The organism is Xanthomonas sp. NCPPB 1062, from assembly GCF_041481705.2.
Lineage (GTDB): Bacteria > Pseudomonadota > Gammaproteobacteria > Xanthomonadales > Xanthomonadaceae > Xanthomonas > Xanthomonas euvesicatoria.
Window position 1 is genome coordinate 2,849,256 of the sequence record NZ_CM192987.1, and the last position, 57,671, is coordinate 2,906,926.

At 65.5% G+C, this 57,671-nt stretch carries 39 protein-coding genes and 1 tRNA gene (1 of these 40 only partly in view); 9 read left to right on the plus strand and 31 right to left on the minus strand.

Translation table 11 applies throughout. The features are described 5' to 3' along the window. The 7 genes from ACCQ16_RS12505 to rsmD form a co-directional block, all read right to left on the minus strand. Window positions 1–441, minus strand: the 5' portion of a protein-coding gene (locus ACCQ16_RS12505; protein WP_218556295.1) for a glycoside hydrolase family 9 protein. Its footprint begins 1,320 nt before the window's first position; 441 of the gene's 1,761 nt are visible here — the first part of the coding sequence; its start codon is at window positions 439–441; its stop codon lies beyond the left edge, outside the window. Window positions 442–730: 289 nt separating this feature from the next. Continuing rightward, on the minus strand, window positions 731–2,509 hold the full coding sequence (gene ggt / locus ACCQ16_RS12510) for a gamma-glutamyltransferase (protein ID WP_014090435.1): 1,779 nt from the start codon (window positions 2,507–2,509) through the stop codon (window positions 731–733). Continuing rightward, window positions 2,506–2,790 carry a YfhL family 4Fe-4S dicluster ferredoxin gene (locus ACCQ16_RS12515; RefSeq protein WP_014090436.1) on the minus strand — a complete coding sequence of 95 codons (285 nt, stop codon included), beginning with the start codon at window positions 2,788–2,790 and terminating at the stop codon, window positions 2,506–2,508. Before ACCQ16_RS12515 ends, ggt begins: the two co-directional genes overlap by 4 nt. Further along, the gene (locus tag ACCQ16_RS12520) at window positions 2,781–2,963 is read right to left on the minus strand and encodes a hypothetical protein (RefSeq protein WP_218490655.1); all 183 of its coding nucleotides are present in this window, start codon (window positions 2,961–2,963) and stop codon (window positions 2,781–2,783) included. The genes ACCQ16_RS12515 and ACCQ16_RS12520 overlap by 10 nt, the downstream gene beginning before the upstream one ends. A 58-nt stretch (window positions 2,964–3,021) precedes the next feature. After that, entirely contained in the window at window positions 3,022–3,519 is a 498-nt protein-coding gene (locus ACCQ16_RS12525; protein ID WP_005931897.1) for a hypothetical protein, read from the minus strand. Window positions 3,520–3,565: 46 nt separating this feature from the next. Further along, a complete protein-coding gene (gene coaD / locus ACCQ16_RS12530) occupies window positions 3,566–4,072 on the minus strand; it encodes a pantetheine-phosphate adenylyltransferase (RefSeq protein WP_008574388.1) in 507 nt (168 codons plus the stop codon). Beyond that, window positions 4,069–4,758, minus strand: a complete 690-nt coding sequence (gene rsmD / locus ACCQ16_RS12535; protein ID WP_170808564.1) for a 16S rRNA (guanine(966)-N(2))-methyltransferase RsmD — start codon at window positions 4,756–4,758, stop codon at window positions 4,069–4,071. The genes coaD and rsmD overlap by 4 nt, the downstream gene beginning before the upstream one ends. 172 nt (window positions 4,759–4,930) lie before the next feature. On the opposite strand from rsmD, the gene htpG reads away from it, so the two are divergent. Next, on the plus strand, window positions 4,931–6,835 hold the full coding sequence (gene htpG / locus ACCQ16_RS12540) for a molecular chaperone HtpG (protein WP_372379970.1): 1,905 nt from the start codon (window positions 4,931–4,933) through the stop codon (window positions 6,833–6,835). 457 nt (window positions 6,836–7,292) lie between these two features. Continuing rightward, window positions 7,293–7,610: a hypothetical protein gene (locus ACCQ16_RS12545; RefSeq protein ID WP_083347918.1), complete on the plus strand. Its 318-nt coding sequence runs from the start codon at window positions 7,293–7,295 to the stop codon at window positions 7,608–7,610. Window positions 7,611–7,684: 74 nt separating this feature from the next. Here the strand turns inward: ACCQ16_RS12545 and ACCQ16_RS12550 are convergent, their stop codons facing one another. The 7 genes from ACCQ16_RS12550 to ACCQ16_RS12580 form a co-directional block, all read right to left on the minus strand. Next, window positions 7,685–10,060, minus strand: coding sequence for a glycoside hydrolase family 127 protein (locus tag ACCQ16_RS12550; protein WP_277572690.1), 2,376 nt, complete (start codon window positions 10,058–10,060; stop codon window positions 7,685–7,687). A 146-nt stretch (window positions 10,061–10,206) separates the two neighbouring features. After that, a complete protein-coding gene (locus ACCQ16_RS12555; protein ID WP_277572689.1) occupies window positions 10,207–13,101 on the minus strand; it encodes a TonB-dependent receptor domain-containing protein in 2,895 nt (964 codons plus the stop codon). A gap of 491 nt (window positions 13,102–13,592) precedes the next feature. Continuing rightward, a complete protein-coding gene (locus ACCQ16_RS12560; protein WP_277572688.1) occupies window positions 13,593–15,908 on the minus strand; it encodes a S9 family peptidase in 2,316 nt (771 codons plus the stop codon). A 343-nt stretch (window positions 15,909–16,251) separates the two neighbouring features. Continuing rightward, the gene (locus ACCQ16_RS12565; protein ID WP_277572687.1) at window positions 16,252–17,838 is read right to left on the minus strand and encodes a family 43 glycosylhydrolase; all 1,587 of its coding nucleotides are present in this window, start codon (window positions 17,836–17,838) and stop codon (window positions 16,252–16,254) included. Then, the gene (locus ACCQ16_RS12570) at window positions 17,835–22,193 is read right to left on the minus strand and encodes an Ig-like domain-containing protein (RefSeq protein WP_277572686.1); all 4,359 of its coding nucleotides are present in this window, start codon (window positions 22,191–22,193) and stop codon (window positions 17,835–17,837) included. Before ACCQ16_RS12570 ends, ACCQ16_RS12565 begins: the two co-directional genes overlap by 4 nt. Window positions 22,194–22,591: 398 nt before the next feature. Next, window positions 22,592–25,408 (minus strand): TonB-dependent receptor domain-containing protein, encoded by a 2,817-nt coding sequence (locus tag ACCQ16_RS12575; RefSeq protein WP_277572685.1) that lies wholly within the window; start codon window positions 25,406–25,408, stop codon window positions 22,592–22,594. A 480-nt stretch (window positions 25,409–25,888) separates the two neighbouring features. Continuing rightward, window positions 25,889–28,246: a glucosidase family protein gene (locus ACCQ16_RS12580; RefSeq protein ID WP_277572684.1), complete on the minus strand. Its 2,358-nt coding sequence runs from the start codon at window positions 28,244–28,246 to the stop codon at window positions 25,889–25,891. 478 nt (window positions 28,247–28,724) lie between these two features. On the opposite strand from ACCQ16_RS12580, the gene ACCQ16_RS12585 reads away from it, so the two are divergent. Then, window positions 28,725–30,296 (plus strand): S53 family peptidase, encoded by a 1,572-nt coding sequence (locus ACCQ16_RS12585; RefSeq protein WP_277572683.1) that lies wholly within the window; start codon window positions 28,725–28,727, stop codon window positions 30,294–30,296. Window positions 30,297–30,582: 286 nt separating this feature from the next. Here the strand turns inward: ACCQ16_RS12585 and ACCQ16_RS12590 are convergent, their stop codons facing one another. From ACCQ16_RS12590 to ACCQ16_RS12650, 13 genes are all read right to left on the minus strand, one after another. Next, a complete protein-coding gene (locus tag ACCQ16_RS12590) occupies window positions 30,583–30,879 on the minus strand; it encodes a flagellar basal body rod protein FlgC (RefSeq protein ID WP_031423173.1) in 297 nt (98 codons plus the stop codon). Window positions 30,880–30,969: 90 nt separating this feature from the next. Beyond that, complete coding sequence (locus tag ACCQ16_RS12595) at window positions 30,970–32,607, minus strand: DUF5597 domain-containing protein (RefSeq protein WP_277572681.1); 1,638 nt, start codon at window positions 32,605–32,607, stop codon at window positions 30,970–30,972. After that, on the minus strand, window positions 32,607–34,946 hold the full coding sequence (locus ACCQ16_RS12600) for a S9 family peptidase (protein ID WP_372379971.1): 2,340 nt from the start codon (window positions 34,944–34,946) through the stop codon (window positions 32,607–32,609). The genes ACCQ16_RS12595 and ACCQ16_RS12600 overlap by 1 nt, the downstream gene beginning before the upstream one ends. Next, on the minus strand, window positions 34,936–36,522 hold the full coding sequence (locus ACCQ16_RS12605) for an APC family permease (RefSeq protein ID WP_029220255.1): 1,587 nt from the start codon (window positions 36,520–36,522) through the stop codon (window positions 34,936–34,938). Before ACCQ16_RS12605 ends, ACCQ16_RS12600 begins: the two co-directional genes overlap by 11 nt. A 62-nt stretch (window positions 36,523–36,584) precedes the next feature. Then, window positions 36,585–38,450 carry a DUF885 domain-containing protein gene (locus ACCQ16_RS12610; RefSeq protein ID WP_057682160.1) on the minus strand — a complete coding sequence of 622 codons (1,866 nt, stop codon included), beginning with the start codon at window positions 38,448–38,450 and terminating at the stop codon, window positions 36,585–36,587. Further along, window positions 38,447–40,264 (minus strand): DUF885 domain-containing protein, encoded by a 1,818-nt coding sequence (locus ACCQ16_RS12615; RefSeq protein ID WP_277572679.1) that lies wholly within the window; start codon window positions 40,262–40,264, stop codon window positions 38,447–38,449. The genes ACCQ16_RS12610 and ACCQ16_RS12615 overlap by 4 nt, the downstream gene beginning before the upstream one ends. Before the next feature lie 115 nt (window positions 40,265–40,379). Then, entirely contained in the window at window positions 40,380–41,579 is a 1,200-nt protein-coding gene (locus ACCQ16_RS12620) for a M24 family metallopeptidase (protein WP_218196173.1), read from the minus strand. Beyond that, a complete protein-coding gene (locus ACCQ16_RS12625) occupies window positions 41,576–43,192 on the minus strand; it encodes an aldehyde dehydrogenase family protein (protein ID WP_277572678.1) in 1,617 nt (538 codons plus the stop codon). Before ACCQ16_RS12625 ends, ACCQ16_RS12620 begins: the two co-directional genes overlap by 4 nt. A 210-nt stretch (window positions 43,193–43,402) precedes the next feature. Beyond that, entirely contained in the window at window positions 43,403–44,311 is a 909-nt protein-coding gene (locus ACCQ16_RS12630; RefSeq protein ID WP_057682163.1) for a dihydrodipicolinate synthase family protein, read from the minus strand. Next, window positions 44,308–45,621 (minus strand): NAD(P)/FAD-dependent oxidoreductase, encoded by a 1,314-nt coding sequence (locus tag ACCQ16_RS12635; RefSeq protein ID WP_277572677.1) that lies wholly within the window; start codon window positions 45,619–45,621, stop codon window positions 44,308–44,310. The genes ACCQ16_RS12630 and ACCQ16_RS12635 overlap by 4 nt, the downstream gene beginning before the upstream one ends. Next, on the minus strand, window positions 45,614–45,859 hold the full coding sequence (locus ACCQ16_RS12640; RefSeq protein ID WP_218552822.1) for a 2Fe-2S iron-sulfur cluster-binding protein: 246 nt from the start codon (window positions 45,857–45,859) through the stop codon (window positions 45,614–45,616). The genes ACCQ16_RS12635 and ACCQ16_RS12640 overlap by 8 nt, the downstream gene beginning before the upstream one ends. Beyond that, window positions 45,856–47,016, minus strand: a complete 1,161-nt coding sequence (locus ACCQ16_RS12645; protein WP_277572790.1) for an NAD(P)/FAD-dependent oxidoreductase — start codon at window positions 47,014–47,016, stop codon at window positions 45,856–45,858. The genes ACCQ16_RS12640 and ACCQ16_RS12645 overlap by 4 nt, the downstream gene beginning before the upstream one ends. Before the next feature lie 116 nt (window positions 47,017–47,132). After that, window positions 47,133–48,071, minus strand: a complete 939-nt coding sequence (locus ACCQ16_RS12650) for a proline racemase family protein (RefSeq protein WP_127167041.1) — start codon at window positions 48,069–48,071, stop codon at window positions 47,133–47,135. Between the two features lie 160 nt (window positions 48,072–48,231). Here ACCQ16_RS12650 and ACCQ16_RS12655 point away from each other — a divergent pair, with 160 nt between their 5' ends. The 4 genes from ACCQ16_RS12655 (at window position 48,232) to ACCQ16_RS12670 (ending at window position 52,483) form a co-directional block, all read left to right on the plus strand. Then, window positions 48,232–48,948, plus strand: a complete 717-nt coding sequence (locus tag ACCQ16_RS12655; protein WP_007965956.1) for an AraC family transcriptional regulator — start codon at window positions 48,232–48,234, stop codon at window positions 48,946–48,948. A gap of 205 nt (window positions 48,949–49,153) precedes the next feature. Further along, the gene (gene ftsY, locus ACCQ16_RS12660) at window positions 49,154–50,773 is read left to right on the plus strand and encodes a signal recognition particle-docking protein FtsY (RefSeq protein WP_218534408.1); all 1,620 of its coding nucleotides are present in this window, start codon (window positions 49,154–49,156) and stop codon (window positions 50,771–50,773) included. 337 nt (window positions 50,774–51,110) lie between these two features. After that, entirely contained in the window at window positions 51,111–52,184 is a 1,074-nt protein-coding gene (gene mutY, locus ACCQ16_RS12665; protein WP_008571380.1) for an A/G-specific adenine glycosylase, read from the plus strand. A 23-nt stretch (window positions 52,185–52,207) separates the two neighbouring features. After that, a complete protein-coding gene (locus ACCQ16_RS12670; protein ID WP_008571381.1) occupies window positions 52,208–52,483 on the plus strand; it encodes an oxidative damage protection protein in 276 nt (91 codons plus the stop codon). A 378-nt stretch (window positions 52,484–52,861) separates the two neighbouring features. On the opposite strand, the gene ACCQ16_RS12675 is transcribed toward ACCQ16_RS12670, so the two are convergent. Beyond that, window positions 52,862–54,484, minus strand: a complete 1,623-nt coding sequence (locus ACCQ16_RS12675) for a hybrid sensor histidine kinase/response regulator (protein WP_277572676.1) — start codon at window positions 54,482–54,484, stop codon at window positions 52,862–52,864. A 130-nt stretch (window positions 54,485–54,614) separates the two neighbouring features. Next, entirely contained in the window at window positions 54,615–55,226 is a 612-nt protein-coding gene (locus ACCQ16_RS12680) for an FG-GAP repeat domain-containing protein (protein WP_277572675.1), read from the minus strand. A 335-nt stretch (window positions 55,227–55,561) separates the two neighbouring features. On the opposite strand from ACCQ16_RS12680, the gene ACCQ16_RS12685 reads away from it, so the two are divergent. Together ACCQ16_RS12685 and cho are read left to right on the plus strand one after the other, a co-directional pair. Beyond that, window positions 55,562–55,762 carry a KGG domain-containing protein gene (locus ACCQ16_RS12685; RefSeq protein WP_005914053.1) on the plus strand — a complete coding sequence of 67 codons (201 nt, stop codon included), beginning with the start codon at window positions 55,562–55,564 and terminating at the stop codon, window positions 55,760–55,762. A gap of 304 nt (window positions 55,763–56,066) precedes the next feature. Beyond that, on the plus strand, window positions 56,067–56,858 hold the full coding sequence (cho, locus tag ACCQ16_RS12690; RefSeq protein ID WP_228729707.1) for an excinuclease Cho: 792 nt from the start codon (window positions 56,067–56,069) through the stop codon (window positions 56,856–56,858). 151 nt (window positions 56,859–57,009) lie between these two features. Here the strand turns inward: cho and ACCQ16_RS12695 are convergent, their stop codons facing one another. Together ACCQ16_RS12695 and ACCQ16_RS12700 are read right to left on the minus strand one after the other, a co-directional pair. Next, entirely contained in the window at window positions 57,010–57,285 is a 276-nt protein-coding gene (locus ACCQ16_RS12695) for a hypothetical protein (RefSeq protein ID WP_071117744.1), read from the minus strand. A gap of 246 nt (window positions 57,286–57,531) precedes the next feature. Further along, window positions 57,532–57,607 (minus strand) — tRNA-Phe (locus tag ACCQ16_RS12700). Window positions 57,608–57,671 lie beyond the last annotated feature (64 nt).

Here is a 57,671-nt window from a genome sequence, read left to right on the forward strand (position 1 = left end):
GCTGGCACGGTTGAAGTAGAACGCCTTCAACGCTGCATCGACCAGGGGCTGATAGGCATGCGCGTTGATGGCGAAGGTCTCCGATGCCGGCAGCCCGTCGACCTTCAACCGATAGGTTCCGACCGCACGCAGCCCGGAAAAATCCGCCACCCGCGCCTGCTGTCCGGCCGGCGACCACATCGCGGCCGGCTGCAGGGTTCCCTGCAACACGCTGCGTCCCTGTGCATCTTCGACGGTGAAGCGGTCCGAACGCTGCGCGGTGCCCTGCGGCGGCAGCCCGACGATCGCCATTTTTGCCGAGCCCGGCAGATAGCCCAGCTGGTTGACGTGGATGGCGTCGCTGGCCGCCACGGCCTCCTGCCTGCCGGTTGTCTCTGCAGCGCAGGCGAGCACGGGCGAAACGATCATCAGGCTGGTGAGCAGAGTTTTGAAGATAGTCATGCCACGATGGTCGCCGCATTATCTTGCAGCGACAAGTCCAATGCCGGCATAGCCGATGCGTCAATCCGCATCGCTGCAGCAATGCGCCCCTTGCGCGGATCGCCTCGCACGCAGCCATGCCGCGCTCATCATCACTGCATGCCAGCAATCAAGCGCATGCTGGGCTGGCAGCAAACGCGCCAGCCCAGGCAACCACGGTCGCATTGCATCAATGGCGCTTGATCGAAACAACGAACAACGCCCGGCCGCCTTGCCGGCTACCGGGCGTCGACGCAATCGGGTTCACGCCTCAGCGTGCCGTCGCGTCCAACTGCACTTGCGCCTTGCCCACCGGGTTACGCGGGTCGCTGCCGCCGCTGAGCACGTTGCGGCGCTTGTCCCACTCCACCGTTTGCAGGTTGCCCCACACATGGCTGGAGCCACGGCCGCCTTCGGCGGTGTCGCCTGGCATTTTCAATGCATGCCCCATCGCTTGCAGGCCCTTGGCGGTCTGCGCCGAAAACGCGTCGGTCTCGGCGTCGATCACGTCCGGCAACCACTGGTGGTGATAGCGCGGCAGCGCACTGACCGCCTGCGCATCCAGGCCGGCGTCGTAGCCCAGGATCCCCAGCAGCACCATGGTGATGATGCGGCTGCCGCCCGGGGTGCCGAGCACGATCGCCTTGTCGGCCGATTCCATGAAGGTGGGTGTCATCGAACTGAGCATGCGCTTGCCCGGCTTGGGCGCGTTGGCGGCGTAGCCCATCACGCCGAACGCATTCGGAGTGCCCGGCTTGAGCGCGAAGTCGTCCATCTCGTTGTTGAGCAGCACGCCGGTGCCCTTGGGAATCAGGCCCGAGCCGTACAGCAGGTTCACCGTCTGGGTGGCACCGACGCGGTTGCCTTCGCCATCGATGATGGAAAAGTGCGTGGTCTCGTCGTCTTCCAGCGGCGTGGGGTTGCCCGACAGCAGATCGCTGGGCGTGGCCTTGTCCGGATTGATGGTGGCACGCAGGCCTTGCGCGTAGTCCTTGCTGGTGAGCACGCGCTGCGGCACGTCCACAAAGTCCGGGTCGCCCAGGAAGAAGGTGCGATCGCGGTAGGCGCGGCGCATCGACTCCACCACCAGATGGGTGCGATGCACCTCATCGAGCGTGTTCAAGTCCCAGCCCTCCAGGATCTGCAGCATCGCCGCCAGCGCAATACCACCGGACGACGGCGGCGGCGCAGTGGTGATCTTCCAGCCGCGGTAGTCGAACTGGATCGGCGCGCGCTCCTTGACCCGGTACCCGGCCAGCTCGGCCGCGCTCCACTGGCCGCCGGCCTGCTTCACGCCGGCCAGCAACTTCTTGGCGGTCTCGCCCTTGTAAAACCCGTCGAAGCCCTTGTCGCCGAGCAGCTGCAGCGTCTGCGCCAGCTCCGGCTGCTTGAAGGTGTCGCCTTCGGCAATGGGTTTGCCGCCGCGCAGATACACCTCGCGCGTACCGGGGTAACGCTCCATCACCTCGCGCCGCGAGGCATAGCCCTTGGCCATGCGCGCGTAGACGGGAAAACCCTCCGTCGCGATGCGGATCGAGGGTGCCAGCGACTGCTTCAGCGGCAGCCGGCCGTGTTTGGCAGCCAGCTCCACCAGCGCTGCGGGCAAGCCCGGGATGCCCGCCGACCACGGGCCATTGACCGAGCGGTCGCGGTCCAGCTCGCCTTTCTTGTCGAGAAACTGCGCTTCGGTGGCCGACGCGGGCGCGGTTTCGCGCGCGTCCAGCATCACGTCCTTGCCGGTCTTGGCATCGTGCAACAGGAAGAAACCGCCGCCGCCCAGCCCTGAGCTGATCGGCTCGACCACCGCCAGCGTGGACGACACCGCCACCGCGGCATCGAACGCATTCCCGCCTTCGCGCAGGATCTGCAGGCCGGCATCGGTGGCCAGCGCATGGCCGCTGGCGATCGCCGCGCCGGGCGGATGCGCGGCAACCGCTGCGGTGGTGGCCGTCGCCGGCTTGGCGGCATCGGCGCACCAGGCCGCTGGCGCCAGCACAAAGGCCAGCAGCAACACGCCGCGCGAAGAAAAACGTCGGGAAAAAGTGCTCACGGGGCGGGGGGCTCCTGTTCGTACAGTTCGGGGTGATCGCGCTGCAATTGCATCAGCTTGGCCAGCAACTGGTCATGGGTTTCCGGAATGGCCGGATCCGGATCGATGCATTCGACCGGGCACACCACCACGCACTGCGCTTCGTCGAAATGGCCCACGCACTCGGTGCAACGTGCCGGATCGATGACGTAGATGGTTTCGCCCATCGAGATGGCGTGATTCGGGCACGCAGGCTCGCAGACGTCGCAGTTGACGCAGAGCTCGTTGATTTTCAGAGACATATCGGCACTACGATGCGACGCGACGCGACGCGCTGCAACCGCAGGCGCTGGAACGCAATGTGCTGCTGCAGCCGGGCGCCCATGGCGCGCAGCGGCAGGTAGATAGCGCCCTGGGCGCTGTCGGACACCGGCCTGGTGCGGCCGGCTCCGGTGGAGTGCGAACTCGGCAGCATGGTGCATTCCCAGGCTGCGGCCGGATGCGCCCTCCCGCGCATCCGGCCTGCTACGGCATTACTTGGCTTCAACGAAGATGTATTCCGCGCCCTTGGGCTGGACGATGGTCTGCACGCGCGCGTTGTCGGCAGCATTGCCGATGAACAGCACGCGCACACCCTTCATCGAGTCCGGTGCCACGTCCTTGAACGCCGCATCGATCAGGTCGGCCATCTTGCTGGACGCCGACGAACCGAAGGCCAGCATGTTGCCCGGCTGCACGCCACGCGCGAGCGCGGTCTTGACGCTTTCCAGCTGACGCTCGTAGCTGCCGGCAAATTCGGCGTCCGACTCCGGCGGCAAGTAGTACAGGAACGGGCTGTTGGTGGTGGTGCCCAGGTTCTGGCCGACCACTTCCTGCAGGTACTTCTTCCAGCCGGCGTTGTCGTCCTTGGCCGGTGCGGTCAACGGGGCCGGTGCGGCGGCAGCGGTCGGTGCCGGCTCTTCCTTCTTGCAGGCGGTGACCGCCAGAGCGGCGATCGAAGCGAGCGCCAGAGCGCGCATGGTGTGTTTCATGAAACTCCTCCCTTTGAAATGCATGTGGTGATGTAACTGCAGATGATCAGGCCTGCGCGCGGGACTGGCGCACCTGCCGCAAGGCCTCGACAACCGATGCCGGCACGAAGCCGGACACATCCCCGCCCAGCCGCGCGATTTCGCGCACCAGCGAGGACGAGATGAAGCTGTATTGCTCGGCCGGGGTAAGAAACAGCGTTTCCACCTCCGGGATCAGATGGCGGTTCATGCTGGCCATCTGGAATTCGTATTCGAAGTCGGACACTGCCCGCAGGCCGCGCAGCAGCACGCCGGCGCCCATCTCGCGCACGAAATGCGCCAGCAGGGTATCGAAGCCGCGCACTTCCACATTGGTATGCGCCGCCAGCGCTTCCTGGGCCAGCGCCACGCGGCGCTCCAGCGACAATGCCGGGCCCTTGGAGGGGCTATACGCCACACCCACCACCACGCGCTCGAACAACGGCGCGGCGCGATTCACCAGGTCGATATGCCCATTGGTGATCGGGTCGAAGGTACCGGGATAGACGGCGGTGCGGCTGTTGGCAACGCTCATACGGAGACTACCGGGGTCGGATCGCTCTTCAGTGTAGCAGCGGCCCGGCGGTACAGCGCATAGCGCACCTCACGGGTGGCGCCCTCGCGGTGCAGATGCCAGCCGGCCGGCAGCAGCGGCGGCGCATCGGCGGGCGCTTCAAGGTACAGCCAGGCGTCGGCCGCCACATGCGCCGGCAGGTGCTCCAGCACTGCCGGCCACAGCCCGGCCGCGAACGGCGGGTCGACGAAGACGATATCAGCCAGCGCTGCGGGCGCACGCTCCAGCCAGCGCACCGCATCTTCCTGCAGCACCTGCACCTGCGTGGCGGCATCCAGCCGGGTCACGTGCTCGCGCAGCCGCTGCACCAGGCCGGGGTCGCGTTCGATCAGGGTGGCATGCGCAGCGCCGCGCGACACCGCCTCCAGGCCCAGCGCGCCGGAGCCGGCGAACAGATCCAGCACGCGCGCGCCGGGCAGGCGCGGCATCAGCCAGTTGAACAGCGTTTCGCGCACGCGGTCGCTGCTGGGGCGCAGGCCGGGCAAGCTGGGCACCGCCAGCCGCGTATTGCGCCAGCGCCCGCCAACAATACGCACCTGGCCTTCCGCGCCACACGAGGCCGGGCGCTGCGGGCGGCTCATCGCCCCGCACCTGGCGAGGGCGGGCGGGTGCAGCACGGCAGTAGCGCAGTTGGCGACATGGCTCAAGGCAGGACGAATGGCCGGCCATGATACCGCCGCCATCGCCGCAGCCGCCCTGCCCCGCGCCAGCCGCCGCGCGGCACATTCGCGCAGGCACGCCTTGAAAAATCGGCAGAAGGCCGCATCCCCCAGGCCATCGGCCGCGTTGCGGCCTGGACCACCACGGAGCACGACCCCAATGACCGTTGAAACCGACAAGCAGACGCTCGGCTTCCAGACCGAGGTCAAGCAGCTGCTGCAGCTGATGATCCATTCGTTGTACTCGAACAAGGAAATCTTCCTGCGCGAGCTGGTCTCCAATGCCGCCGATGCCGCCGACAAGCTGCGCTTCGAAGCCCTGGTCAAGCCCGAGCTGCTGGAAGGCAGCGGCGAGCTGCGCATCCGCGTCGATTACGACAAGGACGCGCGCACTGTGACCATCGACGACAACGGCATCGGCATGAGCCGCGAGGAGGCGGTCTCCCACCTGGGCACCATCGCCAAGTCCGGCACTGCCGATTTCCTCAAGCACCTCAGCGGCGACCAGAAGAAGGATGCCAACCTGATCGGCCAGTTCGGCGTGGGCTTCTATAGCGCCTTCATCGTCGCCGACCAGGTGGACGTGTATTCGCGCCGCGCCGGCCTGCCGGCCAGCGAAGGCGTGCACTGGTCCTCGCGTGGCGAAGGCGAATTCGAGATCGCCAGCGTCGACAAGCCCGAGCGCGGCACCCGCATCGTGCTGCACCTGAAGGAAGGCGAAGAATCGTTCACCGATGGCTGGACGCTGCGCGGCATCCTCAAGAAATACTCCGACCACATCGGCCTGCCGATCGAGATGCGCAAGGAGCATTACGGCGAAGCCGCCGACACGCCGGCAGAGCCCGAATGGGAAGCGGTCAACCGCGCCAGCGCGCTGTGGACGCGCCCCAAGTCCGAGATCAAGGACGAGGAGTATCAGGAGTTCTACAAGCACATCGCCCACGACGCGGGCAACCCGCTGGCCTGGAGCCATAACAAGGTCGAAGGCAAGCTGGAATACACCTCGCTGCTGTTCGTGCCCGGCCGTGCCCCGTTCGACCTGTACCACCGCGACTCGGCCAAGGGCCTGAAGCTGTATGTGCAGCGCGTTTTCATCATGGACCAGGCCGAGCAGTTCCTGCCGCTGTACCTGCGTTTCATCAAGGGCGTGGTGGATTCGTCGGACCTCTCGCTCAATGTCTCGCGCGAAATCCTGCAATCCGGCCCGGTGGTCGATTCGATGAAGTCGGCGCTGACCAAGCGCTCGCTGGACATGCTGGAAAAGCTGGCCAAGGACAAGCCCGACGACTACGCCACGTTCTGGCGCAACTTCGGCCAGGCATTGAAGGAAGGCCCGGCCGAGGATTATGCAAACCGCGAAAAAATCGCCGGCCTGCTGCGCTTCTCCTCCACGCACGACACCACCGGCGCACAAAGCGTGGGCCTGGCCGATTACGTGAGCCGTTTGGCAGAAGGCCAGGACAAGCTGTACTACCTCACCGGCGAAAGCTACGCGCAGATCAAGGACAGCCCGCATTTGGAGGTCTTCCGCAAGAAGGGCATCGAAGTGCTGCTGCTCACCGACCGCATCGACGAATGGCTGATGAGCTACCTCACCGAGTTCGACGGCAAATCGTTCGTGGATGTGGCACGCGGCGACCTGGACCTGGGCAAGCTGGATTCGGAAGAGGACAAGAAGGCGCAGGAAGACCTCGCTAAATCCAAGGAAGGTCTGGCTTCGCGCATCAAGGCAGCGCTGGGCGACGACGTGGCCGAAGTACGCGTCTCGCATCGCCTGACCGATTCCCCGGCGATCTTGGCCATCGGCCAGGGCGACCTGGGCCTGCAGATGCGTCAGCTGCTAGAAGCCAGCGGCCAGGCGGTGCCGAAAAGCAAGCCGGTGTTCGAGTTCAATCCGACCCACCCGCTGATCGAGAAACTCGACGCGGAACAGGATATGGATCGCTTCGGCGACCTGAGTCGTGTGTTGTTCGACCAGGCTGCGTTGGCTGCGGGCGATAGTTTGAAGGATCCGGCCGCGTATGTGCGGCGGTTGAATAAGTTGTTGTTGGAGTTGTCGGTGTAAGCCGCACTACTTCTGCGCAACGCAAAGACCGGCCTAATCGCCGGTCTTTGCGTTTAAATGTTGGCATCCACATCCAGCAACTCAAGTTCTCGTTGATCTCTTGGTCGTCTCTCGCCATATTTCCCTGGATAACGGCATGACCATCAATTATTCCCGGCAAGGCAAACCGACAGACAATCACTTCATCGAGTCATTCATGACAGCCAGTATGCGTGTCTCAACACACATTGGCTCCAGCCACTAGACAGCGCACATCAGAAGTTCAAAGACTAGAGGGTCAGTGATACTCATTTCCCACCACCCCTTCGATCAGCAATATCCTATCGACTGAGTTCGCCACCTAGTTTGCTCTCCGAACAAAGCCGAGTTTCCCAGGCGTGTGAGCATCTAACGCAGGGGGGCGGTGAGAAAATAGCAGGATTTCGGAATTTCTCAGCAATGCTTTAGGATGGCAACCATGAAATTTATATCACTGTTGCTATTTCTATCTTTCACAGGCGCTTCTGCCGCGGAACCCGATAACGCAGAAACCTTCAAAGCAATTGAGGCGGCAAGCAAAGATTTTAAGAATCGAATTGTCGCAATGTATCCAGCCAGCGGCGAATACTCGGCTCTGCGAGACCTCGAGTCCTATTCCATGGGGATTGCCCGAACACCTTCAAAAATAGTCATCGTCTTTTTAGTGGATAGGCGCTTAGGAATCATAGGCGGCGGCGGAGAATACACGCTGAGCAAAAAGGACGCGAAAGTTATAAGCTTTCAGGGGTACGAATAAATTCGTACAGCCTTCCTGCTTTCCGACGCCTCGTAGAAGCTCGTCATACGAATAACACGCGCTAGCTACAGCGCTCACGCCGACTCCAGCACCCAACACCCAAATGCAGGCCCCGCCGAATAACCGGTCTCCGGTTCGATGCGAATCTGCAGGGTGTCGCGGCCGGCGACTGTTGCTGGCAGTGCGTAATCCACATCGACGAAATCCAGGCCGCGGTTGCCGTCAAGGCGTTCGTTGGCGATGAGTTCGCCGTCGGCGAGGAGGCGGAAGCGACGGCGGGTTTCGTCGCCCCAGTAGCGCAGGCGCAGGATGCGGGCCTGGGCGGTATTGCGCAGGGTGAAGGCCATGAAGCCGCCAGTACGCACGTCGCGGCCGGGCCGGCGGCGGTAGCTGAGCGGGTTGGAATTTTCCCCCTGCAGTGCATGCGCCTTCTCGGAGGCTTCATCGCCTAGCGCGATGCGATCGAGCGCGCGGGTGTCGAGTGCGTGTTGCGCCGCCGCTACTGCCGCCAGTTCGGTCTGGCGTTGCTGCCATGCGGCGGCGTCGCGGTGTTCCAGGTAGACCGCGCTGCGGCGGTCGAACTGGGCGTAGAACGGGGACAACTGCCACTGCTGCACGCCATCGTTGTAGACGAAGGCTGTCTTGCCCGGCACCGGTTGCAGGCGTTGCAGGATGTCCTGCCCCCCGATCAATGCCGGGGTCTTGCCCGACCAGGGCTTGGAGGCATCGCCCAGATCCACGGCAAGCACCAGCGGCCCGCGCAGCACCGAGACCCAGGCGGGATCGTCCGGGGTCGCTTCCAGGCGCAGCGGCATGTCGAACGCCAGGCTCAGTGTGTCGCCGCGCTGCCAGGTGCGCGTGATGCACAGATAGCCATCGCTGACAGTGCTATCGACAGGCTGGCCATTGAGTTGCAGGCGCGGCTGTTTCGCCCAACCTGGCACGCGCAGTGCGAGCGTGCGTTGCTCGGCCGGCGCGGCATCGATGCGCAGCGAGGCGCTGCCCTGCTCCGGCAAGGCGCTGTGCAAGGTCATGTCCAGGCCGGCAGCATCGTGCACCATGGAGGGCACATACAAATTGACGTAGACGCCCTGCCCGTCCTGCCAGTAGATGGAATCGCCGAATTGCGCGTGCGCTTCCATGCCGCTACCAACGCAGCACCAGAAATCGTCGAACGGCGACGACCAGCCGCGCGCTTCGCCGGCCAGCAATGGCGTCATATACGTGAACATGCCGCTGCGTGGGTGCTGCTGCGCCATCACGTGGTTGAGCAAGGTGCGCTCGTAGTAGTCGAACAACTCCGCTTGCGGGCCCCATTGATACAGGTGGCGGGTGAGCTTGAGCATGTTGTAGCTGGCGCAATGCTCGCAGGTCTGCTCGGTGAGGAACTTTGAAATGCTGTCCGGCTGCTGGAAATATTCGCGATCGCCATTGCCGCCGATCACATAGGTGTGGTGGTCGGTGACGGTGTGCCAGAAGAAGCGCGCTGCGGCGCCGGATGCGGCATCGCCGGTGACTTCGTATTCGCGGGCCACACCGATCAGCTTTGGGACGTTGGTATTGGAATGCTGGTGCGCCAATTCGTCACGCTGTGCAACCAGCGGGTCGATCACGGCGTGGTGATGCAGACGCTGCGCCAGCGCCAACCATTGCGCATCATTGGTTCGCACATGCAGTTCGACGAACGATTCGTTGAGGCCGCCGAATTCGCACGACAGCGTTTTTTGCAATTGCGCCTCGTCTAGCGCGGAGAAGATGCCTTGCAGGTATCCAGCCAGACCCACCGCCACCTGCAGCGCTTGCGCGTTATCGCAATGCGCATGCACGTCGAGCAGGCCGGCGAACAATTTGTGCCACGTGTAGAGCGGTGCCCAGCTCCCGTTGAGATAGAACGGCGCTGCGTCGATCTTGCCGCGTTTGAGCTCGTCGAAGACCGCGCGCCCGCTTTCGATCTTCCCGGCTGCGTCCTTGCGCGTGAAGCCGGCCACGTAGCCATCGCCGGCATGCGCCTGGCAGCGCGCCAGTTCGCTGACGATATAGGCTGCGCGCGTGCGGCATTGCGCGTCGCCAGTTTGTGCGTGCATCAGTGCCAGCGCACTGAGATAGTGGCCGAGCGTATGCCCGGCGATGGTGTCCGCTTCCCAACCGCCATAGGCTGGCGCCTTCGGGTCGAGGCCGGCATACAGCACGAAGTTGTGCAACAGCCGGTCCGGCTGCAGCCGCATCAGATAGCGCCTGTTGGTGTGCAGCGCATCCAGGAACAGCGACGGCGTGAGCCTGACCTGGGCGAGCGGCACCGCGCGCACGCTGCCCGGTTGCGCAGCGCTGGCCTGGGCTGGAAAGCGCAGGAAGCCGGCGGCCACCGCCAGGCTGCTCCAGGCCAGAAAGCGCCGCCGCGACAACGACGGCGTGTGGTTGCAGGTCGATTCGCCTAGGTGTGCTTCCGCCATGGGATCAGCTTAGCTCCTGATGGCGCGCAGGCATGCGCGCAGGGTCGCAACAACATGATCGCCGCTGCGCTGGCAATGCTGGCGTGACGTGGCGTCTGCACAACCGGCCGCAATCGGCCACGCAGCGCAGCGAGACACCAGCGCACTCAGAACTTCACCGTCGCGCGTGCCCAGTAAAAGCGGCCGAGCAGATCGTAAGTGGCCACGTCGGTGTTCGCATTGCCCACATTGTTGGCGTAGTACAGCGGCGGCTGCTTGTTGGCGATGTTGTCCACGCCGACCTCAAAGCGCGTATGCCATGGCTCGATGTTATAGCCAAGCTGCAGGTTGTTGTAGACGTAGGCACCGATATTGCGCACCACGGTCGGTTCGCTGGAATCGGCCGACAGGCTCTGGTCCGGATCCGAGTTGCCGATGGCGGTATGCCCCACATAACGGATGCGCCAGGTGGCGCTCCAGTCATCCAATGCCCAGCTGACCGTGCCCAGTGCGCGCCAGCGTGGGAAGTTGCCGTAGGCCTGGGTGTAGCGGCCTACGTTGTGGATGGTGACCGAGCTGGGGTCGGTGGTGTCGGGCAACACGTCGTAACGGGTGAGATAGGTGCCGTTGAGGCCGGCGGTGACATTGCCCCATGCCATGGCAGGCAAGCGGTAGGTCAGGTTGAAGTCCATGCCCTTGGCCCACAGCTTGCCCAGATTGACGGTGGGCTCGGCGATGTAATTGATGGTGCCGTTGCCGTTGCGATGGATCAACGCGCAGAACGCGCTGGCCGAGTTGGCGAAGCATTGATTCAGCACCGTCTGCGCCGACACCGTGGTGATGGTGTCTTCCAGATCGATGCGCCACCAGTCCGCACTCAACGACAGGCCGTCGATCCACTGCGGGTCGTACACAAATCCGACGTCGTAGGACTTACCGGTTTCCGGCTTGAGCTGGTAGCCGGCGACTGCCGCGCCGGAGACCTTGCCCGACACCTGCCCGTCCGATTGCTGGTAGCTACCATCGGTGGGCACATTGGCGCAGGCCACCGTGTTGCCGCCGGTGTAGCCGTTACACGGGTCGTTGACGGTGGCCGCGTCGCCGGCCACGCCGGCATACAGCTCGTTGATGTTGGGTGCGCGAAACACTTGCGAGACGGTGCCGCGCAACAACAGGTTTTCGACGGGGCGGTATTCCAGCGACAGCTTGCTATTGGTCTTGCTGCCCACCGAGCTGTAGTCGGAAAAGCGCGTGCCCACGGTGATGTTCAGCGCATTGATGCCGGGCAGATCCTTGAGCAGCGGGAACAGCGCTTCGGCATAGGCCTCCTTGACATCGAAACTGCCGCTCAAGCTGGACGAACAGAATTCGATCACGCCGCACAGGCCGTTTTCATCGCCGGTCCAGAGCGGGTCCGAGGCGGTGGTGGAGCGTTCCTTGCGGTACGAAATGCCAGCCGCCAGACTGGCCTCGCCCGCCGGCAACTCGAACAATGTGCCGTTGGCATTGGCTTCGAATTGCTTGACCGTGTACACGCTGGTGACAATGGGGTTGACCACCATGCCCTGCAACGTGGCCAGGTTGGCGCTGTCGTTGAGGTTGAAGAAATTCAACGGCGTACAGCCGGCAATCGCTGCACCCGCGCTGCCGCACTTGACCACGCCATCGCTATCCAGAAACGAGGGACCGATGGCCTGATTGAACGCGGCATAGTCGAGAAAGCCGTTGTTGATCGACTTCTGCTTGACCTTGCCGTAATTGAACGTGGCATCCCACTGCCAGGAGCTGTCGCCGAAACGGCCGCGCAGACCCGGGCTGATCTGGAAGTTGTAGGTGTTGTATTGGTAGCGGCGGTTGCCCAACACGGTGGCGCGCGTATTGAGGTCGTTGTAGGAGGTGCCGGTGGTGCGATCGGTGCCGAAATTGACGCCGAACGGGTTGTAGTAACTCTGCGCCGAGACCAGGATGTTGTCGCCGTTGGAAAAGATCGGAATCGGCGCAATGATCGAGGCCGATTCGGTTTTACTGAACCAGGTATTGACGTAGCCCTCGACGCTGTCGCTGAAGCGATACGTGCCCAGCAGGAAGGCATTGGTGCGTTTTTGCGGGGTCTGCAACAGGTTGAACGGCTGGTAGTTGTAGGAATCTGCAGCAGCGTTATAACAGTGGAAATCGCCAGGACTCGCCCGCCCGCTGACGCCGCTGTTGAGGGTGACGCGCCCGCAACCATTGGATTGTGCGAGCAGCTGCGATTGATCCGAGCCATCGTTGAAGTTCACCGTGCCGGTGGGCGTGGCCGAGGAGCCCTGCTTCACCGGTTGACCATTGGTCAGCGCGAGCGCGTCCTTGGAGTAATCGCGCGCCGCTGCCGAGACGGCATCGATGTTGTGATACGACAGGCCGCCGATCAGGCTGCCGCGCTCCCAGGTCTTGCCGGCGGTCAAGGTGAAGTTGCGGCGGTTGCCGTCGCCCTCGCTGCTGGTGCCGAAGTCGCTGCTGAACTGCACGCCGTCGAAGCGCGAACGCAGGATGAAGTTGACCACACCGCCAATCGCATCGGAGCCGTACACCGCAGAGGCGCCATCGCTAAGCACCTCGATGCGTTCGATCATGCTGGAAGGAATGGCATTGACGTCGTTGTAAGCCAGGCGGATGCCATTGACCAGCACCAGCGTGCGCTTGTCGCCCAAGCCGCGCAGCGAGATCGCCGAGGCGCCGGTGCCGCCGCCGTTGTTGGTATACGGATTGGTCGCATTGCCGGCGATGGACGGCAGTTCCTGCAACAGATCGCCCACGGTCGCCTTGCCGGTGGCAGCGATCTGCTCCTGGCTGACGGTAACCACAGGATTGGCGGTCTCGGTATCCACCCGGCGCAAACGCGAGCCGGTGACCACCACGCTGTCCAGCGTCTGCGTCGCATCGCCACCGGCAGCTTGCTGCGCAGCCACCGGCGCAACCGCACCTGCCGACAGCACCAGCAGCAGCGCGGTGGTGAGCATGCTCGGCAACGGCCGCGTGGTGGCGCTGGTCGTGCGAGTCAGAGGCAACGGCAACATCGGCATGCAAGGCTCCTGAGTGTGACGAAAGACAAACCGTGGGCAATACCTGCCCGTGCCGGCGTACAGCGGCGCAGGGCGACGTAGATGGCAGACGTACGCTGCAACAAACCGCTGGCACGGTCGTGTTGCAGAGGCGCAGACAACGTGCGACGCAGGCGACCGAACAGTCGCGCAGCAACGCGTGTTACCGGAAAGGTGGTGCATTCCTCACTGGATGCGCTTATGCACTCCAGTTTTCATCAGCTGGTCACAATGTGCCTGTGCGCAGACGCCACGTCTTGTCGCATTTGGCGAACGCGCATGCGGAAAACAGCATGGTTCGCAACTGAACGATCACGTGTGGCGGCATGAGCGCGCTCGAGCCCGCACGCATTGGCACCGCTTGCGGCGATGGGAGTGCAGATGAAGCTGACAACGATCGATGCGCGGACGGGGGCATTGGGCCCGATGTGCCGCGCACGTCAACTCGCTGCACGCGACCGGCAGCGCGCGCATCACCGCACCGATGCGGCCGGCGCTGCGACGTTGCGATTCCACTCCGGCGTTGGTGCCTGCTGCATCCAGCGCAGGAAGAAATCCAGCAGGCGGCGCCTGCCGTAGTCGCCACCGGCACCGTGATCGCCGCCCGGCACGACCAGCAGATCGAAATCCTTGCCGGCCTTGATCAGGCGGTCGGCCACCTGGAAGGTACTGGCCGGGTCGACATTCATGTCCATGTCGCCGGTGACCAGCAACAGATGCCCCTGCAGGCGCGCGGCGTTCTCCACATTCGACGATGCGGCGTACCACGGGCCGACCGGCCAGCCCATCCACTGTTCGTTCCACCAGATCTTGTCCATGCGGTTGTCATGGCAGCCGGAATTGGCCACACCCGCCACATAGAACTCCGGATGAAACAGCAGCGCCCCCAACGCGTTCTGCCCGCCTGCCGAGGTGCCGTACACACCGACACCGCCGCCGATGTCGTACCACGGGTAGTGCGCCGCGGCTGCCTTGTGCCAGGCGATACGATCCGGCAACCCGGCGTCCTTGAGGTTGCGCCAGGCCAGATCGTGGAAGGCGCGCGAGCGGTTGTTGGTGCCCATGCCATCGATGGACGCTACCGCAAACCCCATCCCGGTGAGCGATGGTGTGGCGGTGGTAAAGCTCTTGGGAACGAACGAGCCCTGCGGTCCGGCATAGATGTCTTCGACGACCCGGTAGCGCTGCTGCGGATCGAGCTGCTGCGGGCGATGGATGACGCCCCAGATCTCGGTCCTGCCGTCGCGCCCGGTGGTGTGAAACGGCAGTGGCGCCTGCCACCCTGCCGCCAGCAGGCGGGTCAGGTCGGTGCGCTCCACCGTGCGCGCCAGGCTGCCATCTGCGCTGCGCCGCAACTCCAGCACCGGGCCCAGATCCACGCGCGAGTAAAGATCCAGTAGCCAGGTTCCATCCGGCGAATAGCGCACCTCATGATCGGCAGCCAGCGGCGTCAATGCGGTAAGCCCGCGGCCATCCAGCCCGATGCGATAGGCATGGCGATAGTACGGGTCCTCGCCGGGCTGCATACCCGAGGCGGTGAAATACACCTGCCCCGCTGCTTGGTCGATGCGATCGAGCTTGCGCACCACCCAGTCGCCACGGGTGACCTGGCGAATCACCTCGCCGTTGTGGCCGTCGTACAGATACAGATGCTCCCAGCCATCGCGCTCGGATGCCCACACGATCTGCGCGCCATCGTCCAGATCCTGGCGTGCGTGCTTGCCGCCGTTCTCATGCTCGCCACTGAGCTCGGAGTATTCGATGAAGGTGGGCGATGTCTCTTCGATCAGCGTGCGCGCGGCGGCTGTGCGTGCATCCACCTCGATCACCCGGTACAGCTGGTGACCGCGTGCGTTGTATTCGAAGGTGAAGCCGCGGCTGTCCTTCCACCAGACCATTTCGCTCAAGGTGAAGGCATTGGGCAGCAAGGTCATCGCCACCGGATGCGCTGCGTGCGTGGCAAGATCGAACAAGACCGGCTGCATCACCGGCAACGCATCGCCTGGCTTGGGGTAGACCTGCTGATGCAACTTCGGCTGCACCTGATCGGTGGGCGCCGACTCGATGTAATAGACCATGCGCGGCGGCGGTGCCTTGACCCGATATGCCGCCAGATGTTGCGAATCCGGCGACCACACCACGCTGTCGAGTGCGTAGTAGTCATCCGTGCTGCCGTCGTGGCTGAGCACGCTGCGCTCGTGACTGCCAACCGGCGCAATGACCAGATTGCCCTGCTCCACCCAGGCACGCCAGCGGCCATCCGGCGACGTCCTGGCCTGGCGTTCGCCCTGCTTGAGCGGCAGGCGCATGTCCATCGATTCGGCCGGCAGGTCGCGTTCGGGCAGGTGCGCGCAGCGATAGCCCAGCAGGTCGCATTGCCAGCCCAGTTTCGCCAACTGGAAACTCAGGCGCTGCCGTTCCAGGGTGGGCTCGTCAAGCTGCAGTCGCGCTGCGTCGACCGCCTTGGCACCGGCCCGCGTCAATGCTGCGGCCAACCGCGCGTGATCGAAGGCCAGTGTGTTGCGGCCACTGGCCGCCTCCACCAGGCGGTATTCGATCGCCGGCAGCTGCTCGCTGCGCGCCACTCCACGCCGATAGAGAAAATGCCCGGCATCCACCCACACCGGCGCCGTAGGCTGCCGGTCCACCAGCGAAGCGTAGTGATCGGACAAGCCCATTGCCTGCGTGTACTGCGCCGGCGTGGGAGCGGAGAGTGGCGCCGCAGTCACCGGCACGATGTGCGCCAGTGCGAGAGACACGCACCAGATTGCGATGGTGCGTAAGCGCATGGAAGGGATGTGTGGCACCTGTGACCTCACCGAAGGTTCGAGAAGACAGCGTGGCGTTGATGGACGATGGCTGGGCCGCTGACTGCAATCGCTGCGCAGACACACACCAGGGACGGTGCGGCAGGCCGTCGGGTAGAGCAGACGCGACGGCTGCACGCGTGCGCCACATCTCCTGGCCATGCGTGGTCATTCACGTCAGCGCGACTGAAACACTTGTGACACGTTCGCAAGGCACGCGCGGCCAGTACGCAAAAGCCGATGTGTCATCCCCACCGGTGCACTCCACTGCCTGCGCACCGTCAGCCAACGTTCGACTGCCGCATGCGGCACTTTGTCGGCTGCTTCACGGCGCATCGCAACGCTTGCTGTCAGGGGCCGTGGCAGAGGGCAGGCGTTGTGGCTGTGGTGCCAGCACTTCCCATTCCTGCACTGCCAGCGCGGCATAGCTGGCCGCGTTGCCAGAGGCGTCCATGACCACACGCACGCAGCGCGTTGTCACCGGCGCGAACGACACCGCTTCTTCGTGATCGGGACGCGTGCCATACCCATCGCGCGGCTGCACGGGCTGCCATCGCCCAGCGTTCCGGTATTCCAGATGCCAACGCGCTGGCGGTGCCACGCCGACGTCGGCACCGGCCGGGTGGTCGGCCCAGAACACGATGCGCGTGCGGTCCACGGTGATCGGTTGCGCCCAGCTGTACTGCAGCCATTGCTGCGGTGGATTGTTGTCCGTCCAGCTGGCCCACATCTCCGGTGGCAATGGATTGGCCTTGACCACGCCGTCGTTGAGCGCGGCAATCCAGTACTGCACCGGAATGTCCGGACCGTTGGACGCGGTGGCGTAGGCCGATGACGCCTGATTGCGCATGGGCGGCGCGGGAGGCGTTGGACGCCGTGTCGGCACCACGGTGCGGATGCTGGCCGGCTGCGTGCTGTCGTCCCATTCCAGCCGGTCGATCGCCACGCTGCGGCGGAAATGCCCGCCGCCCTGTGCGTCGGCGGTGTGATACACCAGATACCACTGCCGCTGAAATTCGACGATGCCCGGATGCGAGGTGGTCGAGGACACCGGCGGCAATACGATGCCGCGGTACGTCCATGGCCCTAGCGGAGTGGGTGCGCTCGCGTAGGCGATGCAGGCGTGATACAGCGTGGGCGTGCATGGCGAAAGACGTCCGGCGTTGTTGGCCGCATATGCCAGGTAGTAGGTGCCCTTGCGCTTGAATAGCCAGGGCGCTTCGAAATACCCGTCCAGCGTGTCCACCAGGACCGGCGTGCCCTTGAAAGTGACCATGTCGCGCTGCAGCTCCACGCCGTACAACGCGCCGAAGGTGCCCCAATACAGATACACCCGTCCGTCATCGTCGACCAACACGGTCGGGTCGATGTTCTGGATATCGTTGCGGCCCGGCACCGACTGCGAGACCACCGGACCTTGCGGATGCGCATCGGTCCACGGGCCAAGCGGACTGTCGGCCACCGCTACGCCGATCGCGAATGGGTCGGCATTGGGCGAATCGCGCTGCTGCACTGGTGCATACAGGTAATAGCGCCCATCCGGGCCCTGCACGATCTGCGACGCGTAGGCATAGCGCTTGTCTGCCCAGGCAAAGACCTGCTGGGGTCGCAGCAGATCGCGGTAGTGGATCCAGTCGCCGCTGGCCGGATCGCTGCTGACGAACAGTTGCCAGCCAGGCATGACGAACGCATTGAGATTGGGAGCCGCGGTGTCGCGGCCGGCAATGATGTACAGCTTGCCATCGGCCACCAGCGGCGCAGGGTCGGCGGAATATTCGCTGCCATCGGCGAGGATGGGATTGCCCGGCGCATGCAACCACGTTCCCTGCGGCGGCTGCATGGCACAGGCCGGAGCGGCAGCCAGCAACAACCCGCACGTCAGCACCAGCAACCGTGAGAACGTACGCGTCATGGCGCGGCCGCCTTGATCTGCACCACCAGCGGCACCGACACGTTACCGGTGGGTGCACGCCCTTGCGCCGTGCCGGTGAGCTGGAGTTCGCCGGGCTGTGCGTAACGCGCGGGCTGCAACGTGGGCCATTGCACCGGCAAGCGTTCACGCGAGCCGTCGTTGTATTGCACCGTGACGAAGCCCGGTAACGTCGGTGCATGCCCGACCACCGCGATCACCGTCGGCAACGGCTGCACGGTATTGATCTGCCCCGGTGGCGTTGCGCGCACCCAGATGGTGGCCTTGACGGGAATCGCACCTTCGACCAGGCCTTGCAGTTCCACTGCACCTTCGCGGCCCAGGCGGCTGGCGGCAAGCTCGGACCATTGCACGGCCACCGGCAGCACACTGCCATCGGCAAAGAAGGCGGTGATCTCCTGCGGCAGCGTCGGCAGTTGCCCGGGGGCCGTGCGCAGATGGATCGCCTCCACCTGTTTGGGCAGCTCGGACAGCGCCTGCCATTCGTCCACCCCAATGGCGGCGTGTCCGTTGGCGGTGGTCTGGGTCGTCAACACCACGCGCAGCGCGGTGGTGACCACCGGCGCAAAGCTGGCGGTGCTCGCCGCGCCGGTCGCCGCTGCCGCAATCGGGTAGCCGCTCTTGCTGACGATGTCCTGCCAACGTCCGTCCTGCAGCATCTGCAACTTCCAGCCGGCAGGCGCGGCGACTCCGCCGTTGGGCTGGTCGTTCCACAGGTAGAGCGCACTGGAGGACAGCCGCACCGGGCGCGGCCACTGATACTGCAACCACACCGTTGCCGGCTGGTCGAGCCCATAGCTGCCCCAGCGCAGGCTGCCACTGGGGAAGCTGCCTGCCTGCGGGATGAACCCATCGTTCAAGGCCTGCACGCGGTACTGCATGCCGGTGAGTTGCGCACTGACACTGGCCATGGCCTGCAATGAAATGCTCTGCAGCGGGCGCGAGGCCGGTGCGCTGACCTGCACATCGGCATGCCCCATCAGCGCCCCGTCGTTCGCAGCCAGACGCAAGATGTAGTGCCCGGCACGTGTGAAACGCACGGATGTCTGCAGCGCAGCGGCATCGGCAAACACGGCATCGCCGCCTTCCGGCGCCTGCTGCACGCGCCAGCGCACCTGCAGCGTGCCATTGGGCAAGCCGTCATCGCCAACGCGCCCTTGCACCACCACCGCACCATCGGCGCCCGGCGTGTCCAGCTGCCATGCCTGTACCAGCGGCGGCGTGTTGCCCACGGACGCCGGTGCCGGCAAACCGCTGTCGAACAGCTGGATTTCCTTGATGCCGGTGCGCGCCGTACCGGCATGCGTCACCACCACGCGCAGCGCTGCCGCATGGATTGCCGGGAAGCGCACCCGGTTGCGATTGCCCTCCGCCATCGTGGCATCGCGTACCTGCCCGGGAACGTTCTTCCACACACCGCTGCCATCGCGGTATTGCACGGCGTAGATCCACGGTGCCGCGTAGCCAGGCCGCGTCCCGGACGGAAAGCCATTCTGATCCCCGCCCGGCGAGGAACTGCGATAGAAGTACAGCACCACCTGATCCAGCGTGCGCGTGCCGCCCAGGTCCAGCGCGATCCAGTCGCTGGCCGACGGCGAGCCCGCGGTGCCCCAGAACGGCGGACTGGCGGTACTGCCATCCACCGCCGCCGTTGCCGGCAACCCGGCGGCGGCAAAACTGGCGCTGACACGCGCCCCCTGCGCCAGGTTGCGGCTATGCGCTGGCGGCAGCGTCACATCCACACCGGCCTTGGCCAGGATCTGCGCCACCCGCGTGCCCGCAGCGAACGGTACCTGCGTCATCGACGCCAGTGCCGCGGGATGGGCTTGGAGCACTTGCGCTGCGCCATTGCGATTGACCGCATCCGGCGCGGCACTGACCTGCCCGCTGGCCGGGTCGTAGATCACGTGTGCCAGCCGATCCACGCAGAACGCCAGGCGGCCATCGAGATAGACGCTGTAGCCCTTCGGCACACGGCCACCGTAGTGGCTGCCATCGCGATCCCAGACGATGCTCAGGTTGCGGTCCCGATAGCGCAGATTGTCGGCGGCGAAATGGTCCCAGCCGATATCGATCGGATACAGCTCGATCTTGTCGTCGCTGCGCGGGCGAAAACCCATTGCATCCTCGATCATGCTGAAGTTGGTCGCGCCCAGCTGGGTATGGTGGATCCAGGAGCGATAGCCGATCTTGCCACCGCGGCCAGCAGTGCCCTTGGCCCAGAATTCGTTCTGGTCCGGATAGCGGTTGTCGCCGTTGATAAAGGGCGCCCAGGCGTTCCAGTAGAGCAATTTGCGATAGCTCTGCGCGTTCAGATACGGGCTGGGGTAATCGCGCAAGGCCGAGCCGAACAAACGAAACGCCACGGTGGCATTGATGGTGGAAAAATTATTGCTGCCCACATCGGCGCCGCTGCCGCGCGCCTGCATGTCCACCTGGTTGGCGGTGTAGAACGGAAACAGCGGGTATTGCGCCGCGTCGGCAAACAGCCGCAACGCGCGCACGTACTTGGGATCGTAGTCGGCATCGCCCTGCTTGGGCATCAAGCCCACGCTGAAGGGATAGTAGTTGTTGGTTTCCTTCCAATCGACCGCCAGCCGCGGCCCGTCGGCCTGGCGATGCTTGAGCAGATCGCCGTACAGGCCGACCGAATCGGGGGCATCGCTGCGATCCTGCCACAACACCTCCAGCACCGCCTTGCGAATGCGGCGCGCGGTGGCCTGCATGCGCTGTGCGGTCGCCGTATCGCCCGCGAGCGTCGCCGCCTGCGCCGCTGCCTGCGCATTGGCGTACACGTAGGCGCTCTCGGTGCGGTCCATGCGGATCTGGCCGTGCTGGTCGGCCCAATCGAACGACACCGCATCGGCATCGTTGCCGGTCATTGCCGCCCAGTCGTATTCGATCAGCCAATTGTGGTTGAGATCGTAGGCCGCCAGCACGCCGTCCACGTCACCGCTGCCATAGCGTGCCAGCTTGCCCGCCAGCGTCGCCGGCCCGCCGTGAATCTGCATCGACCGCCATGCTGCGGCCGTGATGTATTGCGCGTAGGAATTGGACCAGTTCTCCGGCGAGCCAGGGTTGTCGGTGTACTTGCCACCGCCGGCGGTTTCGCCCGCACTGAGCCAGGTGCCATAGGCATACAGCGGATTGCGCAGGTATTTCAGATCGTCCAGGAACATGCCGGCGGTCAGCACGATGGAATTGTCGTAGCCAAGCACACCCTCGATGGCGACCGGGAACTGGTAATCGTTGCCGGGCACATTGGCATCGAGGAAGTTGAAGCGCAGTACCCACCAGCGATAGAACAGGCTCTTGCTGATGTTCTCGTTGGGCGTGTCCAGGTATGGCAGGTTGTCCACCCACCAGCGGTTATAGCTGGCCACGTGCTGCTGGTAGGCCTGCTGCGGCGTTTGCGCGGCAATGCGCGTGTACTCGGCGCGGGCTTCGGGCAACTCGCGGGTGAGCATGCCGAGCTGCACCTTGACTGGCGCGGTTTCGCCGCTCGCGGGGATGTCGATATCGCGCACCAGACGCTGCCCCTCGACATGGAAGCCATCGCCGGACAGACGGGGGAAGACCGTCGTGATGTGGTTGTACGCGTCAAATGCACCGGTCAGCTCATTGCCGTCGGCGTGCGGGGCGATCGGCGAGACTGCTTGCAGCGATACCGTATGCGCCGCACCGTCCAGGCTGGACAGCACCACGCTGGCCACCGCCACGTTCTGCTCGGTGATGTACTTGACCAGCTGCATGCGCACGCCGGCGCCGGCGTCTTCGAACACCGTCGTGAAATAACTCGGCGTCTGCCGCCGCTGCTGCGCACGCTCCTTCCATTGCACATGACGCTTGCCCAGCGTGGCATGGATGTGGAACAGCGCGTCGTAATCGGTGGAGTGCCAATACGCCACCTGCCCGACGAATCCCGGCGCATCTGGCGCGTGATAGCTCAGGTATGCGGCGCGGCCACGGGTAAACAACCAGTCGTTGTGATCGTCGAAACCACCGCCAGTTCCCTCGCGGGCCAGCAGGCGGTCGATCCAGAAATCGTTGCCGGGCGCCTGCCCTGCCCCGTGCGCGACATCGGCCGCGTAGATGCGTGCCAGTTGTCCGCCGGGCGCAAACGGCACCGCGGTGGGAGGCATCGGGTGGTCCAGGCCGCGGAAGAGCGGCTCGCCGATCATTGCGTTGGGCTGGGCGATCGGCGCTTCCTGTGCGACTGCAAGTGACCAGCCCAGCATGATGCATGCCCACAACAGCCCAGCCACGCCGGTGCGCCGCGTCACGCGCAACCAGCGCCGGTGCCGCGCCAGAAACGACTTCCAGCGTAACTCCCTCATGACATCCATCCCATTAACGTGCAAGACAGCGCGATCGATGCGGCGGCTGGCGCGCATCGGACGATAGACAGCTGCGGTACTCCCCGCTGCATCGCAAACCGATGTGATGCAGCCGTCTCACCATAGTTGTTTGCGCTGGCGACACCCGCGTCAACACGAAGTGCAGCGATGCAAAGCGAACCTCGCTGTGCGTGCTTCGCAACCACACGCACCGACTGTTGCAAATGACGCGAACCGCCGGCCGCGAGCCTACCTGCTGACGCAGGCCGTGCAGGTCAACTGAAGCTCTCCGCCAGGTCCACGCAGCGTCGCTCGATGCGGCATGTCCCGCGCGTCCACTGCGTTGCAGATGCACCGTCTACTCTGCCTAACCCCTGCCGGCTGCCTTTCTAGACGTGCTAGAACTCCACTCGCAGCCGGCTCCAGACATAGCGCCCGAGCGTGTCGTAGGTGCTCGCTTCGGTATTGGCCGCATTGGAGTAGCTGTAGAACCGTGGCGGCTTGCGGTCGCCCAGGTTGTCGATGCCCACCGCCAGCGTGCTATGCAGCGATGCGATCTTCCGGCTCAGCGAGGCGTCGTGATACACCACCGAGCCGATTGGGAAATAGGCGCAGCTACCATCGGCATTGGTGTCGACGCAGAAATTTTCGTACTGGCTACCGTTGACCGTGCGGCCCAGGTAACGGGCGTTCCAGCTCGCATGCCACGGGCCATTGTCCCAGGCCAGATTGGCCACGGCGCGCCAGCGCGGCATGTTGCCCCAGCTGGAATTTTCGCCGACGTAATTATGCGGATCGCCCGCAAAGCGATAGCTGGAGAAGAACGTTGCATCCAGCCCCGTCGCAAACGTGCCCCAGGCGGTGTCGGCCAACGTGTAATGAATGCCGGCGTCGTAGCCGCGAATATCGACCTTGCCGCTGTTGTACGCGAACGGCACCGACACCCGCGTCAGCTGTCCGGTGGCATCGCGCTGAATCAGCGGACAGAAGGCCGCTTCGCTGCCGTCGAAGCAATCGCTGACGACCTGCTGGTAGCCGACACCGGTCAGCATGTCGTCCAGCACGACCCGCCAGCTGTCGACGTTGAGCGATAGCCCGCGCACCTGATCCGGGTCATAGACCAACCCGACATTGTAGGAGCGGCCACGCTCGGGCTTGAGCTTGAAGCCCACGTTATTGGCGCCGGAGGTCACCACGTTGAACTGCGCGGCGTTGGTGAAGCTGCCATCGTTGGGCACGTTCGCGCAGGCCGGATTGGGTGCGCCGGTAAAGCCTGTGCACGGGTCCTGGAAATCGCCGGTGTTGTCGATCACGCTGTTGTAGGGCGAGCCATACAAATCGCCCAGCGCCGGCGCCCTGAACACCTGCGAGCCGGTGGCACGCACCAAGAGATTCGCAATCGGCCGCCATTCGATCGCAACCTTGCTGTTGGTGGTATTGCCCCAGGCGTCGTAATTGGAATAACGCGAGCCCAGGTTCAGGTTCAACACGTTGGCGAACGGCACGTCCTTCAGCAGCGGCACCAGCAATTCCGCATAGGCTTCCCTGACCGACTCCTCGCGCCCCTGCTTGAGGATGCAGCCATCGTTGTAGTCGCAATTGCCATCGGCATCGGCAGCGGCCACGTCGCTGGTCGTCCCCTGCGCGAACTTGTTAGTGCGATACACCAGGCCGACGGCCGCCTGCACCCTTCCGGCCGGCAGCTTGAACAGATCGCCATTGGCGCTGATATCGACAAAGCGCATCTGGCTTTCGTCGATCAGATCCACCGGCCGCTGCGTGCCACGCAATGCGGCGATGGTGGCCGGGTCGTTGGGGTTGAAAATATTGATCGGCGTGCAGCCGACGATCACGGCGCCCGGCGCGCCGCATTTCACGACCCCGTCGCTGTCCAGGAACGAAGCGCCTACCGCGTTATTCAACGCCGAGGTGATCGAGAAGCCGGTGCGCACCAAGGTGTCCTTGTAGCGCGCATAGCCGGCCGCCGCATCCCACTGCCAGCTGGTGCCATCCACGCGCCCGCGCACGCCGGCCACGACATTGGTCTGGAACATGGTGGAGGTGTAGACGCGCGTGTTGGCCTGCGGCGAGCGCAGATAGTAGGCGTCCAGTTGATCGCCGAACGGGTTGTAGTAGTTGTCTACCGCGTCCGGCATTTCCAGCCCGTAGGCATCCAAGCGCGAGACCGTCTTGCTGCGCGTCCAGAACACGTCCATGTAGCCCTGCACGCTGGGGGTGAAGTCGAAACTGCCGTGCAGCGAGGCATTGGTGCGCTTGATCGGGGTGATCAGGTACTGCGCGTCGTAGACGTTGTAGCTGTCGGTGGCGCGATTGTAGGGGCGAAAAGCCTCTTCGCCGACCGGACCCGGCGCGACGCCGTCCACCGGCGTCAGCACGCGCCCGTCGGTCAGGAAGGCACGGGTGTTGGCACCGCGAACCTCGCTGACCTGCCCATCGAGATATTCCACCGCCTTGGCCGCATAACTGCGGTCGCGATTGAACACCGGGTTCATCGAGTTTTGGCTGAGCCCCACGATCAGCCCACCGCGGTCCCAGGTCTTGCCCCATTCCAGCCCGAGCGTGCGTCGATTGGCATCGCCATGCGTACTCTGCGCGTAGTCCGCGGTGGCGGCGAATCCGTCGTACTTGTCCTTGAGGATGACATTGACCACGCCGCCGATCGCATCGGAGCCGTATACCGACGACGCTCCATCGGTGAGCACTTCCACGCGCTCCACCATCGCGGCGGGGATTGCGTTGACGTCCACGCCGGGCGCCGACGCCACGCTGCTGGCAGGCCCTGCCATGCGATGGCCGTTGACCAGCACCAACGTGCGCTCGGGCCCGAGATTGCGGAGCGACACCAGCGCGCGGCCGTGACTGAAGTTGGAGTTGAGCGCAGGCCCGGTCTGGAAGCCGGCCATCATCGGCAAGCGCTGCAGCAGCTGCCCCAGCGTGTTCTGCCCGCTGTCTTCGATACGCTGCCGGTCGATCACCACGACCGGGCTGGCGGTTTCGGCGTCGACGCGGCGCAGATGGGTGCCGGTGACGTTGATCTGATCCAGCGTCTGGGTGGCTTCGTCTGCACCATCGCCACGCTGTTGCGCGGCGGCCGGCACGGCGGCGACCGCCAGTGCAAACAGCAGCGCGTTGACGAGCCGGGTGGTCTGCAAGACGCGTCGTTTGGGAACAACAGCAGGGCGGCTGGACGACATCGGAAATCCTTGTACTGACACAGGGTACGGCCCACCTTCCTGCATGACCGCGCACGGCCAAGCCGCACCGCCGCGGCGCACAGATGGAGGGAACGATCACGACAGAGACTGCACCGGCCTGCCGTCTCAACGGCAGGTCTCTCCGCATGCAAGGACGGCAACTGCAACGACACCGCTCTCCCCTGAGAGCGCATGCTTGGCACACGCGTTACGTTAAAAAAATCTTGCGACAACGCCACTGCGCCGTCTTGACGAATTTAGGCGGGACGCATGCGGAAAATCGCGTGCTTGCGCCTGCTTTCGGGCATGCCTGCATTGCCCAAACAGCGACATCTCGGCACGATCATGCGATGTGCCCTGGTCTCTGTGATCGACCACAGCACCTGCATGCGAACAGCGAAGCGGCACTGCGGTGCGCTCTGTCCAGCAACACTGCAACAACGGCAACAACGGCAACGCCTGATCATCGCATCGCCGTTGTCAGGCGTACCACGCCTGCACCTTCACCAGTGCAGCAGCGCCAGGCAAGGCCACCCGATCTGCATGCGGGCCCTGCACTCGCGCCGGTCTACCATCGACCAGCACGCGCTGCAGGCGTGTGCCTGCGGGTGTGCGCAAGGTGAGCCAGGTACGTGCAGGTGCGCGTTCCGGCAACTGCACGTCGGCACGGATGCAACGCGCCGCAGTCTCGGTGCGCAGCGTCAAGGTGACCGTGCCCCAGCGCGTTGGCGCTGCAGTGATGCCCACCGGCGCACCGCTGCCCAGCCACGCGCGCGGCAGCGCACGCGCGAGAAACAACTGATCGCCGGCGCCATCGTCGCTGACCAGCATCCAGCGCAGCAGCAAGGGGATGGTCATCTGCGCCGGTATGCAGAACAACGGCATGCCGCCGGTGATGCCGCTGACTTCCCCGGCCGTCCAACTGCCGCGCGTGTGCACCTGATAACGATGCGCGTAGACGAACAACAGATATTCTTCGATGCGATCCAGCCGCAGCAGCTGTTGCGCGTAGCCGTAGGAAATGAAACCGAGCAGATCGCGGCTGCCCGGCTCCGGCGGTGCGATGTTGGCCACCACGCCAATGCTGGTGCCGCCGTGGCCACGCAGGCAATCGATCACCAGGTGGGCCAGATCGTCCGGCAACACATCGGCCTGCAGCAGTTCGGCATATGCACGGTGCGGCCATTGCTGTTCGCTGGGCTTTTCCTGCAGCAACGATTGGCGGAAGGTCAATGTAGTACCGGGCAACGGGCCCACGTACGGCGGGGAGAGGTCGCGACGCACGTTGGCACGCAGGCTGGCTTCCAGCCGCGTACGCAGCTGCTTGGCGCGGCGTTGCCATTGCGTGGCCTGGCCAGCATCTCCATCGAGTGCGCTCCACACCTGTGCGATGTCTTCCCAGCCGCGGATGGTCAACGCGCTGTTGGCGTAATACGGTTTCCACCATCGCGATGGATCGGGAAACAGGCAGGCATCGGATTCGTTCCAGCCGTGCAGCAACCCATGCCCATGCGCCGTGCGCGGCAATGCCAGCGCCTGGTCGTGCAAGGCGCACAACACCTGCGCGGTGGCGGCGATCTTAGGCAGCAGACGGCGCAGACGTGGCGCATCGCCGGTGTAACGCAGATACCGCGCCAGCAACGACAAGGTGAGCCCGAACTGCCCGACTTCCGGCCCGCGCATGTTCGGCAGGCCATCGTCCTGCACGAACTCATCGAAGTAGTTATCGAGTACCGCCGCGGCTTGTGCAAAACGTCCCCACTCAAGATTGGCATACAGCGAGCTGGTCAACGTGTCCTGGAAGCCGTCGTATTCGTTGCCGTAGTAGTCGCGTTCCACCGCGCCATACTTGGGGTAATCGCCGCCGGGGCGCACCACCAGCTCGCGCGCAAACGCGAACTGCGCCATGTCGTTCCAGCTGGCATCGGGAAATTGCGCCTGCACGGTGCCGTCCAGCGCCTGCTGCCAATACGCAGCAAAATCGATCAGTGCCGCGTAGAACTGTTCGGCGGTGGCGGCGCTGCGCGAGGGCGCAAATTCCGGGTAGCTATGCGTGTAGTGCACCGCGACGATGGCGCCGGCTTTCACCTTCATCGTACGGTGCCAGGTTTGCACCACGAAGCGATCGCGTGCCCGCACGTCGGCAAACACCAGTATGTCGTACCAGCTGTCGGGCTCGCCCTCGCGGCGCATCACCTTGCGCACCGCCGGCATCCAGCCACCAAGCATGCCCTCTTCGCGGCGTTTGATCAGCGCCTCTTCGCCCAGTTCGGCAAACGCGTGTTCCGGCCGCGAGGTGCGGCTGCGGCCGTTGGGCAGGATGGGCATGGTGTCCAGGCTTTCGCGTGTACCGACGAACGTGGTCCACGGCCAGCGCCCGCCATTGTCCTTGGGATCGAGCAAGGAGGCGGGCGGCGGTGCCACCTCGCGCACCTGTGCCTCGTCCGGGTCGCCATCGTGCAGCAGGCGGTCGGCCAGCAGGTCGGCTTCGGCCATGGCCACCTGCGCCAGCGGCAGCCCGAAATACGGCGTGCCCGCGGCCGGATACGCCGGCTCGGTGCGCTTGTCCAGCCGCAGCATGCCGCTGTCGCTCCACAACGTGAGCTGGCCTTGCGCATCGTCCAGATGCTCGTAGACGGTCCAATGCTGCTGCAGGTGGGTGAAGCTGCACAACGCGCTACCGACATGCGCGGCCGAAGGCAGCGGTTCCAGACGGGGCAGTGTCGGCGCCGGCGGCGTGCTCGCGGCCGGCGCCGTGGCCGGCGTTGCCAGCGCGGCACCTGCACCGACCGCCGCGGTGGCCGCCATGCCCTGACGCAGAAAGGTTCTACGGTCCATCGTTGCTCCCTCGAATGATCGTGGCCCATCGTGCGCGCGTTCATGCACGACGTCTTGTGACAGCGGTCGGACACCCGTGCGGAAATCCGCACATCACGCCCAGGCAGTGACGCCCGCCGTCGTCCGCGCCGGCGCCTGGATGCGCCAGGCCGCCAGCGCCGCAAGCCACGCGGCCACGCGGCCACGCGGCACGCTGTCGCAGGATCTGAGGCGCAGGCAGGCGATGCTGATCTTGCTGCAACCGCTTGCCGTTGCGTGCCATTGGCCGGTGGCCCACCAATCGATGCGTCCGTGCTTCGTATTGCAGTCCATCGCACGCGGTACCCCGCTGCACAGACAGCTCGCGCATGGCATTGAATGCACACTGCCGTGCTACTGGCAGCCGCGCGTGCCGCGGTGGTCGCGCAGCACGCGCCGGCTACATTTGGATCTGCACCAACCCACTTTGGCTCACCACTTCGATGGAGTTCTCCCCCGCATGCACACGATCCTGGCTGGCAGTGAGCGCCGTATCGCCCCCTCCACCATCGAGGCCGGACAACCGCCGCAGGACGAACGCCTGCGCGTCCTGCTCGCGGTGCGGATGCCGGCATTGAATGCCGCTGCCGATGCGCTGCTGCACCTGCAGCCCAATACGCTACCGATTGCGCTCACGCGCGCGGAGTTCAGCGAACGCTTCGCAGCCAGTGCGACAGATCTGCAGGCCGTTGCCGACTTTGCCGCCCGCTATGGTTTGACGATGGAGCACGCGCACGCAGACAGCGGCAACGTGATCCTGGAGGGCACCGTGCAGCAATGCGAAGCCGCATTCCAGGTCAGCTTGCGCGACTATGTCGATGGTGCGATGCGCTATCGCGGACGCACCGGCCCGGTATCGATTCCACAGACCCTGGGCGGCATCGTCACCGCCGTGCTCGGGCTGGACGCACGCCCGCAGGCTCAGACGCTGCCCAGCGCGCCTGAGGCGACTGCATCCTCGCCGCCTGCGCTACAGGCCACTGCACCGGCCGACAGTCAGGATGGTCCGATCATGCAATACACCCCGCCGCAGCTGGCGCAGCTCTACGGCTTTCCCGAGCACGACGGGCAGGGTCAATGCATCGGCATCATCGTGCTGGGCGGCGGCTATGCACGCGCGCAGATGGCCGCCTATTTCGCGCAGCTGCGCGTCCCCATGCCGACACTGGTCGATGTGCTGTTGCCCGGGGCCACCAACACCGTCAGTCGCGGCAATGCAGATGCCGATGTCGAAGCGCAGATGGATATCCAGATTGCCGGGGCAATCGCACCGGGCGCCAAACTGGTGGTGTATTTCGCGCCCAACACCGACAACAGCTTTCTGGAAGCGATCAACGCCGCCATCCACGATGCAGAGCATTCTCCCGGCGTCATTGCCATCAGCTGGGGTTTCACCGAATCGCAATGGACGCCGCAATCGCGCCAGGCCTACAACGGTGCGTTTCAGGCCGCTGCACTGATGGGCATCACCGTATGCATTGCCGCTGGCGACGATGGCGCCAGCGACGGGCAGCCAGGATTGAATGTCTGCTTTCCCGCATCCAGCCCGTTCGTGCTCGCCTGCGGCGGCACTCGGCTCCAGGTCACGGCCGACAGCGCCAACGAACAAGCCTGGGCGAACGGCGGCGGGGGAGAAAGCAGGTTCTTTGCACGCCCTGCCTGGCAGAAGGATCTGCGCATCACTGATGCACGGCACCAGTCGCGCCAGCTGGGCATGCGCGGCGTTCCCGATGTGGCGGCCAATGCCGACGCGCAGACCGGTTACTACCTGTCGATCAACGGGCAGCCGGCCGTGATGGGCGGCACCAGCGCCGCCGCGCCGTTATGGGCGGCCTTGCTGGCACGCATCTACGGCGCAAACCGCATGCAACCCCATTTCGTGTTGCCGCGCCTGTACGGTCGACCGGACGCATTCCGCGACATCGTTGCCGGCGATAACGCCGGCTTCCGTGCATCCACCGGCTGGGACGCCAATACCGGCTTGGGCGTGCCCGACGGTGCACGCCTGACGGAGGTGTTGCGACCCGATTGACCGGCGCGCACATCGTGTGAACGGCCGGGGCCATATGCGGGTTGGCGTTGAATGCCGATGTACCGGCCGCAAGGGCACCGCTCCACTGCGCAGTCGCATGAAGGCGCTGCATTGGAAACGCGAACGGCGGTGGCGTTACAAGCAAGGTATGCGCAGCGCATCCCGACGCGAAACGACGGCGGCATGGCGGCCGGGCCGCACCAGGTGGTACCGGGCGGGCCATCAAACGGGGACCCGTGCCCCTGGGGCAACGGGTCGGTGGCAGCTTTCATCCACTTCGAACTGCTTAGGTCACCACATCCAGCAAGCTCCCCAGCATCTCGTCGGCGCGCCGCAGCACATTGGCATTCGCCTGGAAATCGTTGCGTGCCGATAGACCTTCGACCAGATCGCCGGCTGGCGCAGATGGATCGGCGTTGGCATTCACCACACTGGCCGCCACGCCGCCATTGGCCTGGGTCGTGGCCGCGACAGACTGACGTGGGCTGCCGTCCACTGGCTGACGGGCCACATTGCTGGCCGCCACCTGCTGGCGCAGCGCGGCGACCTGCATTCCGGAACTTGCGATGCTGCTGATGCTCATGGTGGCTCCGACATGGCGGTGAAGATTCGAACAAGGCTCAACCCATTGCAGACAACAGGCCGAAGGCAGCAGCGACACGGTCAGCAAGGCTCAGTAAGTCCCGACCCGCACCCGCAACACCACAGGCACATTGCCGTTTGCATCCACACGCCCGAAGTTGAGGCCGTAGTCGGTCTGGTCGCCGTTGAGCTGCCTTTCCATCTGCCAGCGCCCGTCGACATACCGCCCCTGCTCCACCCGCAACAGTTGTCCATGACGGGTATCGGCCGCGTCGCGAAAAAATTCAATGCGCGCAGCCATACCGGTCACCAGGAATTCCTCCGGCCCCAGTTGGGCCACCAGCAGCCGGCCGGCGTGGTCGTCGTTGCCGGGCAGGATGGGCGGCGCATCGCCCCACATGGGCGCACCGAACGACACCTTGGCCCCCCACTCGCCGAAGCGCAGCGTGCGCTGTGGCGCGCCGGGCTGCTCGGCCACCGCCTGCAGGCGGCCGTCGAAGGCGGCCTGCGCCAGGATCCGCTGCATCGGCGCCAGCAGCGTGAAGTTGGCCGCATGGGCTGCAACCGCTGCGCGGTTGGCCTCGCTGTCGGGGTTGCCATCCATGCCGAACACCGAAAAGCCGACCCCGCCCTGCCCCAGCACATGGAACAGATACGGCGCAGTGGCGGCTTCGAAGCCGGTTTCCGAGACCCAGGCCGGATTATCGGGCCGCGCGTATTGGCCGACGACCTTGGTGTATTCGGTGTAGTCGCTGGTGTAGATGTCGGTACCAATGAAATCGATCGACGGCGTGGCCGCGCGCCACAACGCGAATACGTTCACCGTCGCGCCGCCGGACGGATAGTCCATGCCCGGATAGCGCTTACCCTTGTAGCGCAGCCAGGTGTTGACGTAGAACGGCAGCGGATAGACACGCTTGCCCGCGGCGGCCACCTGTTCGATATACGCAGCGGTTGCATATGCGTTGAACGCTTCGGCAGCTTCGGCGCCGAACAGTTGCTGCCAGCTGCCCTGCGGTTTGCCGAGTGCGCGCGCAATCGCGGCTGGTACCGGTTGCGCAAACGCTGCCTCGCCTGCCGGGCCGTGATCGCGCACGGTGCCGATCGCGCCGGGCTCGTTTTCCACCTGCACCAGAATCACCGTGTGGCGGTCGCCATCCACCTTGCGCAGATGCTGCATCAACGCGGTGAACGCCCGCGCATCGGCCTGCATGTTGGCGGCCACATGGGGCGACAACACATCCACCGGCTCGCCATTGGCATCGCGCATGCGCGGGTACGTCGCCTCGTCGCGCTTGATCCATTCGGGCACGTAATGCATCTGGCCGTTCTTCCAGCTACCGAACCACAGGAGCGCGACACGCAGGCCACGCTTGCGGGCGCCGGCAATCAGCGCGTCCACATTGGTCGTGTCGAAGCGGCCCTGTGCCGGCTCGAACTGCTCCCAGTACACAGGCGCTTCCACCGTATTGGCGTGCAGGGCAACCACATCGTCCAATGCCTTGGGTAATACCGCTGGCCATGCGCTGGAGTTATGCAACTGCGCGGCCAGGATGGTATACGGCGCACCATCGACAAACAGCGCGTGGCGGCCATCCTTGGTGACGAGGCGCGGCAGTTCTTCGGCGGCCGCAAGCAACGGTGCGTTGCCAGCCAGCAATGCCAGCGACCACAGCAGACCCGCCACCCGGCTGCGCCGCTGCGGCTTGAATCGAGCAAACAAACGCATCATTGCGCCTCCGATGGCAGGGAATTCCAGTGCGGCGTAGGCTCGTTGCGCAGGTGGCGCACGAAGAAGTCGTACTGGCGACGTTGCACGTAATCGATCGGCCCGCTGGAGCGGCCAACCGAATGCTCGCCACCCGGCACGGTGAGCAGGTCGAATTCCTTGCCGGCCTTGATCAGGGCATCGACGACTTGTGCGGTGGACGCCGGATCCACATTGCTGTCCTGCTCGCCCACGATCAGCAGCAGGTCGCCCTGCAGCTTGCTCGCATTGACCACGCCCGAGGCTGCGGCGTAGCTGGCATCCACCGGCCAGCCCATCCACTGCTCGTTCCAGCTGATCTTGTCCATGCGGTTGTCGTAGCACCCGGCAAACGCAACGCCCACCTTGTAGAACTCCGGGTGACGCTCGAGCGCTCCCAGCGTGCTCTGCCCGCCGGCCGATGCACCGTAGATGCCGACGCGGCTGATGTCGTAGGACGGGTCCTTGGCCGCCAGCGCACGATGCCAGGCAATGCGGTCGGCAAACCCTGAATCGCCCAGGTTTTTCCACGCGACATCATGAAACGCCTTGGAGCGGTTGGCGGTCCCCATGCCGTCGATCATCACCACGATGAAACCCAGATCGGCCTGCGCCTGCATGCCGATCTGCTTGTCGCCGCCGGAGTGATAACCGAACGGCCAGAACGTCTTGGGCACGAAGGAATCGTGCGGCCCCGCATAGATGTTTTCGATCACCGGATAGGTCTTGCGCGGATCGTAGTCGCGCGGACGCACCACCATGCCCCAGATATCGGTGGTGCCGTCGCGCCCCTTGGCCACGAAGGTCTCCGGCGCGCGCCAGCCGGCGGCCTGCAGCTTGTCGATCGTGCCACGCTCCACGGTGTGCAGCAGCTGGCCATCGATGGCGTGCAGCTCCATCACCGGCGGCAGGTCCGGACGCGAATAGACATCGACGTAATGCAGGCCATCATCGGCAATGGCCACGTCGTGGTCGGCATCGGCGTGGGTCAGGCGGGTCAACCGGCGGCCGTCGAAATCAACGCTGTAGAGCTGCCGGTCGTACGGGTCCTTGCCCGCATTCATCCCGCTGGCAGTGAACCAGATGCGGCGTTGCGCATCGTCCACGCGCAGCACTTCGCGCACCACCCACGGCCCGCGGGTGAGCTGGCGCTTCACCTTGCCGCTGCGTCCATCGAACAGATACAGGTGCCGCCAGCCATCGCGCTCGGAGATCCACAGCACCTCATCGCCACGCCCGTCTACGTCGTGGCGAAAGCTGCGGTCGGCATACACGAAGGTGCGGGCGTCTTCGCCGACTGCCACGCGCGCGCGCCCGCTGCGTGCATCCACCGCAATCACGCGCATGCGCTGGAAGCCGCGTTGCACATAGTCGAACGCGACACTGCGACCGTCGCTGCGCCACTGCAGCGGCGACAACGAATACGGGTTGTCGAACAACGCCGTGTCCACGTCGCGACGTGTTCCGTCCAGGGAGAACAGCACCGGCCGTTCCACATCCACCGCATCGCCCGGCTTGGGATACAACTGGGTGTGCACCACCGGTTGCCCACCGCCGGCAGGCGCGGCTTCGACGCGGGTGACACGGCGAGCCAGCCCCGGACGCACGCGATACACCGCCAGCTGCCGCGAATCCGGCGACCAGGCAACACTCTCCAGATCGAAATAGTCATCGGCACGGCCGTCACTGCTGAGCCGGGTGACCTGCCCGTCGGCGACACGGCGCAACACCAGGTTCCAACCATCGGCCAACACCTCCCACCTGGCATCCGGCGAGCGACGCGGCGTGGTGTCGGCCGGCACCAGCGGGTCGCGCACCACGCCGAAACCGCGTGGGCGTGAAGTGGCCTGCAGCCGAGCATCGGGCGCGCAGTGGTAGGTGGTCAGCGTGCAACGCCAGGGCGCATCGTCCAGTGCGAAAACAATGGCGCCATCGCTGCGTTCGCCCTCGGTTGAAAACGAAAACTGCTCGAACGGCAGACGCAGCGCCGCATAGGGCTTGCCGGTTGCCGCACTCAGGCCCTGCGCCACGCGTGCCTGATCGAAGGCCGGCTGCTTCTGCAAGGTGGCCACATCGGCACTGACAAACGCAAAGCCGCCCGGCACCGTCTTGCGGTAATAGAACCTTCCATTGTCCTGCCATTGCGCCGGCCAGGCGACATTCTCCGTCAGCGTCATCCACTGTTCGCGCAGACCCAGCGAACGTTGGTAATCGGCAACGCTGGGCGCAGCCTGCACAGCACCCGACAACACCATCATGTACCCGGCCAGCGCAGACCATCGACGCAAACCAAATGCGCGGCGGCGCGCATCACTCACCATCGTCCTCCTCCAGCGCAAGCTCGTCGCTGCGCAAACCGCTGCGTGCGCCCCAGTGATAGATGCAGAACGCGATGACCGCCACGCTCAACGTATCGAAGGGATGCGCAATCCAGCCATGTCCACCGAACGTGCCCGCCCACGACACCAGCATCACCAGCACGAAGAACACGATCAGCCACAGCGACGCGCGTACCTGCCGCACCAGGCGCGCGCGGCCCTGGCGCGAAGGCAGGCGAAATAGCACGTACAGCACGAATGCCAGCACCTGCAAGCCAAGCAACCACGACAAGGTCGGCCAGGTGGACCAGTACACGATCAACGCCGCAACCATGAACGACAGCGGCCCCATCACCGGCAGGCCACGCACGAAAAATGGGCGTGGCAAGTCCGGCGCGCTGCGGCGCAGGGCCGCCACCGTGATCGGCGCCACCGCATAGCTCAGCACCAAGGCGGCCGACACCACCCCGATCAGCGTTTCCCACGAGGGAAACGGCAGCGTCCAGAAGATCGACAACCCCAGGCTCAACCACAGTGCCGGACGCGGGATGCCCGACGCCGGGTCCACCCGCGTCAGCACCGGCAAGAACCCGCCACTGCGCGCCCAGCCGTACACCACGCGCGGCGTGGCATTCATGTAGATGTTGCCGGTGCCGCTGGGCGAGACCATCGCATCGCAGATCACCAGCGCAGCCAGCCACGCCATGCCCAAGGCCAGGGCGATGTCGTGATACGGCAGCGAGAAGGCCTTGTCGATGCCCGCCCAGCCTTGCGCGAGCTGCGCGGCCGGGATGCTGCCCAGGAACGCCAGCTGCAGCAGCACGTAAATCACCGTGGACAGCGCCACCGACAGGATCAGCGCAATCGGAATATTGCGCTGCGGGTCGCGCACCTCACTGGCCACCGACACGATCGGCGTCAACCCCAAATACGCGAAGATGATGCCGCCGGCCGAGATCGCCGCTTCCACACCGGCCATGCCAGAGGGCGCGAACCCATGCACGCTCAGATTGCCGGCATCGAAGTGCTGCATCAGCAGCACAATCACCAGGATCGGCACCAGAAACTTGAAGATGCTGACGATGTTGTTGGCCAGCGCGAAGGTCTTGACGCTGAAGTAGTTGAGTACGAAGAACAGCACCAGCAAGGCCAGCTGCACCAGCCAACCCGCCACGCTGGGATGGGTACTGTTCGGCTGGCTCAACCACGGGAACCACGCCGCTGCGTATTGCCGCGCCGCCTCAACTTCGATCGCGATCAGGCTGGAGAACGCGATCAAGGTGATGAAGCCGGTCAACGAACCGAGCAAGGCGCCATGCGAATACTCCGGGTAGCGCACCACTCCGCCGGCGCGCGGCAATGCCGCGCCAAGTTCGCAATACACCAGCCCGAGCAGCAGCACCGCGATACCACCGAGTATCCACGACACGATGCCGGCCGGCCCCGCGATCGATGAGACGTGGCTGGCCGAAAACAACCACCCGGAACCGAAGATCGAACCCAGCCCGATAAAGGTCAGGTCGGTGAGGCTGAGGCGCTTGTGGAACTTGCCTTGCGTGGTCGCAGCGTGTGTGGTCATACGTCGCCCCGAAGTGTGGAAAGCGCGGTTACTGCACTTAGAGCATCACGTGCGCGCACGTGTCAGTCGCTGGCAGAGGCCTTCGCCTCTGCCGATGCCTCTGCCGGGTCATCCGGCGGGTAAGGCGACACGCCGCCATCGGCGATGAAGCGGTCGATGCGCGCTTCCAGCACCGGTAATGGCACCGAACCGGTCTGCAGCACCGCATCGTGGAAGTTGCGCAGGTCGAACTTTTCGCCAAGCGCGGCTTCTGCCTTGCGGCGTAGCTCCAGTATTTTCAGCTCGCCCAGGTAATACGACAGCGCCTGCCCCGGCCAGGCGATGTAGCGGTCCACCTCGGTGGTGACTTCGTGCTCGCTGAGCGCAGTGTTGTCGCGCAGGTAGGCCTGCGCCTGCTCGCGCGTCCAGCCCTTGTGGTGGATGCCGGTATCGATCACCAGCCGGCAGGCGCGCCACATCTGGTAGGTCAGGTAACCGAAGCGGTCATAGGGCGTGTCGTACATGCCCATTTCCTGGCCCAGATACTCCGAATACAGCGCCCAACCCTCACCGTATGCGGAGATGAAGCCGTAGCGACGGAACTCCGGCAAGCCTTGCGCCTCTGCCGCGAGCGGCATCTGCAATGCGTGGCCCGGCGAGGACTCATGCAGTGTCAGCGCGGTCAGGTTGTACAGCGGTCGCGACGGCAGGTTGTAGGTGTTGACCAGATAGATGCCCGGCCCACCGCGACCGCCGGTGTAGAACGGCGCCAGCTCCGGCGGCACCGGCTCGATGGCGAAGCGACGGCGCGGCAGCCGGCCGATGTAATCGCCCACCTTGGCGTCCACGCGCTTGGCGATCCAGGCCGCCTGCTTGAGCAACTCTTCCGGGGTCTTGGCGTAGAACTGCGGGTCGGTCCGCAGGAAGTGCAGAAACGCCGGGAACACCGCCTGCCCGGCCGGCGGCTTGAAGCCGCTGGCCGCGATGGTCTGGTCCATCTGCGTGCGCAGCTTGGCCACCTCCTGCAAGCCGATCTGATGGATCTGGTCAGGGCTCAAATCCAGCGTAGTGAACTCGCGAATCTGCGCACGGTAATACGCCTGGCCGTCCGGCAACGCTTCGCCGGCCAGCGTGGTGCGTGCGCGCGGCTGGTAGTCATTGCGGATGAAATCCAGCAGCTTGGCGTATGCCGGAACCACCTGTGTATCGATGGCCTTGACTGCCTGCTGGCGCAGCTGCGCCTGCACATCGGCCGGCAGCGTCGCCGGCATCTGCTTGAACGGCGCGTAGAACGGGTTGGCCTCGCCTTTGGCCTGCGCCACATCGGCGATGGACTGGTCGCGCCCGGTCATCGTGACCCGCGGCTGGGTGAAACCGCGCGCCAGCCCGGCGCGCATATTGTCGGTGTGCTCGGCGAAATAGCGCGGGATGTCGGCCAGCATCTTCAGATAACGCTGGTAATCCTCGCGCGTACGCAGCGTGGCCTCGGCGCTGAAGCCCAGATCGCTCCAGAACGCCGAATCGCTGTTGAACGGCATTTCCCAGGCGCGAAAATGCTGCTGGTCCAGCAGTACCTGCAATTGCTGCCGATACACCTGGTAGCTCACCTGGTCTTCGGCCGACAACTGTGCCTGCGGGATGGCATCCAGTTCCTTCAACACCTGTTGCCAATACGCCGTGCGCTGGTTCTGCGTGGCGACATCGACCTTGGGCAGATGGTCGGCCTGTTGCTCCTGCGTGGCCTGGTTGTCTTCATCCACCGCGCCCGACGCCTGCGCCTGGCGCCAGCGCCACTCGCGTGTGTACAAGGCCTTGAAGCGTGCCGCTGCGGTGTTCTGCGTGGCCGCAGCCGCAGCCTCGGCCGCGTGCACAGGCAGGGCCAGCCCGCCCAGGCAGGCTGCAATCAACAGGGTCAATGTGCTCGCGCGTAACGCGCTGGTGGTGCTCATGGGTGTGCCTCCGGCGCCGCCTTGGCCTGCGCAATCCACTGCCGCACCCGTTGCTGCAACAGTGCCAGCGGCATCGCGCCGCCGCCCAGCACCGCATCGTGGAAGGCGCGCACATCGAAGCGCTCACCGAGTTCCTTCTCGGCTTCCGCACGCAGCGCCAGGATCTGCAGCTGGCCGAGCTTGTACCCCAGCGCCTGGCCCGGCCACACGATGTAGCGATCCGTTTCGGACTGGATGCTGGGCTCGTCATCGGACGGATGTGCGTGGAAGAAATCCACCATTTGCTGGCGGTTCCAGTGCTTGTAGTGCACGCCGGTGTCGAGCACCAACCGGTTGGCGCGCAGCAATTCGCCGGACAGGCGCCCATAGTCGTTGTACGGGTCCTTGAAGAAACCGATCTCCTTGCCCAGGCGCTCGGCATACAGCGCCCAACCTTCGATATAGGCGTTGTAGCCGGCCTGCTGGCGGAACGGCGGCAACGGCAATGTCTGCGCAAGCGAGATCTGCAGGTGATGCCCGGGCACGCCTTCGTGGTAGGCGGTGGTTTCGATATTGATCAACGTGCGGCTGGCGAAGTCGCTGGTGTTGACCTTCACGATCGCCGGCTTGGTGCCTTCCGGATTGCTCTGCCAGTATTCGGCGCCCGGTGCGGTACGCCGGAACGCCGGCATCGCCTGCACTTCCAGCGGGGTCTTGGGCAGATGGCCGAACAACTTCGGCAGCTGCGGTTGCATCGCTGCGATGTACTGGCGGTATTGCTGCAGGATCTGGTCGCCCGAGGTGGCGAAGTGTCGCTTGTCGGTCTCCACGGCCTTGCGGAAGCTGGCCAGATCCGCAAAACCCTGCGCCTTGGCGATCTGCGTCATCTCGCCTTCGATGCGCGCCACCTCCTTCAGACCAATCTGGTGGATGTCCTCCGGCGCCATGTCGGTGGTGGTCTGGGTGTGGATGGCGTAACGATAGCGGCGCTCGCCATCGGGCAGCGACCAGACACCTTCCTGCGCGCGCCCCTGCGCGGCATATTCGTCGCGGACGAAGGCGGCCAGCGTTGCGTAAGCCGGGCGCACCTGTTGGTCGATCGCGGCGAGCAGCTGTTGGCGCAGCACATCGCGTTGATCGGCCGGTACGGCGGCGTCGAGCTTTTTCAATGGCGAGGCGAACGGGCTCTGCGCGCCGGTCAAGGCCGCAATCTTGTCGATCTGCTCGGGTAGGCGCTCCAGCAGATAACGCGGCTGGGTGAGGCCCTCCTTCGCCCCCTGCCGCGACACCGCGATCACCTGGTCGATCACCGTCGGAATCGCCTGCAGCCGCTTGATGTAGTCCTGGTAATCCTTGGCATTTTCGAACGGGAAGGCATCGCCGTAGCCGGCCAACGCCAACTGTATGCCGCCGATCGGTTCCAGCGGCATTGCATAGGTCTTCAGGTCGATCCCTTCCAGCTTGTCGCGCAACTGGCCCAGCATCATCTGCAGGCTGAGCTGGCGTTGCTCGTCCAGCGTCTTGGTATCCACCGCTTCGAACTGCTTGAGCAGGTCGGCCGTTGCGCTGCGCTCTGCCTGCACGGCCTCCAGCGAGTAATCGCTCCAGCGGTCGTTGTAACGCTTGTCGCCGATGATGCTGGCGAACTCGGGGTTGTGCTGCAGTTGGTACTGCCACTGCTTGTCCAGCAGCGCATCGAAGGCCTTGGCAGCCTGCTCGCCGGTCGAGGCGGAGGCAGGTGTAGCCGCCCGCTCCGCTGCGGGCGGCGCCGGCTTGCAGGCGGTGACCAAGGCCGCGGCGAGTAGACCGATGGCAACGGGACGCAGGTGTTTCATGCATTCACTCCAAGATGCAATGGCGGCTGCAGGAGCGCGCCTGAGCGCGACGGCTTCATCGGGACTGCCCGTCGCGCCCGGGTGCGCTCCTACGCGTGCGTGAACCTGTAACGGCTCACGCAAACGGTTGATCGATCGCCACCGACGGCGGCGTGAACCACTGCGCGCCATCGTCGGTCACGTGGAAATGGTCTTCCAGGCGCACGCCGAACTGTTCCGGCACCACGATCATCGGCTCGTTGCTGGCACACATGCCCGGCTGCAACGGCAGCGCATTGCCGCGCACCAGGTAAGGCGCCTCATGAATCGCCAGGCCGCAGCCGTGACCGGTGCGATGCGGCAACCCGGGCAATCGATAGTCGGGGCCGAGCCCGGCTGCCTCCAGCACCTTGCGCGCAGCCTGATCCACCGCCTCGCATGCCACGCCCGGGCGGATCGCTGCGAATGCCGCCGCCTGCGCGGCCTGCTCCAGGTCCCAGATGCGCTGCTGCGCGTCGTTGGCCGCGCCATAGATCCAGGTGCGGGTGATGTCGGAGTGGTAGCCCTGCACGGTGCAGCCGGTGTCGATCAACACCAGTTCGCCTTCGCGCAGGTGCTGCACACCCGGGATGCCGTGCGGAAACGCAGTGGCGTGGCCGTACTGCACGATACAGAAGGTCGATCCGTTGTCGGCGCCCAGCGCGCGGTGCGCCTGGTCGATGAAGCGCACCAGTTCATCGGTCCCCATGCCTTCGTGTGCGATACCGGCCGCCAGCCGCTGCACCAGCAAGGTCATATCGCAAGCCTGCTGCATCAATGCCAGCTCGGCCGGCGACTTGCACATGCGGCAGCCATCGATGATCGCGCCGGCATCACGAATGGCCTTGCCCAGATGCGCACGCAGACCGGTATGCACGGCGAACGCAATGCCCGAGTCCAGCGCCAGGGCATGCGCATGGCGCTCGTCCATGGCCTGTACCACCAGTGCGTACGGGTCGTCGTGCTCTTCCCACAGGTATTTGGTCACCGGGATCTTCAGCACCGCATCCAGCGAGCCTTCCTCGAACATCGGGCAGATCAGCACCGGCTCGCCATCCAGCGTCAGCAGCAGGGCCACCAGACGCTCGCTCGCCCCCCACGGCACGCCGGTGAAATAGCGCAGCGACGTGCCGGCACCGATCAACAGCGCATCCACGCCATGCGCGCGCATGAGGGTGCGCGCACGCTCGATGCGGCGCTCGTATTCGTCCGTGGCGATCGGCGCGGCGCATTGTGTCCACGGCGTCAGTTGCGCACGCGCTTGCGCAAGCGACAGCCCGCCGATCTGGCTGCTCATGCGCCGGCTCCAAGATCGGCCGTGCTCCATTGCCCATCGACCAGACGTGCCACGCCGCCCGGATTGCGCTGGCGCAGTTCGGCAGGCAGCAGTGCATCGGGCACCGCGTCGTAGCTGTGCAAGGCGGCAAAACGGCGGATGGCGCCGGGCATGCCCACCGCCGTGAAGCCCGGATGCCCGGTGCTCGGGAACGGGCCGCCGTGGTTCTGCGCCGCGCTCACGGCCACGCCGGTCGGCATCTTGCTGTTGATCAACCGCCCCACCCGCGCGCGCAATACCGGGGCAATGGTCTGCCACGCCGCATCGTCGCTGCCGTCGGCCGCGCGGTACAACGTGCCGGTCAGGTTGCCTTCGAACGCGGCAGCCACCTGTGCCATCTGCGCCACATCGGCTGCGCGCACCAGCAGGCTCACCGGGCCGAAGGCTTCGGCCTGCAGGGCGTGCGGGTTGGCCAGAAAGGCTTGCGCATCCACGCTCAACAAGGTCGGCGCATAACGGTAGCCATCCTCGCCGGTGTGTCCGCCGGCCAGCATGCTGGCGCCGGCGGCACGCAGGCTCGCCACACCGCGTTGCACGCCTTCTACACCGGCGGCGGAGAACAGCACCATCGGCATGGCCGCTTCGAAATGCGCCTTGGTGGCCGCAACGAACGCCTCGCCAGCCGCGCCATGCGGCACCACCACCACACCGGGGTTGGTGCAGAACTGCCCGCTCCCCAGCGTGCAGGAGGCGAAGAATTCCTGCGCAAGCGCGTCGCCGCGTTCGGCCAGCGCGCCCGGCAACAGGAAGACCGGGTTGACGCTGGAAAGCTCGGCATAAAACGGCACGCCCGCCGCGTCTGCGGCCGCCTTCAGTGCCAGCCCACCGGCACGGCTGCCAGTGAAACCGATCGCGCCCAGCCGCGCATCGCCCGCCAAGCGCAGGCCGATGGCAGTGTCGAAGTGATACAGCAGTTGCACCGCCGCCGCAGGCAGACCGGCCCCAACCAAGGCCTGATGCGCGAGCTGCGCCATGCGCTGGCTGGTGGCCGGATGCAACGGATGCGCCTTGGCAATGACCGGGTTGCGCGCGGCAATCGCCGAGGCGAAATCGCTGCCGGCAATTGCATTGAACGCGAACGGAAAGTTGTTCGGGCCGAACACCAGCACCGGTTTGCCCAATGGCGCCAGGTGCGAACGCAGGTCTGCCGCGCTGTCGATGATGGGCTGGGTCCAGCTGTAGCTGCGCACGGCCTGTGCGGCTTGCCGCAGTTGGCCGCTGGTGCGCGGCAGTTCGTTGCCGCGCAAGCGTGTGGGCGCCGATAACGCCGTCTCGGCATGCGCCAGCGCGACCAGGGTCTCAGCGTCGGCATCCAGCGCGTCGGCATAGCCTTCCAGAAAGGCCGCGATCCGCTCGACCGGTGCGGCCGCCAACGCCGCCGCCACTGACTGCGCCGCAACCACGGCCGCTTCCACATCGTCCGCACCACTGACCGGAAAGTACGGCCCGATCGGCTCGCCGGTGGCCGGGTCGGCAGCGCGGAAGCTACCGGTGGCGGCGCTGCTGGCTTGCCATTGCCCTGCCAGCAGGATCTCGGCTGCGGCCGCGGGAATGGAGTGGTTCGTCTCGTTCATTGCGGCACCTTCGGTGACAGGGAGGCAGGACCTGCGCTCGGTGCGCTGGCGGCAGACCAAAAAGACGATGAGGATGCAGCACTGGATGCCACATCCGCATCGGCCAACGCATCGCGGCGCGCGCAGGCAGGGCGCGTGCTACGAATCGGCACAACTGGCACCTGGCGCTCACCCGCAGGCACGACGGACCAGGGCAGCATCAGTGCGCCATCAAGACAATGTAGGCGCGGTGGCGATGGCATGGTCGATCACCTTCAAGGCGGCATCGCGCTCGGCGCCGGCCACCACCAGGCGCGGCGCACGCACCTGCTCGCTGCCCATGCCGACCTTGGCCTGCACCAGTTTGATCAGCTGCACGAAGGTGGGCACCGTATCCAGGCGCAGCAGCGGCAGGAACCAGTGGTAAAGCTCCCTGGCCGCCGGGTAACCGCCATCGCGGGCGAGTTCGAACAGGCGCACCGATTCCTTCGGATACGCATTGACCAGGCCGGCGATCCAGCCCTTGGCGCCCATGCTCAGGCCTTCGACGATGGCATCGTCCATGCCCACCAGCAGCGCCAGGCGATCGCCCAGCAATTCCTGCAGCGCAGCGAAGCGGCGCACGTCGCCGGAGGATTCCTTCACGGCCTGCAGGTTCGGGAATTCGGCGGCCAGCTCGGCGATCTGCGCCGGGCCGAAATCGGTCTTGTAGGCCACTGGGTTGTTGTACAGGATCACCGGCAGATCGGTTGCGCCGATCACCGCGCGCACATGCGCGCCCATCTCGCGCCAGTCGGTGGAATACACGTACGGCGGCAGCACCATCAAGCCGCCGCAGCCGATGTCCTTGGCCGCCTTGGCCAGCGCGACCGCTTCGCCGGTGGCCAGGCTGGCGATGCCCGGCACCACCGGCACGCGGCCGTTCAGGGCGGTGACCAGTGTGCGCAGGATCGCCAGCTTGTCTTCCACGCTCAAGGTCGCGGCCTCCCCCAACGAGCCCAGCGGCACGATCGCGGTGCAACCGGCATCCACCAGTTGATTGGCGTGCTTGCCGAGGAACTCGTGGTCGATGTCGCCGTTGGCGGTGAACGGGGTGGTGATGGCCGGCAGCACGCCGTGCCAGAACGCAGCATTGCTCATGGATGTTTCCCTTGCGAGTCGGAAGTGAACGAGTCGGCCAGCGCCGCGAGGCGGACCGGGAACAACGGCGGCCGGCGGCCGGCGTCGGTAGAAAGATCGGGCGGGCAGCGCCCCAGTTCGGCCAGCGCAGCGCCGCAGATACGGCCCTGGCAGGCGCCCATGCCGCAGCGCGAGGCGAGCTTGGCGTCGCGTGCATCGTCGAAGCTGTCCAGGGCGGCCAGCGGCACGTCTTCGCAGCGGCAGATCAAGGTGTCCGCCTGTGCCAGCGTGCGGATGCGCGGGTCAAGCGCGAAGTGCCGTTGCAGCAGATCGGCAAACGCACGCGCGGCGTCACGCCGTGGCTGCAGACGCAGCGCCGCCTCCGGTGCATCGGCCGCCATGTGTCCGGCCATCGCTCCTTCGATCAATGCGCAATCGCGCCCGCCGATACCGCAGACTTCGCCGGCGGCAAAGATCTGGTTAACGCTGGTACGCAACAGCGCATCCACCTGCACCTGCTGGTGCGCGCCGCAGGCATGCAGCTGACAACCCAGCAATTGCGCAAGCTCGGTGTTGGGCACCAGGCCATAGCCCACCGCCAGTTGATCGCAGGCCAGACGCGTGCGGCCGCCGGGCCCGGCGAGCTCCACTTCGCGCAGCTGTGTGTCGCCATGCGCGGCAACCACGATGCTGCCGGCGCGATATGCCACTGCACGCAGCTGCAGGCGCAAGGCCACCGCCTGCGCGGCCTTGCCCGGCCAGCGCCACAACTGCAGTGCGAACTGGCGCAAGGCGGCCGGCGAGGTCTGTTCGTGAATGCCGAGCACCTGCGCGCCATGCCGTTGCAACGTGGCCGCACTGGCCAACAGCAATGGGCCGCTGCCGGCCACCAGCATGCGCTTGCCGACCAGCGGCCAGCCCTGCTTGGCCAGCGCCTGCGCGGCGCCGGCACCGGTGACGCCGGGCAAGGTCCAGCCTGGAAATGGCAACAGCAATTCGCGCGCACCGGTGGCCAGCACCAGGGCGGCGTAATGCAGTTGCAGCGTGCCGTCGGGGCCATCGGCCAGCAGCCAGCCCGGCTGCGCCAGCACAATCTGCGTGCGCGTCAGCACGGTGATCGATGCATTGCCCGCCACCTGCTGCCGCAATGCGCGCGCATCGGCCGGCGCGCCGTGTTGCACATCGCTGCGCCACACCTGACCCCCGGTACGTGGCTGCATGTCGACCACGCCCACGCGCACGCCTTGGCTGGCCGCCGCCTGCGCCGCCGCCAGCCCGGCCGGGCCGGCGCCGATCACCAACACATCGAAATGCAGCACGCGCTCAGCCATCGGTGCGCACCTGCATGCCATCGCATGCGTCCACCAGGCAGGCGCGTTGCTGTCCCACGCCATCGATGCGCACGCGGCATTCGAAACACACGCCCATGCCGCACAGGGGCGCGCGCGCTTGCCCACTGCTCGATTGGCGAAACTGCAACGTCGCCTGCGCCACGGCCGCCGCCACGCTGGCACCGGCCGGCACCTCGACCACGCGCCCGTCCACCTGCAGACGCACCGTCGCGCTCATGCGGGCGCTCCTTGCACGGCACGCGCCGGTGCGTAGGGCGCCGGGTCGATGGCCGGGGTGCGCCCGAGCAGGCTGTCCACGATCACCCGTGCGCTCCCCAGCGCCGTGGTGACCCCCAACCCCTCGTGACCGGCGGCCACCCACACATCGCGTCGGCCGGGCACCACCCCCAGATACGGGCGCCCGTCCGGCGTGGCCGGACGCAGGCCGGTCCACACGCGGATCGCCTGCAGCTCGCGCAGGACCGGCAGGTACGCAAAGGCGCGCTGCAACATCTGCTGCAGCACCGGCATCGACAAGGCGCGGTCGTGCTCGCCGAACTGGCGCGAGGAGCCGATCAGAATCTGCCCGGTGGGCCGCGGCTGCACATTGAAGGCCACGCTGGTGTCGTCGGCCCCGTGGGCCGAATCCGCATAGCCCAGTTCCAGCAGCTGATGCCGGATCAGCCCCGGGTGCCGGTCGGTGATCACCAAATGGCCCTTGCGCGGGCGCAGTGCCAGCTCGGGCAGCAACTGCGGCAAGGCCACACCGCTGGCCACCAGCACCGGCCCGGCGAGCGTCTGCCCATCGTCCAGACGCACCGCATGCGCCTGCAGCTGCACCACGCGGCGGCCGGCAAACAAGCGTGCACCGGACGTGCAGGCCACGCCCACCAAATGCCGCGCGACCCGCGGCGGATACACCACAGCTTCATCGGGCACGCGCATGCCGCCAGCCAGCCCGGGCACCAGCTGCGGCTCCAGCGCATACAGCTGCGCGGCATCGACCGCTTCGGCATGCAGGCCGGCCGTTGCCAGGCGCGCGATCTTGGCTGGCACCGCCGCCAGTTCGCGCGCGTCGCGGGCCACCCACAGCGTGCCGCAGCGGCTGAATTCGGCTTCGCTGAGCGTGGCGAAGCGTTCCCATAGTCGCAGCGAATACGCCGACAACGCCAGCTCGGCCGGGTCGTCGTCCATCGCCACCAAATGCCCCATCGCCGCGGCGGTGGCGCCGCCGCCGATCGGTCCCGGCTCGACGATCGCCACACGAAGGCCCTCGCCCGCCGCCGCTTCCGCGCACGCGGCGCCCACAATGCCGGCGCCGATCACGATCAGGTCGTAACTGCGTCGCGTGCCTGCGGCAGACGCGGCGGACCCGGATTCGGCAACCGCATCCAATCCAGGCGCCGATACCGACGCAGGCGTTGCAGCGGCAGTCCCTGTCATCGCAGCAGACACTGCTGCGCCAGACGGCGTGACCGACGCAAGCACCGGCGCGGGCCGCTGGGATTCCATCAGGCCACGATGCCCCAGGCGAACGGGTCCGCCGGGTCGATCACCAGTTGCGCGCGCGCGGTGATGTACGCCCGCCCACTGATGCGCGGTGCGATGCCGCGCCCGCTCAGCCGATAATTGCCTTCGAAGGCGCTGCCCAGAATGCCTTGCTGCACCCAGCGCTCGCCTTCGGCCAACTTGCCGTCCGCCGCCAGGCAGGCCAGCTTGGCGCTGGTGCCGGTGCCGCACGGCGAGCGGTCATAGGCCAGCCCCGGGCACAGCACGAAATTGCGCGCCACGCCGCTACCGTCGGGCGCAGCGCCGTTGACTTCGATATGGTCGATCTCGCCACCGGCCTCGCCAGTGATCCCGGCCGCTTCCAGGGCCAGCCGAATCGCCTCGGTATACGCGGTCAGCTCGCGCTGGTGCGCCAGGTCCAGCGCGCACGGCGCCTGCTCGGTGATGAAAAACCAGTTGCCGCCCCAGGCCACGTCGCCGCGCACCCGGCCATGCCCCGGCACCTCCACCTCGACCCCGCTGGCAAAACGATAGCTCTCGACATTGTCTACCGACACCGTGCCGTCGTCGGCCAGCTCCACGCCCACCGTGCCGACCGGTGTCTCGATCCGGTGCTGGCCCGGCGCGATGCGCCCCAGTTCGGCCAGCGTGCGCACCACGCCAATCGTGCCGTGCCCGCACATGCCCAGGTAGCCGACGTTATTGAAGAAGATCACCCCGGTGCAGGCGCTCGGGTCGCGCGGCGGCAGCAACAAGGCGCCCACCATGGTGTCCGACCCACGCGGCTCGCAGGCGATGGCGCTGCGCCAGTGGTCGAACTCGCTGCGAAAGCGTTCGCGGCACTGCGCCAGATCGCCATCGCCCAGATCTGGAAAACCGGAAAGGACCACGCGGGTAGGCTCGCCAGCCGTGTGGGAGTCGATGACGTCGATGGTGTGCATATCCCATGCTCCCACTGCCGACCTGCGGGCGACTAGCGTTCAATGCCAAGTGAAAATGCGGAAATCCGCACAATCATCAACCCGAATCACAACCGCGCGTTTGCGCTAGGATCATTGCTGGGCTGCACCGTCGTGCAACCGTCTAATCGTGACCGCTACCATGACCCTGATGGACCTCAACCTGCCCGCCCTGGAAATGCAGACGCTGTTCGATGCACTGCCGGATGTGGTGTTCTTCATCAAGGACAGCGAGGGCCGCTACACCCATTGCAACCTGACCCTGGTGCGCCGGTTGGGACGCAAGCTGCGCAGCGAGATCATCGGCCGCTCGCCGCTGGAAGTGTTCCCGTTGCCGCTGGGCGGCAGCTACATGATGCAGGACCGCCGCGTGCTGTGCGGCGAGCTCATCGACAACCAGCTCGAAGTGCATCTGTACCCCAACCGCCTGCCAGGCTGGTGCCTGACCTTCAAACGCCCGCTGTGCGAGGCCAATGAGGTGATCGGCGTGGTCGGCATCTCGCGCGATCTGGGCCAGCCCGACAGCCGACATTCCGCGTACGAACGCTTGAGCCAGGTGATGGAACACATGCAGGCCAACTTCGGCGACAACCTGCGCGTGCAGAGCCTGGCCGACCTGGCCGGGTTGTCGGTGGCGCAGCTGGAACGCCACTTCCGCCGCGTGTTCCAGGTCACCCCGCAGCAATTGCTGACCAAGTTGCGCATTGAATCGGCGATGCGGCTGCTGTACGGCGACGACAGCATCGCCAGCATCGGGCAACGCTGCGGGTTCGCCGACCAGAGCGCGTTCGCGCGTCAGTTCAAGGCCACCGTCGGCATGACACCGCGCGATTACCGCGCGCTCAAGGGTCAGTTATAAGGACACAACTTCGCGTTGACACATCGCTGGCACAAATGCCGAATTCGGCAGGATTTGCCATGCGCTGGCGCAGCCGGGGCAGTCGCCAGACCTGCGGGACTGCGCTGCATGCGATGCGCCCGGACGCGGCGCCGCGCTAAAGGCAGCGTCAAGGTGTCAGCAGGCCCGGATGATAGAATTTCGGGTTTCCCCTACTGCGTTGCCAATGGCCAGCTTTTTTCGCCGTAACAAGCCAACCACGCCCGACAGCTCGCGTACCTCGCGCTACAGCCTGGAAGAACTGGCAGCCGCATTCCCCACCGCGCCGTCTGCCGCCACCCCGGCATCGCCGGTCGACGCGCTGCCCACGGCCGAGCCAGGCAGACAGACGGCCGCAACGCCGGCTATTGCGCCTGTCACTCCTGCTTCGGCAGGCAGCGAGCCTGCGGCGCCAGCACCGCCGCAGACCACCGCCGCGCCAGCCGACCAGCTGGCGCAGGAAATCGCTGCACGCACTGGCCAGGCGCAGAGTATTGCCGCCGTCCCCAGCGCGCCTGCAACTCCTGCGGCGCCCGCGCCGACCGCATTGCAGGCGCTGCCAGACCCAATGCCCGCCAGCGCGCCCGGCGCGCCGGTCGTGGTGGTGCCGCCGGTCGTGGCGCAGCCGCAGACCGTTCCAACGCCGCCTCCCGTCGTGCCTGCCCAGCCGGCCACACCTTCGCAACCCGTCGCCCCTGCCGTGGTCGCACCGCCGGTGGCCGCTGGGCCGGTCTCGACGCCTGCACCGGCTGCTTCAGCTCCCGCCAGCGCGCCCCCGACCAGTACCGCGCCGACGGTCACCGCACCGGCCATCGTCAGTGCACCGCTGGCGAGTACGCAGGACGACAGCATCGTCGGCCAGCGCGACGCCCTCCCTGCCGCGCCGGCGGGAAAACCCGGCTGGCGCGAGCGGCTGCGCAACAGCACCTTCGCACGCAGCTTCGGCGGCCTGTTCTCGCGCAATCCCAAGCTCGATGACGACCTGCTGGATGAAATCGAAACCGCACTGATCACCGCCGACGTCGGCATCGGCGCCACCACTGCGTTGATCGACGGCCTGCGCAAGCGGATGAAGTCGCGCGAATTCGTCGACGCCCAGGCTCTGTTCAAGGCCTTGCGTGCCGATCTCATCGCGCTGCTGCAGCCGGTCTCCAAGCCGCTGGTGATCGACCGCTCGCTCAAACCGTTCGTGGTGCTCACCGTCGGTGTCAACGGCGTCGGCAAGACCACCACCATCGGCAAGCTGGCCAAGCGCTTCAAGGACGAAGGCAACAGCCTGATGCTGGCCGCCGGCGACACCTTCCGTGCTGCGGCGGTGGCGCAATTGCAGGCCTGGGGCGATCGCAATGGGGTGGCCGTGATCGCGCAGGGGCAAAACGCCGATGCCGCGTCGGTGGCGTTCGACGCGCTGCAGGCCGCCAAGGCGCGCGGCACCGATGTGTTGATCGCCGACACCGCCGGCCGCCTGCACACCCAGACCGGGCTGATGAACGAGCTCGGCAAGATCCGCCGCGTGCTCGGCAAGATCGATGCCGCCGCGCCGCACGAAGTCCTGATGGTCATCGACGGCACCACCGGCCAGAACGCCATCTCGCAGCTGCGCCAGTTCCACGCTGCCGTGGGCGTCACCGGCCTGGTCGTGACCAAGCTCGACGGCACCGCCAAGGGCGGCGTGGTGTTCGCGCTGGCGCGCGAGTTCAATATTCCGATCCGCTTTGCCGGTATCGGCGAGCGTCCGGAAGATCTGCGCGTCTTCGACCCGGTCGCCTTCGTCGACGCGCTGTTGCCCGACGCTTTGGGCGGCTGATCGGAAGATGCCTGCCCGCGTCTGCAACCGCTGCGCGCGCAGGCGCTACAGGCAGGTTGCACGGTGCGACAGGTGTCATGCGATTGGTTGCAGGCACGATGCGTTCTGGAGGTTGCCCAGCGCTTGCGCGCAGGACGCTGAAGGCAAGGTCGCGCGGATGCGTCAGCGGCCTGCTCCCATGCGCCGACACCACCGCATCGGGCTGGCGATGAAGGATCTTTCTGCGAACGGTGCCTGGGCGGAATGACGTTTGCGCTGTAGCGAAGGGACGACACGCGCAGCAGATCCACTCCCCCGTCCCGCCACTCTCGCCTCGCCTCCATCGCCAGCAAAGCTCATGCCAGCCGACCACGCCACTCCCTCCGCCGATGCCTTTGTCGACCGCCTGTTGCACTGGTTCGACGGCCATGGCCGCCATGATCTGCCCTGGCAGCACCCACGCACGCCCTACCGGGTGTGGCTGTCGGAAATCATGCTGCAGCAGACCCAGGTGGCGGTGGTCATTCCGTATTTCCACAAGTTCATGGCGCGCTTCCCCGCGCTGGCCGATCTGGCGGCGGCCGACAACGACACCGTGATGGCGCAGTGGGCCGGACTGGGCTACTACGCCCGCGCGCGCAATCTGCATGCCGCCGCCAAGCAATGCGTCGCGCTGCACGGTGGGCAATTGCCGCGCGACTTCGATGCACTGCTTGCGCTGCCGGGCATCGGCCGCAGCACGGCAGGCGCGATCCTGAGCCAGGCCTGGAACGATCGCTTCGCGATCATGGACGGCAACGTCAAACGCGTGCTCGCCCGCTTCCACGGCATTGCCGGGTATCCCGGCCTGCCGGCGATTGAAAAACAGTTATGGCAACTGGCCACCAGCCATGTTGCGCATGTCCCGGCTGGCCGCCTGGCCGACTACACCCAGGCGCAGATGGATTTCGGCGCCACGCTGTGCACGCGCGCCAAGCCCGCCTGTGTGCTGTGCCCGCTGCAGACCGATTGCATCGCACGCCGCGATGGCCTGGTCGAGGCATTGCCCACTCCCAAGCCCGGCAAGCAGCTGCCCGAACGCGAGGCCACTGCGCTGCTGCTGCAGAATGCCGAGGGCCACATCCTGCTGCAGCGACGCCCGCCAACCGGCATCTGGGCCGCGCTGTGGACGCTGCCGCAGGCCGATACCCACAGCGGCATGCGCGCCTGGTTCGCAGCGCATATCGACGGCAACTACGAGCGCGCCGACGAGATGCCGCCGATCGTGCACACCTTCAGCCACTACCGGCTGCATTTGCAGCCCTTGCGCCTGCGCAAGGTCGCGCTACGTCCGGCGGTGGGCGACAATGACGATCTACGCTGGGTAGCGCCTGCCGATCTTGCATCGCTGGGCCTGCCGGCGCCGATCCGCAAGTTGCTCGACGCGCTGTAAACGCGTGTCCCAAAGGAATCCGCATGTCCCGCACCGTGTTCTGCCACTACCAGCAAAGCGACGCCGAAGGCCTGGATTTCGTGCCGTATCCGGGCGAGCTCGGCCAGCGCATTTTCGCGCAGATCGGCAAGACCGCCTGGCAAGCGTGGCTGGCGCATCAGACCATGCTGATCAACGAAAACCGGCTGTCGCCGCGCGACCCAAAACACCGCGCCTTTCTCGAAGCCGAACTGCAGAAGTTCCTGTTCGAGCGCAATGCCGACAAACCCGAAGGTTATGTGGCGCCGGTGGGTGACTGAGCGCGCGGAGGTGGGATCGGCAGCAGTAGTGACTGCCTTTACGCGACCAGTGCGTTTATGGACGTGATCGCGGGTACCTGCCTGTGATGCAGAGCGTGCCGGAACGGCCAGCTATTCACCGACGTGCTATTCACCGATGTGACCTGCATGTTCTCGCCGCAAGACAAGCCTGGTGATCTGGCCAACGCCCCGTGCAGGACGCGGGTGATCTGGCGGAGGCGACAGGCGCCTAGCTCCGCGGCCTCACGGCTGCCAGGCTGCTCCCGACGCCTGCGGCTGCGGGCGCTGCGCTGCGCTGGCGAACTGACGCCATCTTGAAACTGCAATCGCGGCTGCAGTGCGATGCCGCAGCGGCATCGCACTGTCGGTGTGTGGGCCTCAACCAACCCCGGTCGGCCCATCCAGCAACATGCGCATGCGCTTGAGCAGTTCCTTCTGCGTGTAGGGTTTGTCGACCACATCGAATTCGGCGCCGCCCACATCGGTGCGCTGGATGCTCGCATCGGCGTAGCCGGTGGTGAGCAGGATCTTGATCTTCGGCAACATGCGGCGCGCCTCACGGGCGAGCATCACCCCATTCATACCGCCGGGCATGATCAGGTCGGTGAACAGCGCATCCACCTGCGGGGTCTTCTCCAGGACCTCCACCGCCTCGCGTCCGCTGGATGCAGACAGGACGCGGTAACCGGCGTTTTCCAGAAACATCCGCGCCACCACCGCCACGTCCTGCTTGTCTTCCACCACAAGGATGGTTTCGTTGCCACCCTTGTCGATGGCGCGGCTCTTGGCGGCCTGCAAATCGTTTTCGAATTCGCTGGAGGCGGGGAAATACAGCCGCACCGTGGTGCCTTCGCCCACCTCGCTATAGATGCGCACGGTGCCGCCAGACTGCTTGACGAAGCCGTACACCATCGACAGGCCCAGGCCGGTGCCCTGCCCTTCCTCCTTGGTGGTGAAGAACGGTTCCATCACCCGGCTGACCACCTCCGGCGGCATGCCCGAGCCGGTGTCAGTCACGGCGATGCTGACGTAGCGGCCCGGGGACAGCTGGTGATACATCGCCAGGTCGTGGCCCGAGATCTCCACGTTCTGGGTCTGCACCGTGACTTCCTTGCGTTCTGCCTGCGCCATCGCGTCGCGCGCATTGATCAACACATTCAACAGCGCCACCTCTGCCTGGGTGGTGTCGATCTGGCAGTTCCACAGCCTTTCTTCCAGCGCTTGGCGCAGGGTGACGCCGCCCCCCAGCGCGCGCTCGGCCATGTTGGTCATGCCGGCCACCAGCCCGTTGAGGTTCACGACCCGCCCGCGCAGTTTCTGCTTGCGCGAAAACGCCAGCAATTGCTGGGTCAAGGTGGCCGCCTTGGCAGCGGCGGCCGCCGCGTGTTCGGCACTGAAGGCAATCCGCTCGGCATTCCCCGCGCCGGCGCTGGCCATCATCTGGATCACTTCCAGATGTCCAGACATCACCTGCAGCAGATTGTTGAAATCGTGCGCGATGCCGCCCGTCAGCTGGCCCAGCGCTTCCATCTTCTGCGCCTGGCGCAGCGCATCTTCGGCATCGCGGCGCCGGCTTACATCCAATTGCGAGCCGAAGAAATAGACCAGGTTGCCCTTGTCGTCGAACACCGGCGAGATGAAAAGCGCATTCCAGAACGAGGAGCCGTCCTTGCGGTAATTCAGCACCTCGGTGGCAAATTCGCTGCGGCTTTCGATCGATTCGCGCACATCGCTGATGCTGGCCGGATCGGTCTCGGGCCCCTGCAGGAAACGGCAGTTGTTGCCGATGACCTCATCGGCGGCATAGCCGGTCATCTCCAGGAACGCGCGGTTGGCGAACACGATGGGATTATCCGGAAGATGAGGGTCGGTCACCGTCATCGGCATGCGCGTGGTTTCCACTGCGGCAAAGAAGATGTCCGAGCGGTGCTTCTCGACAGGCAGGCCGCGTGTGTCGCTGATCTGAGGCGCCCGCAGCTCTCCGTGACCGGGATCGTTCAAGTGATGTTCTCCGCGGGGCCATTCCCGCGGCCACAGTCTAGTTGAGTCCGGTGAGGCGATTCGTCACATCCATGAGCATTTCCCGTACGGCCGCGCCCGCCATCGAACCGGATGCGCTGCGATAGCGCCATCACGGCGCAGGCCTGTAGGCAGAGAGCAGCACCGGCTTACGCGGGTCGGCGGCAATTTCCTTGTGCTCGCTCAGGCGCAGCGCTTGGGCATCGGGGGTGTCCTGGGTGTTCATTTCCCATGCTTCGATCACGCGCTTGTGGAACACGAAGACGCCGCGACGGCGGTCGTAACGAAAGGTGATGTAGTCGGTCCAGTGTTGTCCGCACGCCACCGCGTTTTGCACGGTGAAATACGCGCCCTTCGCGACCAGGCCCTGGTCGCTGTCCAGAAATGGATCGCACTGCCCGCCTTCGTCGGCGCTGAAGATCACCCGCGTGTTGCGCGCGGCTTCCACAAACCCACCGTCGGCGTTTGCAACCAGCACCAGCAGGGTACGCGGCGGTGCTGCATGGCCATGGCCGCGCAGCGTTTGTTCTGCGGATGCACGCAACGCAACCACGTAATCCTGCCGGCCATCGCCGGTGAGATCCGCACTAGCGACACTCATCACCGACTGCCCGGCAGGTAACAGTCTGGCAGCACCGGCGGGCAGCGTGGCGGCGCCGGCTGACATGGCCAGCGTCGCGGTCGTTGCCAGCACGGTTGCCCACCATCGGCATCGTGTCGTCATCGCGGTGTCCTGGTCTGCGTCGGGCTGCCAGCATAGCCGGCCGCTCCTGCCCCGCGCACCGGCATCGGCGTGCAACACGTAGGGGCGTGTCGTCGCACGGTCGCCGCATGCCATTCGGCGCACGCGCACGATGGGGCCGCAACCCTGTCGAGCCTCTGCCGCATTGCGTCGCCACACCGCGTTTTTCGCCAGTGAAGATCGCGCGCCAAGTCCGCTTGCCGGCTCACGCCCGGCTGTCGAAATCCCCACGTCCGATTGATGCCTCCACCGCGATGCTGGCCTTGCACCACGGCGTCCAGTGGTGCATTCCCCAACCGACGAAACGAGAATCTGCAATGGCAAATCAGAACGACAACAAGGGTGGCACCAGCAACCGCGGCTTTGCTTCGATGGACGAAGACAAGCAGCGCGAAATCGCTTCCAAGGGCGGCAAGGCGGCCCACGAAAGCGGCAACGCCCACGAGTTCACCTCGGAAGAAGCACGCGAGGCCGGCAAGAAGGGCGGCCAGGCGAGCGGTGGCGGCAACAACCGCTGAGCTGCGCAACACGGCAGGTACCAAGGCGCTTCCGCAAGGGCTGCAGCTCTTTCCGGAAGCGCGTTCTTTTCAAGAATCGGGCGGCGTCTCAGCTGATGCGACAGCACATCGGCACGCTACCGTCCGATGACCACGATGTTCCGCACACACTCGCACCCCACCGTGCATGCAGCAGCGCCGGGCCCCCTGGATGGTTGCGCACGCGTCGATCCACTGACGCAGCAGCAGACCAAGGTCCGCCGTGGCACGCAGTGAACGCGTTCGCCGCGGGCTCGGCGCGGTCGAATACGCCTACCCCGAGCATTTGCGCAGCACGCTCGAAACCTTGCCGACGACTGCCGGGGTGTACCTCTTCCACGGCCAGGACAGCGAACTGCCGTTGTACATCGGCAAGAGCGTCAACTTGCGGGTGCGGGTGATGGATCACTTCCGCACGCCACGCGAAGCCTCGCTATTGCGCCAGACCCGTCGCATCAGCGTGTTCGAAATGGCCGGCGATCTCGGTGCGCAGCTGCTGGAATCGCAGCTCATCAAATCGATGCGCCCGCTGTACAACCAGAAGCTGCGGCGCGTCCCGCGTCAGTTTTCGATCCGGCTGTATTGCGGCGACGTGTCCATCGTGCATTCGGCCGAGCGCGACCCGGCGGTCATACCGTGGCTGTATGGGCTCTATTCCAGCCCACGCGCCGCCCAGGAAGCGCTGCGGCGGCTGGCCGATCGCGACCGCCTTTGCTACGGGCTGCTCGGCCTGGAACGCGCCACCGATGGTCGCCCGTGTTTCCGCGCCATGTTGAAGCGCTGTGCCGGTGCCTGCCATGGCGCCGAATCGCTGGGCGACCACGAGATGCGTCTACGCGCCGCCCTTGAGCATCTGGAACAGGCCGTCTGGCCGTTTCCTGGCGCGGTGGCGTTGAAGGAAGAGGGCAAGCAGTTGCGTCAATTTCACGTGCTGCGCAACTGGCACTATCTGGGCAGCGCCACCTCGCTGGCTGCGGCCCGCAAACTGAAGACCGCACCCGGCGACTTCGATCGCGATTGCTACCGGATTTTGCGCAAGGGCCTTCAAACGCATTTGCACAACGTGGTGTTGCTGTAGGCACGACATGCGTGGCGTGTTCACTTGGGCAAGCGCAGCAGGTGCTGAGTTCATGCGAGGCATCGCGCGGCGTGACGCCGGCCTGTCCTGTTTCCCCACCAACAACGGTCCCGCCGCCTACGCTCTCCAAGCGCATGCGAGAGCCCGCGATTCAGCCACTCTGCATCTCGCAGCTGCGGTATTCCTTGGGGTCCAGAAACTCCGCCAGACAAGAACCGACGCGCAGCGCCTGCTCGCGTGCGTCGCCCCGGTATTCGCCCTGCCCTGCGCCCTCGATCGTGGCTACGGGCGCGGCACGGTCGCGGTGGTAAACGAACGCGGTGGAAAGCCACAGCGTCGCGCCAGGCGCCTGGCTTTCCAGGGTCTCCACGCGGAATTCACCGCAGTAACCGTGGATCAGGGTGCGTCGAAGTGTCTTGTGCGTCATGCGCGCAGTATCGCCATGCGCATTTGAAGACCGCGTCGAAATCGATTGCATTGCGTGCGCATAGGACCTACGCGGATGAACGGGTGGCCGGACCAACGCGCGAGTCTGCATCCACGCTGGATCACGTCAGCGCAAGCACGCGCGCATGCAGCACGAAGACTGTGCAGCGCGCGCAAAATCGAGACAGTGACGGGGAACAACAGATCCGGTGAGAACCGGGAAGCCTTGCGAACGAAGGCTTGGATATGGTGGCCGAGGACGGAATCGAACCGCCGACACGGGGATTTTCAATCCCCTGCTCTACCAACTGAGCTACTCGGCCACTTAACCTGCAACACGATGCCTGCGTTGCGAGGACGCGCACTATAGCGAGCAGGCGCAGTTTG

Coding starts and splice junctions, on each gene's coding strand:
- ACCQ16_RS12515 (WP_014090436.1), bottom strand. CDS start 2,790: ATGTCTCTGAAAATCAACGAGCTCTGCGTCAACTGCGACGTCTGCGAG.
- ACCQ16_RS12520 (WP_218490655.1), bottom strand. CDS start 2,963: ATGCTGCCGAGTTCGCACTCCACCGGAGCCGGCCGCACCAGGCCGGTG.
- ACCQ16_RS12525 (WP_005931897.1), bottom strand. CDS start 3,519: ATGAAACACACCATGCGCGCTCTGGCGCTCGCTTCGATCGCCGCTCTG.
- coaD (WP_008574388.1), bottom strand. CDS start 4,072: ATGAGCGTTGCCAACAGCCGCACCGCCGTCTATCCCGGTACCTTCGAC.
- htpG (WP_372379970.1), top strand. CDS start 4,931: ATGACCGTTGAAACCGACAAGCAGACGCTCGGCTTCCAGACCGAGGTC.
- ACCQ16_RS12545 (WP_083347918.1), top strand. CDS start 7,293: ATGAAATTTATATCACTGTTGCTATTTCTATCTTTCACAGGCGCTTCT.
- ACCQ16_RS12550 (WP_277572690.1), bottom strand. CDS start 10,060: ATGGCGGAAGCACACCTAGGCGAATCGACCTGCAACCACACGCCGTCG.
- ACCQ16_RS12555 (WP_277572689.1), bottom strand. CDS start 13,101: ATGCCGATGTTGCCGTTGCCTCTGACTCGCACGACCAGCGCCACCACG.
- ACCQ16_RS12560 (WP_277572688.1), bottom strand. CDS start 15,908: ATGCGCTTACGCACCATCGCAATCTGGTGCGTGTCTCTCGCACTGGCG.
- ACCQ16_RS12565 (WP_277572687.1), bottom strand. CDS start 17,838: ATGACGCGTACGTTCTCACGGTTGCTGGTGCTGACGTGCGGGTTGTTG.
- ACCQ16_RS12570 (WP_277572686.1), bottom strand. CDS start 22,193: ATGAGGGAGTTACGCTGGAAGTCGTTTCTGGCGCGGCACCGGCGCTGG.
- ACCQ16_RS12575 (WP_277572685.1), bottom strand. CDS start 25,408: ATGTCGTCCAGCCGCCCTGCTGTTGTTCCCAAACGACGCGTCTTGCAG.
- ACCQ16_RS12580 (WP_277572684.1), bottom strand. CDS start 28,246: ATGGACCGTAGAACCTTTCTGCGTCAGGGCATGGCGGCCACCGCGGCG.
- ACCQ16_RS12585 (WP_277572683.1), top strand. CDS start 28,725: ATGCACACGATCCTGGCTGGCAGTGAGCGCCGTATCGCCCCCTCCACC.
- ACCQ16_RS12590 (WP_031423173.1), bottom strand. CDS start 30,879: ATGAGCATCAGCAGCATCGCAAGTTCCGGAATGCAGGTCGCCGCGCTG.
- ACCQ16_RS12595 (WP_277572681.1), bottom strand. CDS start 32,607: ATGCGTTTGTTTGCTCGATTCAAGCCGCAGCGGCGCAGCCGGGTGGCG.
- ACCQ16_RS12600 (WP_372379971.1), bottom strand. CDS start 34,946: ATGGTGAGTGATGCGCGCCGCCGCGCATTTGGTTTGCGTCGATGGTCT.
- ACCQ16_RS12605 (WP_029220255.1), bottom strand. CDS start 36,522: ATGACCACACACGCTGCGACCACGCAAGGCAAGTTCCACAAGCGCCTC.
- ACCQ16_RS12610 (WP_057682160.1), bottom strand. CDS start 38,450: ATGAGCACCACCAGCGCGTTACGCGCGAGCACATTGACCCTGTTGATT.
- ACCQ16_RS12615 (WP_277572679.1), bottom strand. CDS start 40,264: ATGAAACACCTGCGTCCCGTTGCCATCGGTCTACTCGCCGCGGCCTTG.
- ACCQ16_RS12620 (WP_218196173.1), bottom strand. CDS start 41,579: ATGAGCAGCCAGATCGGCGGGCTGTCGCTTGCGCAAGCGCGTGCGCAA.
- ACCQ16_RS12625 (WP_277572678.1), bottom strand. CDS start 43,192: ATGAACGAGACGAACCACTCCATTCCCGCGGCCGCAGCCGAGATCCTG.
- ACCQ16_RS12630 (WP_057682163.1), bottom strand. CDS start 44,311: ATGAGCAATGCTGCGTTCTGGCACGGCGTGCTGCCGGCCATCACCACC.
- ACCQ16_RS12635 (WP_277572677.1), bottom strand. CDS start 45,621: ATGGCTGAGCGCGTGCTGCATTTCGATGTGTTGGTGATCGGCGCCGGC.
- ACCQ16_RS12640 (WP_218552822.1), bottom strand. CDS start 45,859: ATGAGCGCGACGGTGCGTCTGCAGGTGGACGGGCGCGTGGTCGAGGTG.
- ACCQ16_RS12650 (WP_127167041.1), bottom strand. CDS start 48,071: ATGCACACCATCGACGTCATCGACTCCCACACGGCTGGCGAGCCTACC.
- ACCQ16_RS12655 (WP_007965956.1), top strand. CDS start 48,232: ATGACCCTGATGGACCTCAACCTGCCCGCCCTGGAAATGCAGACGCTG.
- ftsY (WP_218534408.1), top strand. CDS start 49,154: ATGGCCAGCTTTTTTCGCCGTAACAAGCCAACCACGCCCGACAGCTCG.
- mutY (WP_008571380.1), top strand. CDS start 51,111: ATGCCAGCCGACCACGCCACTCCCTCCGCCGATGCCTTTGTCGACCGC.
- ACCQ16_RS12670 (WP_008571381.1), top strand. CDS start 52,208: ATGTCCCGCACCGTGTTCTGCCACTACCAGCAAAGCGACGCCGAAGGC.
- ACCQ16_RS12680 (WP_277572675.1), bottom strand. CDS start 55,226: ATGACGACACGATGCCGATGGTGGGCAACCGTGCTGGCAACGACCGCG.
- ACCQ16_RS12685 (WP_005914053.1), top strand. CDS start 55,562: ATGGCAAATCAGAACGACAACAAGGGTGGCACCAGCAACCGCGGCTTT.
- ACCQ16_RS12695 (WP_071117744.1), bottom strand. CDS start 57,285: ATGACGCACAAGACACTTCGACGCACCCTGATCCACGGTTACTGCGGT.